Consider the following 50,189-nt stretch of genomic DNA (forward strand, 5'->3'; position numbering starts at 1 on the left):
ACCATGAATTCTGGCACTGAAATGACCGCAATTGTAATGATCGAGACAGCGCGGTCATAGAAAGTGCCGCGCATGATAGCGGCAGTAATACCGAGAAACAGTGCAATTGGAACCGAAATGGCGGCTGTGACACTAGCAAGCTTGAGCGAGTTCACCAATCTGCTGCCAATCAGATCGGCGATGGGAACATTGTTGACATAAGATACCCCGAGTTCACCCCTCAATAGGTGTCCGAGCCAGTAAACGAAGCGAAAGAATGCGGGCTGATCAAGATTCATCGCGTGACGAAGTCCGGCAACCGCTTCTGGAGTAGCCGCCTGCCCCAGCAAAATTTCTGCCACATCACCCGGCAGCATCTCGGTCGCAAAGAAAATCGTGAACGCGACAATGAGAAGCGTCACGACTGCGACTATCAGGCGCTTGATGATAATATTGAGCAATGGGGACTTCATGATCATGCACAGTCCGCAACTTGGGGAAAATATCGCCCGGACAAGGTCAGTGCTTTGCCCGGGCCAAACAAAAGAAACAATCAGGCTTCCAGCCAGGCGTGCTCGGCAAATGTGTAGCCCATCATGCCGCCGAGCGGATTTGGCTCAAGGCCCTGCAGATTTGGCGAAATCGCGTCAACATTCGACATGAATACAGGAATGACAGTCCCTGCTTCATTGGAAATTAAGGCCTGCATCTCGCCGTAGATTTCCTTGCGTTTCGCTTCGTCCAACATACCACGGGCCTCAAGCAGCATAGAGTCGAACTTATCAGACTTGTACCGGCTTTCGTTCCAGGGCGCATCCGACTTATAGAGTAGCGAGAAAAGAATGTCGGGAGTTGGACGTGCATTGATATTGCCATAGTGCACGGCGTCTTTTAGCCAATGGTTCGACCAATATCCATCCGAAGGCACGCGATCGATAACGACCTTCTGGCCTATGGATGAAGCTGCCTGCTGGAGTACCATCGCATAATCGAGCGATGAAGAGGCAGCTTCCGCTGCGGTGATATGAATTTCCTGACCGAGCACGCCAGCCTTTTCAAGCAGTGATTTGGCGTGCTCTGGGTCGTACTCGCGCTGTTTGAGTTCAGCGTTGAAGTATTTGTTGGTATTCGGAACGGGATGATCGTTTGCAATTTCCGCTAGTCCCCGCAACACCGATTTCTGGATAACTTCGCGGTTGGTGAGGTATTTGAAAGCTTCCGCAACGCCAGCCTTGTTGCCGGGCGCCATATCAAGCCGCACATTCAGATTGGTATAGGTGCCCAGCTTGGAAATGAAGAGTTTTGCCGCCGGATTGTTCTCAAGAACCCGCAGCGAGCGCGGATTGAGGTTGGCAGCCAGTTGAATGTCGCCCGAGAGGACCGCGTTCATGCGGGCGGATTCGTCTGAAATTGCGAAGAACTCGAAGGAATCAAGGTAGGGACCGTTGTCCTTCCAATAGTTCTCATTGCGCGATGCCATCGAACGAACGCCGGGCTGAAACTCCTTGCAGATGAACGGTCCCGTGCCATTTCCCTTGGAGAAGTCAGTCGTGCCGTTGGCCACGATCATGAAATGGTGCATCGCAAGGATGGTCGGAAGGTCTGCGTTTGCGCTTTCCAGCGTAATCTCAACGGTCGTGTCATTGATCTTCTTTGCGTCGGTAATCTGCTTGGCCAGCGCATTGACTTTGGACCCGACAGCCGGATCAAGGTGGCGCTTTAGCGAAAAGACCACGTCATCAGCAGTGAGTGACTTGCCGTCATGAAAGGTCACACCCTTGCGCAGCTTGACAGTCCAGGCCTTGGCATCAGCGCTCTCAATACTTTCCGCGAGTTCCATCTGGGTCTGGCCTTGGCCATCAAGAAAGGTCAGGCGGTTGTAAAACGCACAGCAACGAACGTAATCCGTCGCATTGGATGCCTTGGCGGGATCAAGCGTATCTGCAGTGGATGCGCTGAAACCCGCGGCTTTGATAAAGCCACCTTTCACAGGGGTAGCAGCCAGTGCAGAAGTAGCACGCGCGAAAACAGAAGCGCCGGCTACTGCTGCCACACCGCCCATCATCATCATTTGAAGCAGTTCACGACGGTTCGCTCCGCGGCGAATTGCATTTTCAATCATCCGGTGGTCGGAAGAAGTCCAGTTGGTTATCTTCTCGCTCATTGCAGTTCCCCTTGTTGATGGTTGTGTGGGCGCCGGCTTATGGTCACCGGTTACACCAATCTTTCAGATATTCAGTTGTTAAAAATACCTCTTGCAGTGTCGGCCAACGCAGCTTGTGCGTATCAAAGGAGAGTCCAGCAGCTGCGGGAATAATTGTCGATACATCCCAGCGCGATCCATTGGATCTGCCTTTCATCTTACACCTTTAACAGCTATGGCAGTGTGTTACGGAGATGTGCGTAAATTGCGCTGAATAGGTCCGGAACGGCAGCATAAAATTGCGAATTTCTGGGATTCACGAAATCCATCGCATCATCTCCTCCTGTTTCGTTCTCTCATCCCTTCATTTCCGTGCGCACATCATCATCCGCCAGCGTCTGGTCCAGCGTGAGGCGAGTGCGCTCAATAATGGCATCGATATCTTCATCCGTGCAGCAAAGCGGCGGTGCATAGCCCAGCACACCATTGGCAAAGGCACGAATGACAAGGCCATTGTCCCAAGCGCGGTCAAAAATACGCCGTGCCGGATCGGCAGCTGCCGGCAGCGGCGTCTTGCGTTCCTTGTCGGTCACCAATTCGATTGCAGCCAGCATGCCACGCCCGCGCACATCGCCGACCAGCGGATGATCAGCAAGCGATTGGAGCCCGGCTAGCAAACGCTTTCCTGCCTTTCGGCCATTGTCGAGCAATCCGCCTTCATAAAGGCGCAGACATTCAAGACCAACCGCAGCACTGACCGGGTGCGCGGAATAGGTATAGCCGTGGCCGACTGCTGCTTTACCCGCACCATCCGCAATCGTAGAATAGACGTGCTCCGACATTAAGACGGCACCCATTGGCAAATAGCCGGACGTCAAGCCTTTGGCAGTGGTGATGAAGTCCGGTACGACACCGTCTTCCTCACAGGCGAAAAGCGGACCTGTACGGCCAAACGCGGTGATGACCTCATCGGCGATGAAAAGGACATCAAGCTCCTTGCACACTGCATGCATCGCCTTAAGCCAGCCAGTCGGTGGCACAAGAACACCGCCTGAACCTTGAATAGGTTCGACATAGAAAGCAGCTACACGTTCCGCGCCAAGTTCTTCAATTTTCGCGCGCAGCGCCGCAACCGAGGCATTTATAATTGCCTGGGAATCAGGGCCGACAGGGTTGCGATAAGCATAATGCGAGGGGATTTTGTGCTGCCAGTCATAAGGCACCCCGAAGCCCGCATGAAATGACGCAAGAGCGGTCAAGCCCGAACCTGCGGTAGAGGAACCGTGGTAGCCATGTTCAACCGAGATAAACTGGTCTTTCTGCGGCATGCTCCTGGCATGATAGTAATAGCGAATAAAGCGGATCGTGCTGTCGATCGCATCAGAACCGCCCAGCGTGAAATAGACATGATTGAGATCGCCTGGTGCGCGGTCAGCCAGTTCAGCCGCGAGACGAATGCCCGGTTCTGATCCCAAACCAAAATAGCCGGTAGCGTAGGGCAGCTCGCGCAACTGCTTCGTGGCGGCCTCGACGATGCTGTCCTGACCATAACCGGCATTGACACACCAAAGGCCCGCGAAGCCATCGAGCAGGGTGTGGCCGGAGGCATCATTGACCGTAGCCCCTTTGCCCGACTTCAGAATACGCACACCAGCAGCTTCGTGGCTGCGATAGGACGAAACCGGATGCACCAGATGGGCGCGATCAAGTTCGATCAACGAATTGCTCAGCATGATATTCTCCAATCAACTAGTCTTTTGCGGCTCAACCCAGTGCCTGATTTACAAGGGCATATATTCGATATGGCGACGGGATCTTGTTTTCTTGCTGCATGTTTGCCGCACGGCGCATGGGTATTCCGCCGCCAACATGGACGAGCCCGCGTTGGGCTAGCCATTCCGCCAGATTTGTTGAGATGTGCGTGTCGACGCGGACAAACTCACCAATGTGCTGCGAGAGCAGGAAACCGATCAACGCCCGGGCCTCGGTGTCATTGCTCGCAATAACTGGGCCGATAACAAACCCGCGTCCAAATACGCGGATTGCTGCAAATGCATTCACCGCACCATCAGTACGAACGACTGCAAACTGGGCCCGTTCAACCAGAAGCTGCATGAGTTCAAAACGATCATGTCCCGCTGCCAGCCGATCCAGAACAAATAAATGATCGAAATCTTCAGGCGTTGCCCACGATACATTGTCTGGCGCGTCGACCCCTGATACCACACCCTGATGCTGAACGATCTCGCCAGTCGCGACGAAGCCGAGCTTCTCATAAAGAGGTAACCCCTCCTGCGTTGCGATCAGGAGGCAGATGCGTTTATCAGCAGCCTCAAGAGCGGTCTGCATCAGCTTGCGGCCCAACCCGCGTCCGCGCATGCTCTCATCGACGATAACCATATTGATGGTGGCGGTATCGCCACCGAAAAGTGTCGTCATCGCGGTCCCAACGACACGGCCGTCTTCTAGCGCGACCACGCCATTGCTCAAAGCCAATACCAGCGCCCAATCTTCGCGGCGATGCGGCCAACCTGCTTGAGCAGACAGGGCAACAGCTTCACCGAGATGGTCTTGCGTCATCGTTTCAAAAATAATTTGTGATGCGTTCATAGCTGATTCCGGCATGGTTCTTCATGGACTCAGATTAAAACGCCTCAAGCAGCAGTTCATCCCGACCGGTATGTTTAGGCAGAGCGTTTTCACTGTCCTTTTGCGCTGCCGCCGCATGTTATGCCGTGACCATGGCCAAACCACCTGCCGAACTCAGCTGCAAAGCTCCTCCGACAATCGCCCGACAAAACTCTCTGCCAAAGCTTTGACCGGATACGAAACAATCTGCTTTGTGCCGATAAGAATGCAGTGATTACTCCGTTCACGGCTCATTATGATGCTTGTGAACGGCACGGCCGTGCCTGCAATGCTTAGGAGGATCAGAGCATGACCCAATTTAGACCGAAATACATTACTTTCGATTGCTACGGTACGCTGACCAATTTCCAGATGGCGGAAGCCGCGCGCGAACTCTATTGCGACGAGGTTGACGAAGAACGCATGCAGCAGTTTGTAAAGGATTTTGCCGCTTATCGCCTCGACGAAATCCTCGGCGAGTGGAAACCTTATAGTGAAGTCGTTCACAATGCGATTGAACGGACCTGCAAGAAAAACCGTGTCAGATTCCATGAAGAAGACGCACGCAAGGTCTATGAGAAGGTTCCGACCTGGGGTCCGCACCCGGACGTACCAGCGGGTCTTGCCAAGGTCGCGAAGGAAATTCCCCTCGTAATTCTTTCAAATGCAATGAATGAACAAATCCACTCGAACGTTGAAAAGCTCGGCGCTCCGTTCCACGCCGTTTACACTGCGCAGCAGGCACAAGCGTACAAACCGCGCTTCAGGGCTTTCGAATACATGCTGGATCAGCTCAACGCCAATCCGGAAGACATTCTTCATGTTTCCTCATCATTTCGTTATGATTTGATGTCGGCTCATGATTTAGGCATCAAGAACAAGATCTGGGTCAATCGCGGCCATGAGCCTGCGAATCCCTATTATGGCTATATCGAAATCAAGGGCATTTCCGGTTTGGCCGGCGCCGTCGGGCTTTAGAGCGCGGTTCGATCTGATTTTATTAGATGGCGCTCCAACAATTCGTATTTGCGCGCATTTATTCCTACCGGTTCCCAGTTTCGGAATGCGCTATCATCGCGAGGCAAAATGCAATTCAAGCCCTATTGGCACGATACTACACCGCCTTTTACACAAGCGGAGCAGCGGTCCCCGGAAGGACACTACGATGTCGCCATCATCGGCGGGGGCTTCACTGGACTTTCTGCTGCATTGCAACTTGCCAAGGGCGGCGCGCGCGTTGCTGTCTTCGAAGCAGCTCTCGTCGGTTCCGGTGCATCGGGACGCAATGGCGGCCATCTCAACAATGGCCTCGCGCACAGCTTCATCGCGGCAAAACAGCACCTTGGTGCAGAGCGCGCCAAGACACTCTACAAGGCTTTTGACGACTCGATCGATACGATCGAGCGGATTGTACGGGAGGAGAATATCGACTGTTCCTTCCGCCGTGCGGGCAAGTTGAAGCTTGCGTCCAAACCAGCCCATTTCGATGGTCTGGTACGCAATTTCGAGGCCATTCACGCGGAAATCGACCCTGACACAGTTTTACTGCGCCGCGATGAGCTTGCAGGCGAAGTCGGATCCAGCAACTTCCATGGTGCGATGCTTTCCAGGAAAAGCGCCATGATGCATATGGGCCGCTACGTTACCGGACTTGCTATAGCAGCAGTACGCCAAGGTGCGGCGATCTTTGAAAACACACCCGTGATCGAACGCAAGAACGTCAATGGTGTTAACCAACTCGTAACGTCACGCGGCACGACTACGGCTGACAATATTATCCTCGCAACAGGCGCCTATACGACTGATAGTTTTCCCTATTTTCGAAAACGCATCATTCCTGTCGGCAGCTTCATCATTGCGACGCGGCCACTGACCGAAAGCGAAATCGCGGCCACCCTGCCAGGCAACCGCACATATGTGACGTCGATGAATATCGGCAACTACTTCCGGCTGGCACCGGACAATCGCGTGATCTTTGGTGGCCGTGCACGCTTTTCAACCACATCCGACCAGCGTTCCGATACCAAGAGCGGCGCAATCCTTCGCGCAAATCTCGTCAGGATTTTTCCGCATCTCGCCAATGTCGAAATCGATTATTGCTGGGGCGGTCTCGTGGATATGACGCAGGACCGCTATCCGCGTGCGGGCTTCGCCGATGGCGTCTGGTATGCAATGGGCTATTCTGGCCACGGTGCCCAGATATCGACGCAGATGGGCATCCATCTGGCCGACGCCATCCTTGGGCGCGGCGACCGCAATCCGGTTGCCGATCTCGAATGGCCGGCCATTCCGGGCTATTCCGGCAAGCCCTGGTTCCTGCCGCTGGTCGGCCTTTACTACAAGATGCTTGATACGATTCAATAGTCCAAAAAATGAGGACCGGTTAAACCGCGCGCTCTTCATTGGCTCATAATCCACCAACATGCAGCGTTTTGACTTCCAGGTACTCATCAATGCCGAGCCTCGATCCTTCCCGGCCAAGGCCTGACTGCTTGACACCGCCAAAGGGAGCAACTTCCGTTGATATCAGGCCGGTGTTCAGACCAACCATACCGAATTCCAGTGCCTCAGTAATCCGCCAGGATCTCTTCAGATTCTCAGTAAAGAAATAGGCGGCGAGGCCGAACGGCGTGCCATTGGCAAGTTCGATGGCCTGTTCTTCCGTTTCAAAGCGGAACAGCGGGGCCACAGGTCCAAAGGTTTCTTCGGAAGCAAGCAGCATGTCGGTTGTTGCATCACCGAGAACGACCGGACGGGCATATTGGCGGCCTTCCGGCATTTTTTCGCTTTGTGCGAGGATTTTTGCGCCGCGTCCCAAAGCATCGCTCACGTGGCGCTCGATCTTTTCGATAGCCGCGTGGTTGATCATCGGGCCAATCGCGACGCCCTCCTCGGTTCCTGCGCCCACTTTCATCGCAGAAACGCGGCTGGCAAGCCTGGCCGCGAATGCGTCATAAATTCCGGACTGCACCAGAATACGGTTGGAGCAGACACAGGTCTGACCGCCATTGCGGAACTTCGATGCAATCGCGCCTTCAACTGCCTGATCCAAATCGGCATCGTCAAAGACAATGAACGGCGCATTGCCGCCCAGTTCCAGGCTGAGCCGCTTGATGCTGTCGGCAGCGCCTTTCATCAGCAGCGAGCCAACGCGGGTCGAGCCGGTGAAGGAGATCTTCCGCACTGTCTCGTTTGTCATGAACTCCTTGCCGATTTCTGTCGGCATGCCGGTCACGATGTTGATAACGCCAGCCGGAATCCCTGCCCGTTCCGCAAGAACCCCCAGTGCTAGTGCGGAAAATGGCGTGAATTCCGATGGCTTGATAACAACCGTGCAACCTGCTGCAAGGGCGGGCGCGACTTTGCGCGTGATCATCGCATTCGGAAAATTCCATGGCGTGATGATTGCGCAGACGCCTACCGCTTCTTTGAGAACAAGGATGCGGCGGTCCGACGAAGGCGAGGGTATAGTGCCGCCGTCAATACGGCGTGCTTCTTCGGCAAACCATTTGACGAACGAGGCGCCATAGCGGATTTCACCCAGAGCTTCGCCAACGGGCTTGCCTTGTTCCAATGTCAGCAGCAGTGCCAGATCCTGCTCGTGCTCGCCCATGAGAGCAAACCAGCGCTCAAGAAGGGCTGCGCGCTCGGCGCTTGTCTTCTTTTTCCAGCTGTTGAAAGCGTTTGCAGCAGCTTGGATGGCCGCGCGCGTTTCCTTGACTCCCATATCAGGGACAGTGCCTAATATGCCAAGACTTGCCGGATTGGTGACATCAACGACCGCTCCTGTGGCTGCATCCTGCCAGACACCGGCGATAAGACCCTGCTGCCTGAAAAGAGGCCGATCCTTCAATGTGTGCATGTTTTCCTCTTTAGTTACGCCAGAGCCGAAAGAACGGCTTGCGTGATCGCGTCCGTTTTGTCCTTGCCTGCGATCGTTCCGATACCTTGCATGGTTGCTGCCTGGATTGCCGCCATCACGTCTTTTGACGCTTGATGTTCGCCAAGATGGTCGAGCATCATCGCAGCGGACCAGATCGCCGCAATCGGATTGGCAACGCTTAAATGGGCAATATCAGGCGCCGAACCATGAACCGGTTCGAACATGGAAGGCGCACTGCGGTCCGGATTGATATTGGCCGAAGCGGCATAACCCAACCCGCCCTGAATAGCCGCACCAAGATCGGTGAGTATGTCCCCAAACAGATTTGAGGCAACAATAACGTCAAGGCTATCGGGTGCCATCACCATGCGTGCCGCCATGGCATCGATATGGTAATGCGAAACCTCCACATCAGGATATTCCTTGGCAACGTCTCGCGTGACCTCGTCCCAAAAAACCATGGAATATTTCTGTGCGTTTGACTTCGTTACCGAGGCAAGCTTCTTACGGCGCGCGCGGGCTTGTTCGAAGCCGTAGCGTATGATGCGCTCGACGCCGGTACGCGTGAAAATTGCAGTCTCAACCGCAACTTCATCTTTGGTGCCGGAATGCACGCGTCCGCCAGCTCCTGAATATTCGCCTTCGGTATTTTCACGGATGCAGAGGATATCGAAACCTTCGGAACGCAGTGGCCCCGTTACACCGGGCAGAAGCTTATGCGGCCGGATATTGGCATATTGCACAAAGGCCTTGCGGATTGGCAGCAGCAAACCGTGCAGGGATACTGAATCTGGTACTTCCGCAGGCCAGCCCACAGCGCCTAGATAAATTGCATCAAATTTTCCCAGGGTTTCGATAGCATCCGCTGGCATCATAGCGCCGGCTTCATGATAGTAAGCGCAGGACCACGGGAAACGAGTGCCCTCAAGGTTAAAGCCCCTGCGCTTGGCAACAGCCATCAAGACCTGCAATGCCGCATCTGTGACACTCTTGCCAATGCCGTCTCCCGGAATCAAGGCGATCGAATAGCTTTTCACGATGAGTTCCCTTTAAAGATCAATGAGCACGCTTTTTGATTTGCGGTTCGCCAGATAGACTTCCCGGCCAAGATCCTTGCCGATGCCCGAGCTCTTGTAGCCGCCGGTTGGCAGAATATGGTCGCGCGAGCGGCCATAACGGTTCACCCAGACCGTGCCCGCCTGCATCGTTTTCGTCACACGAATTGCGCGCGACAGGTCGCGCGTGAAAAGTCCCGCAGCCAGTCCATAGGTCGAGTGATCGGCAAGCGCGAGGGCCTCCTCTTCTTCCTTGAAGGTCTGGATAGTCAGCACGGGCCCGAAAATTTCCTCGGTTACAGCCGGTGAATTTTCCTCAACGCCACGCAGCAGTGTTGGTTCATAGAAATAGCCATCTCCATTCATCGGACTACCACCAACAACACACTCAGCGCCGAGGCTCACAGCCTTCTTCACGATTTTATCAATACGGCAGAGTTGCCGCTCAGAGATGATGGGTGAGTACTGGGTGTTCTCGTCCCACGTCATCCCCGGCTCGATGTTGGCCATGTGTCGCGCGATAGCTTTGCTCAAGGTGTCCGCGATGTCTTCTGCCACGATGAGGCGCGAACCGGCCACGCAGACCTGTCCGGCATTGGACAGAATCCCAAGCGTGATGGCTGATGCTGCCAAGTCAAGATCGGCATCGCTGAACACGACCTGCGGGCTCTTGCCTCCGAGTTCAAGCGTCATAGGCTTAATGCCAGTGCGGGCAATATTTTCCATGATCGCGGCACCAGCCGCAGTGGAGCCGGTGAAACTCACTTTGGAAATATCCGGGTGGCCGGTGATAGCGTTGCCAGTCGTTGGTCCGTCTCCAAGTACGATATTGATCAGCCCCGCCGGGATACCGGCTTTTTCGGCCAGTTCAGCCATGTAGAGAGTGGAGAAAGGGGTAATTTCAGATGGCTTCAGAACAACGGCATTGCCTGCGGCTAGTGCCGGCCCGAGTTTCCAACCAGCCATGGATATTGGGAAATTCCATGGGGTGATGGCACCAATGATGCCGTAAGGTTCGCTCAACGTCATGCCAAAATTACTGGCGCTCGTGGGAACGACATTACTCCCTTCCTTGTCGGCAAATTCGGCGAAAAAACGTATCTGCTCAGCAGTAACCGCAATATCGCCCTCAATGAGCTGCGCAATCGGACGGGTCGAGGAAACGGCCTCGAGGCGGGCCAGAGTAAATGCCTCCTGCTCAATAAGATCGGCCCAGCGGTGCATTGCATTGAGCCGCTCGCGCGGGCGCACATCAGCCCAGCCACTCGATTTCAATGCTGTTTTGGCGGCCTGCACCGCTCGGTCAACCAGCCCACTGTCGGCAACAGGGCAAGCGCCATAGGCCTTTCCGTCAGAAGGTCTGCGCATTTCAATGCTACCTGCTGAATCCACGCGCTCCCCACCAATGAAGTGATAAAATGGGAGCCGAAGCGTTTGCGGATCAAAGCTTAATGTCATGGAGCACCTCGCACTATTCTCCGCTAACGATAGTGCCGGACGCACCGCATTTTTCGTTGAGAATAGACCGCCTGACGGCTTTGAATCGCGTCAGGCGGGTTGTATGCAGCGGATTATTCTGGACCGGCACCGCCATCGATGCCGATGCCTTAATCGTAAACGGAGACGTATATCTTGCGGACGGTTTCAATTGTGCGCCAGACGCCCACGAAACCAGGTTTCATCACAAAGCTGTCGCCAGCGCGATATGTCTTTGTTTCGCCGTCTTTTTCCTCGATCTCAACAAGACCGGAAAGGATATGGCAGAACTCAAAGGTCGCGCCCTTGATGGAGTGCGTTTCCCCCGGTGTTGCTTCCCAGATGCCTGTCAGGACCTTTTCACCCTTCGAGGCATCCAGCGCCCATGTCTTGAAAGCCGGGTTGCCTGAGATAAGCCGTTCCGGGGTCGGCAGCGCCTCTTTCGGTGTAAAATCTGGATTTGTGTCGATGGTAGTCAGGAGTGACATCTCATTTTCCCTCTTGGGTTAGTAGCCTAGCTTTCGATCGATCAGGCCGATCAGTTTTTTTCCTGCGCGATGACGCTCGATATTGTCGATGACGAATTTTGCAGCTGTCTCCGGTTGGGTTACTGAAGCGATATGCGGCGTAATAAGTACCTTGGGATGCAGCCAAAGCGGATGTCCTGCCGGAAGCGGTTCGGGGTCAGTTACATCCAGCATCGCGCCAGCCAGATGGCCGCTATCCAACGCCTCAATGAGTGCCGCCTGATCGAGCTGTGGCCCGCGACCGACGTGCAAAAGTCGCGCGCCGTTGGGTAAATGGTCAAACAAGGGGGCATTGAGTATGCCACGCGTTTCATCCGTAAGCGGCAGAAGACAAATGAGAATATCCGTCTGCTGCAGGAAGCTGACGAACTGGTCTTCACCATAGAAGCATCCGACGGCCTCAATGTCCTTCTGCCTGCGGCTCCAGCCAGTAAGGGGAAACTGAAACGGCTTGAGACGTTCTATTGCCGCCTGCGCCAGCATCCCAAGTCCAAGAAATCCGACACGTCGCGCGGTTGCATGAGGAACAGCAACCTCTCGCCATTCCTCGTTTTTCTGATGTTCGCGATAGGCAATCGCCTCGCGATGAAGAGTTAACACGCCAAGCGCCACATATTCCTGCATCATGCGGATGATGTTGTCTTCCACCATGCGCACGAGCTTCACATGCTCCGGCACGCTGGCGAGTTTGAACTGATCAATTCCCGCGCCTATCGAAAAAAGTATTTCCAGATTGCGATAGCGCGCGATGTCATCCGGCGTCACCCAGCTAATCAAATAGCGTATCTTGTCAGGATCAACGTCTTCGCCAGCTTGAAAGAACTGGAGATCTGGAAGCCCACTCGCAAAAGCCCTGCGAAAGACGGCACCGCGTGCTGCATCGGAATTGAAGAGAAATGCCATCGAAATTTGCCGTCTGCTTGAGTATTATGCTGCAAGGCGCGCGCCGAGATCGTCGATCATTTTTTGGCACGCGTATAGTTCATCGAGCTCGATATATTCGTTGGGACGATGCGCACGGCTTATGTCGCCAGGACCGCAGATAATCGCATCGACGCCAGCCTGCTGATAAAGCCCGGCCTCGGTACCATAACTCACGGCAGGAAGCGTTTCCTTTCCTGTGAGTTCGACCATAAGCGTTGCAAGCGTGGCTTCCTGCGGCAGCGATAATGCCGGGTACGCGCTCAATTCGTGCCAAACCACCTCATAACATCGCTCTCTCAGGGCAAACAGCTTCTCTTTTACCTCTTTCAGCAACAGCGTTGGCGAGACACCGGGAATGGCACGCACTTCGATATCGGCAGTACATCGATCAGGGATGATATTGACCGCCTGACCACCAGAAACGACGCCAAACTGTAAGGACGAATAGGGCGGCTCGAAATTGTCATCGAAGGGGCCCTGCTCCAGAGACCGGCCGTAAACCACCGCCTGTGCGATGACGTTCGCCATGGCATGAACGGCATTCAATCCCAGATCGGGCCGAGACGAATGTCCTGAGCGTCCCGCCACTTCAAGTCTTGCTGCTGCTTTTCCCTTATGCGCACGTACAGCCTGCATCCGGCTCGGCTCACCGATGATTGCCCCCAAGGGCTTCGCGCACAAATCGGGCAAAGCTGCAAGCAAATGCGGTACACCACGGCAACCGGCCTCTTCATCATAGGAAAAAGCAAGATGGACAGGACGTTGCAGATTGCTGGCGGCAAGTTTTGGCAAAGCAGCCAATGCGCAGGCCAGGAAGCCCTTCATGTCGGTCGTTCCGCGACCGCAAAGTCTCTTTCCGTCCCGCTGGAGCTGGAAGGGATCTGTTTTCCACCCTGCCTCGCCGGCTGGCACTACATCCAAGTGCCCTGAAAGAATGTAGCCAGGCACATCATGTGGCCCGGCCGTTATGAATAGATTGGCTCGGTCGCCCTCCGGTCCGGGCAGCACAGTTGCATTCGCGCCAGCAGCTTGCGCATAGGCGCCGATCCAATCGACGATTGCATCATTCGGCGTCCCCACAACAGAGGAAAATCCTATTAGTGCTGCGAGAATTTCTTCGACCTTCATAAATACCATACCGTCAGAGCAGACTTTCGAATAATTATCAGCTTAATTGCCTCGAGAAGTGTTCCGTGCCGAATAATGCTGAGCTTTAGACAAAGATTGCGAATTAAGCCTGCCAAGAAGCAAAACGTGCCGGCATTGCCATGCGATGATGCAGCAAATATGCCTGTAATGTGCGCATGCATTCGTCGCTAGGTTAAAATAACTGCATGCCCAGCTTAGGTACCGAATGAAGAAAGCGGATAGAATGAAATGCAAAATTCAGTGCGGCTGAAATCGTTTGAACTGGTTGCGCGCGACATCGCTGATGTGGATATCAACCTGCTTCATGCACTGTCACTGGGCGTTGGCTGGCCGCACAGATCCAGTGATTGGCAACTGGTGTTGCAGACCGGGCAAGGGCTTGTTGCCGTAGACGGCATCGGACGGGTTTTCGGAACAGCAATGTGGTTTCCGTACGGAGAAGATTTCGCCACTATTGGCATGGTGATTACTACTCCGCGCACGCAGGCACAGGGCAACGGCCGCTGGCTCATGGATCAGGTGCTGGAGCGCTGCGCCGGCCGAAACCTAAGTCTCAACGCCACTCACGCTGCCTATAATCTCTACGTTTCGCTCGGCTTTTTGAACGAAGCAATCGTCTACCAGTGTCAGGGTGAAGTCGTCCTGACATTGCCGGCCACTCCTCCCCTGAACGGAGAGCTGGCCGCTATGCCAGCAGACGAATTGGGCGCCATCGCAAGCCTGGATTGTCAGGCATTCGGGACCAATCGTGCCAGTCTGCTCGGTCTGATCACTGAAAAAGCCGCAATTTACGGACTGAGACGCAATGGTCAGCTTGTTGGATATTCCTGCTGCCGCGAGTTCGGTCGCGGCAAGGTTATTGGTCCTGTTGTAGCCGCCAGCGATCACGACGCAATCAATTTGACCGCCGTTCATCTTCAAAATCTCAAAGGGGAATTTGCACGCGTCGACACCCGTGAGAAAGACGGCGCTTTTGCAGACTTCCTCGCGCAATGCAGGCTCGGCGTCTTTGGTACGGTCACGACGATGTCGAAGGGGAAAAAGTTCCTGAATCGGAAGCCCGGGGAGCCATGGGTTTACGGACTGGCAGCACATGGATGGGGCTGAGGCTTTACGAGGGCGACGTCATGAAGGCTGTAACGCCACTCTTCAAATCCAAGAGATGGACCCATAGCAACAATAGCGGCAATATCATCGGCTCGGGCCCCCAATGTCGGTGTGTTTGAAAAGGTATTACTAACCCTGAGCAGGCCTCTGCTTATCCGTCACCTCCATCTCGTCATTGTGTGTCGAACACAGAACCCTTTGAAGCAGTCGAGGTCTGTTGCGTCATAGCACTCCTATAACCCGCACCCACCCACTATTCGACCAAAATTCACGCTGGTTTCACGCTGGAATGACAGATGAGCTGTATTGCCTTCAATTCAGCCAGACCATCTGGCATCAAAAATGGGAGCGGAATGGTGCATAATCTTTCGGGAATAAGCGTTCCTGTTTACCCACGGGGGCTGCCAATGCCCGCAGACATATTGCTAAAGTCGTGTTTTGTGCCACACTTGGGGCGAGAGCCTGATTGGAAGAAAGACAAAGCAACCCACGGCGCTACTCCGGGCCGAACTCTGATGGACAGTCAGCTGCAGGAAGCGGCTTTTCGCATGTATCTAATTGGACCCTTCGCGATCGCTGATCCGTCGGGCAAGCTTTTGACGCCAAAATCCCAAAAATCTCAAGCGATCCTTGCCATGCTGGCTCTTTCCCTAAGGGGATCTCGTTCAAGAGTTTGGCTCCGTGACAAGCTTTGGAGCGACAGGCCAGAAGACCAAGCATCTGCCAGCCTTCGGCAAGCATTGCTCGATATCCGCAAATGTCTGGGTGATGCACGCGATATCCTGGTTGCGGACAAATACACCGTCTCGCTTCGCATGGACCGCATACGGCTGGATATCGACGAAATTCTTACTGGGAGTCATACAGCAGGAGACGACGAACTGGCCGCTGAACATTTTCTCGAAGGGGTCGACGTCAGAGACCCTGAATTCGAGGAATGGCTCACACTTGAGCGACAGGTCTGGCAGCGTCGTTACGATGAGGGACAGCTTCAGCAAAAATTTGAACCAAAGCTCGAGTTGGCGCGTGAACACCGGGAACCGACGCCTCTTGTGCCTTGGACGGCCATCAATCCGGGTAAAGATAGTGGCGGGACTGCAAATGGGCTATCGGACGATGCAGCTGTTGGCCACAGTGGCAACGTCAGTTCGAGACAATGGGTGGTTGCGATCCTGCCCTCACGCATCGCCGGACAAAGCGAAAATGGACCGATTCTGGCATCGGAAATAACGAGCCTCATCGCAAAATCACTTGTTGAGGGAACGGATATCCGTGTCAGCGACTTTTCCTTCGGCGGAGGACCTTGGGCGAATTCGCCGAATGACAATCAACTGGGCAGCCAACTGGCAACGCCAATCGGCATACAGTTGGAACTAACGCTCTCCAGTCAAACCGTCCTTGTCGTGGTGAGCATTCTGCGTCTGGCCGATTACAGCCTGATTTGGAAAGACAGTTGCATCGCCGATCGGCGACTCCTCGAAAGAGGTGAAAGCAATCAGCTACATGCGCTGATCAATCACTTGATAGATGAAGTCCATGGTTGCTTTCTTTTCCGCGCTGAAGGCGGAAAGATGGAGCACGAAATCACAATGATCGAGGCGGTCAACGCGGTCTTTCGATTGTCTCGGGAAGACCTCGATAGAGCGGAACGCATCCTTCACAACATTGCTGCTGACCGGCCCTCCTCCTCTGTCTATGCATGGCTAGCCTTTATAAGAACCTTTCGGGTTGGTCAGCGTTTCAATGCCTATGACTCAACAATAGTCGAAGAAGCCCAGTTCTACGCCCGCAAAGCACTGGAGTTGGATGCCAACAATTCCATCGCGCTTGCCCTCGTTGGACACGTCCATTCATTCCTGTTTTGCGAATATGACTATGCCGCCGGACTGTTCGAGAGAGCGATAAGACTCAATCCCGCACAACCACTCGGTTGGGATCTTTATTCGATGTTACATTGCTATGCGGGACAGCCTGAGAAGGCGATGGCCATGGCAAATTGGGTCCAGAACCTGGGCTTTTACAGCGCCCACAAATACTATTTCGATACGACGAAGTGCATCAGTGCCGCTCTGGCCGGCGATCACGCCGCGGCCATTTCTGCCGGTGAAGAGGCGCTGAGGATGCGGCCGGATTTCAATTCTCTTTTGCGCTATCTGGCAGCAAGTCATGCACATCGCGATGAGATGGAAATGGCGAGAAAATATGTAGAGCGACTCGAGATTGTCGAACCGAATTTCTCGATCGAGTCCCTACAGGATAATCGCTACCCGCTGTTAAAAACTGGGGGAGGCAAGATGCTGATCGCCGGCCTTACGAAGGCCGGCGTCAAGCTCCGGTAGTTTTTCCCTTAATCAAGTTCGGTTCGAGCAGATGAAGGATACGCGAAGATGATCGACGTTGCGCCGCAATCACCACTGATACAGTTCTTGAACAATTTTCGATTTGAGATCGATGCTGATCATGTATCGCCCTGCCCCCTTTTACCGTTCGTTACAATTGACCCGGCGGATGATCCCGGTATCGACAGCCCAGGGTTTCCGGCGGCGGGGGCTGCCGCAGGAGGTGGCGGCGTTGCCAACAAAGCGGTATTGAACAAATCCTCGCTGAACAAGAACAAAAACAAGAATAAGAACAAGAATAAAATGGCATTCGGTGGAATCAGCACCGGCGACGCACAATTGATACCGGCGTTCCAATTGCGCAGGCTACACCAGCAACCCTCGCGAAACGCCTTTACGGCTGCTGAACGGTTCACATGGGAAATGCTCGACATCGCTCCACCACCGGGGCCAGACTTCAGCCGCCTTGAAACCAAAGTGCTTTTGTCAATGCAGAAGCGCGACCGCGAACGGGCCCGCCGATTGCCGGATATTCAACAGGAAGCCTCGCTAACTGTCGCCGAGTTTACGCGACCTCTCTACATTGAGAACATAGCCGGGTTTGAAGAGACCGAAGGACTTTTTCAGAGCATCTTGACAGCGTGTGAGTATGTTGGGCTCATTTACAAAAGCAAATTCAATCGCTTGCGGCCCAATCAGTTCGAACCGCGCCTGCGACCCCTTCTGGCAGTTCCAGCGCACGAAGCTTTCCCAAGCAATCATGCATTCCAATGTTTTTCAATCGCGTTTGCATTCAACACGATCCTTCCTGAGCATCCCGCGACCGAAGAGTTGGTGCGAGTTGCCCAAAATGTTGCGGAAAATCGTGAGTGGGCGGGGCTTCATTATCCGAGCGATACGAAAGCAGGACGTGATCTGGCCCGCCGGTTTGCTCCTTATCTGAGAGATGCGTTCGCCGCGACGTTTAACGCGGTACACAAGGAATGGGTGTGAAGAATACGCATCCATCTTCCGTGGTTCCTCCAGCGTAAACGAGGTTGTAGATGGCCCTCCGATCAGACGACACAAAGCCTGTACCTGCCGGTTATTATTATCTCTGGCATCTGGCTGCTTTGGGAGTAATTACTGCGGACTTTGGACCCGCGAATGAGCCGCTCCCCCCAAACAATGAAAGTGCGCTGCGGAACGCCGCTGCTCCTGTTATTTCTGGTTCTGTCTGGGACACTATTGCCGGCCTGGGTGCGGTCTCGCCTGCAAAGGTGGCCCTCATTGACGTCGGGATTTCTCCAGATCATCCGAACCTGACTACTCGGATCGACCATAACGCTTCGATCGACCTTGCAACGCACAGATATGGTGCGCGCGCCCTGGAAATCCGCGACGATACGACCAGTTCATTCAAGGAAGAAAAACGGCCGTTCTTCCCAGGACTAAACATATCCGGTCTTGGAAACCTGGGACTATCAGTTGATGACAAGGAGTACTTGGATGATATCGTGGCGGAGTATGCTGCCTCGTATGGCGTGTCGCGCCGCCTTCTCGACTCGAACACGCTGTTCGCATCGCACGGCACTGCCTGTGCCGGCTTAATCGTGGGCGAGCCTGCCGCGTTGCCATCGGAGGACGGCGAAAGCCCATTTCCTCCAGAAAATATCCTTACGAACCCAAATTCGACCCCGAGCCATCCCAACAAGAATCCCAACCTGTTACCCTATTTTGGCGCTGATCCTTTTTCGCACCTTGTAAACATCACGACATCGTTCGAAGAGGATGCCAGGCAGTTCATTGCCGCTTTCCTTTATGCGTATTTGCAAGACGTTGACGTGATCGTTCTGCCCCGTGGGATCCCTGATCCGAAGCGAAGCGCCGTTGAGCCCAAAAACGAATTGAAGGCTGACCTTGAGCGTTGGGCCAATCGGGATGCGGCGGATCTATTTGCACGTATAGCCATGGCCGAACAGGGGCCGGCGGAACTCGAGCCCAAATCATCCCAAACAGGATCCAACCCGGACCGATTGTGGACGATCCTGACACAGTTGATGATTGGCGTGAGCCGAAAGATCCCGGTAATTTGCGCCGCCGGCAACAGTGGTGAAAGCCAACTCATCTATCCAGCGAGTCTCGCAGCTCCAGATAATGGCATTGTTGCAGTTGGCGCTGTCACGGTTGAAGGTTTTCGGGCCGGCTACAGCAATTATGGCGAAGGGCTCACTCTGGTCGCACCTTCCGATGATAGTGAGGTTTTCAATCGTCACCAATTGCGGATCGATCGCTTGTCTCCCTTCACCGCAAAGCATCAATATAGTGCGGATACTGGAAAGGAATATTGCTATTCCTATTTCAGCCTTCTCAGCACGGACCTTCCGGGGGTTTTTGGTTATGATGAAGGAAAGGCACCTTGGTCTTCCTTGCTCCCAGCTGCAGATAATCCCGGCGTTGGTGGTGGTTACTACACAAGCTTTGGCGGCACGTCAGGTGCCGCAGCTTTAGTCGGTGGTGTTGCAGCTCTCTTGCAACGGGCCCATCGGGCCGTTCACGGTGGATCGGGAAAGTTGAACGGTAAAGCCATGAAGAATATCCTTGAGGAAGCGTCAAACCAAAACCGTCATGTCGAACCGGGTGTGCGTCCTCTCACGCCCGACTGCATGAATGCGGACAACGAAGATGTCATCGATCCCGGTTACTTTTTTGGAGCAGGACTACTCAATGCCGCCGCTGCTGTGGACGCTGTGCTGAACAGCTGACGCAAACCCGACTAAAAACAGAAAAAAGGACCCGGCTGCGGGTCCTTTTTGCGTATTTCCCTTCATTTTTGACGGTGCGTTGACGGCCAGGCAGCGTTCGTGAGACGCCCTCTCCTTAGTATTCAACAAATACACCAGCACCCGATCGACCCTGAGATGAAAGTCGATCAATAGAATTTCACCAGACTTATAGGAGGGAAACCGATGTCAACAGTTCTCACCAGAAAATACCGGTGGTCATCATTTGCGAAGTTAATCAAGCGGCCGACTTTGCCCGCCGGTTTGCGCCTGTCTTACAAGAGCCTCAAGGCATCAATGGAGCAGGAGATCCGCATTATTCATACGTCGATCTTAACTCCAGTGCATAGGCCGGCCTTTGTGCCATGTCCAATCATCAACAACTTGAGGGGACAATCCGGTGTGCAGCGAACCTGCCGCGGCAGCTCTCGCTATTTTCGATGAATTCGTCAATTGGATCAAACAAATGTCGCCGGCTAGCACCGACGACAGGCCACTCGGAGCTCGACGGACATGGTTGTAATGAGTGATCTATCGAAAGACGAATGGGAAGCACTGAGAAGTCTGTTGCAGGGCGAAACCATCCGGCGAATAAATGGTCAAACGGTCAAACGCCTGACAGATATCGGCGCACTGCGAAAGAAGAGAGGAGAGATAGAACTCTCCTACGCAGCGATGCAGCTGTTGATCGAACGCATGGCACGCATTAGCCGCGCGCGAAATCACGATACTCAAACGTGGTGCAATTGAATTTCAATGTTGGGAGCCTGTCAGAGAGGACGTTTTGGGGGTAAGAAAATGTCAGGAATCATGTATGAACGAATACCGGATGCTAATCATGCCGTTTTCAATCGGCATGCGGCGGCCCGCCGTGCAGAGTTCCGCATTGCATCAACAGAACTCCGTCCACAACGGACCCTTGCCATTATTGACGGACGCGCAGTTGCACGACAGCACCTTTCATGGGGGCTTCTATCGAATGGGCTTGGACTGCGCATGGCCACATATGGCGCAATCGAAGAAATAGAGGAACATGAAGCGGCGGAATTTTCGGTCATTCTTGTGTGCGTTGACGACTCCAGATCCAAGGATAATTCAGTTGCACTCGAGATTGAGGCGCTTATTCGGAGATTTCCGAGCATCCCGGTCATTGTCCAGGCCGAACTATGCGGATCTCAGCAAATCCTGCACGTTCTCGAGCAAGGTGCATGTGGTTACCTTCCAGGCAACGCCGGAATGTCTGTTTGCATCGAAGCAATATCCATGGCGCTGGCCGGAGGTGTTTTTGTCGCAGCCGAGAACTTGCATGATATTCAACGCATCCTCGGAACCAGACGTTCTCAATCCAAGTGCGAGGGAATGTTTACACCACGGGAACGGGACGTCATCGAGGTTCTGCGGCAGGGAAAGGCAAACAAGACGATTGCCTATGCTCTTAACCTTGCGCCAAACACCGTCAAAGTTCACGTCGGAAATATACTCAAGAAGCTGCGGGCAACAAATCGGGCGGAAGCAATTTACAAGATCAACACCATGATTGACGAAATGGTTTAGAGCGTCGTTTCAGAAAATAGGACGCCATTTGGGGGCGACGGGGGCCGCACCTGCATCTGACCCTCCCTCTTGTAGGGAGGGATTTTTTTGAATGGTCAACGCTGAACGCGTTTGCCTTCTTAGGGCGCGTGAGCAATCAATTTACACCCGCCAACCCGCGCCGCGGCCCGGTTGACGAGCGTTCGACGAGGTGACAGGCGAGTTCCACCCGGCGCGGGGGTATAGGAATGCCGGAAAGATTGTCGCGCAGGAGGTCAAGCGCCACAGAGCCGATTTCGCGCATGGGAATGTGCATGGTTGTCAGCGGCGGGTTCTGGAACGCTGCCTGTGGAAGATCATCCATGCCTACGACGGAAACGTCGCCGGGCACCGAGAAACCCTTTTGCTGAACACCCATCATTGCACCGACGGCGAGGCTGTCGCCAGCAGCAAGGACTGCGGTAAAATCAAGGCCGCGTGTCTCGATTCGCGAAGCGATGGCCGCAGCCGCGAGTTCGGGCAACCAGTCCTCGACGGGAACGACCAGATCCGCATCAAGCGGTAATCCCCGATCCTGCAACGCATCTTGCCAGCCCTCGTAACGTCTTTCGATCGTTCGTCGACCCGGCCGCATTAAAAACAGGATGCGCTGGTGACCCAGATCGATCAGGTGATCGGCCGCCAGGCGCGCACTTGATCGATTGCAGGGCGTCACGCTGGAGAGTCGCATGAATGGATCGTCGCCGTTCAGAAGGACAACCGGCTTATCGAAGCCACGCGTGGCTTCCAGCATGGCCTCGTCGTCCACCGTGAGAAACAGAACCCCGGCAACTTGCGGATCTTCGCGCGCTTCCCTCAACACCGCCAGTTCCTCACGCTTGTCGGCGATCGGGCGAGTCACGATCTCAAGTCCCAGTGCGTGAGCGCGTTCGTTCAGGCCCTCAAGGACATAGAGCGTGAACTGATTGCGCACATAGTCGATCATGGCAGCACTGGATGCCGCCAGGATGACCTTCTGCCCGGCGACGGCCGTCGGTATTACGTAGTTGGCAATCTTGGCCGCTTCGAGAACCTGTTGGCGGATCTCCAGCCGTACCCCTTTTTCACCCGCCAAGGCACGCGACGCGGTGCTGAGGGACACGCCGCAGGTCTCGGCGATGTCGGCCAGCCGCACCCGTCGACTCTTCTTTCCGCGCTTACCCGGCAGCGGTTTAGCAACCATTGTGGACTCCCATACCACAATCATGAAAAAAATTTTCAGATTGCGCAAGAATTTTCATCGTGCATCTAATAACCCATGGAGCCACCCGTAAGAGTGGGGCGATAGGGAGGAGTGCTATGGGCCCGACTGGCCACGACATTCGTATTGGCCTCGATCGACTTGTCGCCGGAATGACTGGCCTCAAGCATGAAGGTCGCTTCCATGAACCGAATCTCGATGGCACCGCCGGTGACTACATCAGCTTCGACAGCTGGGAATGGCCGCAAGGTGTCGGGCTCTACGGGCTGATCCGGCTTTGGCTGTTCACAGGACGCGATGATCTTCGCCAGCTCGTGGAAAACTGGTACGTGGACAGGCTTGATGCCGGATTGCCGCAACTCAATGTCAACACGACCGCGCCGATGCTTGGCCTATCCGTTCTCTGGGCCAAAACAGGCGACCCGCGCTGGAAGCCGCTGTTAGACGACTGGGCGAACCGCGTGATCTCGGAAATGGGACGAACGCCGGAAGGCGGCTTCGAGCATCACGTGTCTGACAAGATCAATGACAACGAACTTTGGGACGACACTCTCTATATGGTCGCACTGTTTCTGGCCTCCTATGGCCAGGCGAGCGGACGACAGGAATTGATCGATGAGGCTTCGCGGCAGTTTCTTGTTCACGCTCGCTACCTCGCCAACCCTCACACAGGCTTGTGGTTTCACGGCTGGACCTTTGAAGGCCGGCACAATTTTGCCCGAGCGCATTGGGCACGCGGCAACGCCTGGATCACCGCAGGCATCCTCGATCTCTTCGACCTCGCCGAGATAACAAAACCGGTGAAGGATTTTCTGCAGGGTGTTCTCGTTGCGCAGGTTGATGCGCTGCTGCCGCTTCAGACAGCATCCGGCGCATGGCGTACGCTACTCGACGATTCTACCTCGTATGAAGAGATCTCCGCGACAGCCGGCATCGGCTACGGTCTGTTGAAGGGTTACCGCCTTGGTCTTGGGACGCTGGCGTGGCGAACCGCGGGGCAGAAGGCGCTGCAGGCAGTGATGAACAATATCGATGAGACCGGCACAGTGCTCAATGTCTCCTACGGCACGCGCATGGGCCACGATCTCCAGTTCTACAGAGATATTCCAATCCAGCCGACCGGCTATGGACAGGCCTTGGCGATCTTGTGCCTTTCGGAAGCATTGCAGCACGTCGAAACAGAAGGACAGGCGGCATGACGATGAAGGTCTTATACGGGGCTGGTCCCGAGGACATAAAGAGCTATGATACGGAACGCCTCCGCAGTGAGTTCCTCATTACCGGCTTGTTCGCGGCGGACATCGTCAACTTCACCTATACGCACGTCGATCGTCTCATCGTGGGTGGCGCCATGCCGGTTACTGAGCCTCTGTCGTTCGGATCCGGAATTGACATCGGAACGCCATACCTTTTGTCGGCACGGGAAATGGGAATCGCCAACCTGGGTGGCACCGGCACCGTTAACGTCGATGGCAAACTTTTCACGCTGCAGAACCGCGATGTTCTCTATGTCGGACGGGGAGCCAGGGAAATCAGCGTCGCTAGTGTCGCCGCTGATGCCCCGGCCCGATTCTACATGAACTCAGTTCCGGCCGGCGCTGATTTTCCCCATCGCCTGATAACCAGGGCGGAGTCGAAGCCGCTTGATCTTGGTGAGGCCCGCCGATCGAATAAACGCCGGCTTGCCATGTACATCCATCCGGAAGTGGCGCCGTCGTGCTTGTTGTTGATGGGTATAACCGATCTTGCCGAAGGGAGCGTATGGAATACCATGCCGCCACATCTGCATGAGCGGCGGATGGAAGCCTATTGCTACTTCGACATGGCGGGCGAAGACCGGGTTGTCCACCTGATGGGCCGCCCCGAAGAGACGAGGCATATACTGGTTGCCGACGGCGACGTCGTGCTCTCCCCTGCCTGGTCGATTCACATGGGTGCTGGCACAGGTCCTTACGCTTTCGTATGGGGCATGACCGGTGAAAACCAGGAATATAATGACGTGGCCCCGGTAGCACTGGCAGACCTGAAATGACTGATACCAAATCCCGCTTGATGAAAAATCTGGAACCGGGTGAAGCAATTCGATACTGGCAGCTCGGCGCGACTGCCGAAGAGAGTTTTGACGTTCCGGACGTCCCGATGAAAGGGGAAATGGATCCCTTCTTCTTCCTGACCAAGCACAAGAATTTCATACCGCATGAATACCCTTGCCGCACGATTTTTACCGAGCAGTATCGCGGCCGGCGCCCGGATGTGCGGGGCGCTTTCGACGCCGTGCGGTGGTGGTTGCCATTCGGCTCGCCGCGGCTCGACCTGTCGGGCTTCTGGTTCCGCCCGACGCGACTCGCCACCTGGGCACGCACCTTCGTGCACGCCAATGAGGCGGGTGCTGCCAAGTTACGGTTCGGAACTTGCGGAGGCGCCGTCCTCTGGTTGAATGGCACGGAAGTCGGCTGGGCGGCACCTTACAGCCGCAATCTCGAGGAGAAATCCGAGTTCGACCTCGCGCTCGCGGCAGGATTGAACGAGATCATCATCTTCTTTGATGATCTCGCAGAGCGGGATGCCCGCTATTTCTTCCAGCTCGATTATTTGTCCGGTCCTGCTGCGCGCGTCGTCGTGCCAGTTCCATGCACAAGTGAGGTGGCTGAGGATATCGAAGCCGCGCTTGACGGCATGCATTTTGACCGGACTGCTTATTTCGATGGCGACATCACGCTGCGTTTGGCCGCGCCACTGCCCGTCGATGTGGGGGTCAATGTCGCGGTCGAAGGTGACTTCATGTCCACCGAGCGATTTGACTACGACTTCGTGCTGAGGGCAGGCCACGACCGTCTGACCATCGGCCCAGCGATCAAGGCTCCCGCCGACTTTCGTCACTTCCGCATAACGCTCGATGTTGAAGGCTTCGTCGCATCCCGCTCGTTGGGAGTCGAGATCTGTCATACTGGCCGCCAGGGTGCCGCACCGGCGGCGCTTGCCGACCGGATCGCGGAAACGCTGGACGAAATCTCGGAGTTTTCCGAGCGCGACACGGTTCGGGCCTTCGCGCGGCTGGCAAGTGGCCGTGCCGGTGCCGACACAGACGCCATGATCGAGGAAATTCTGCCCTCTATCGAAGATTGCCACGACTGCGCGGATTTCTCGCTCGTCCCGCTGATTTGGGCACGTACGGTCTGGGGCGCGGATATCGGCGAGAAGACACGTAACCGCATCGACCAGGCGATCCTCAACTATCGCTACTGGATGGATGAGCCGGGCAATGACGTGCAGTGGTATTTCTCCGAGAACCACGCGCTCCTGTTCCATACCTCGGCCTATCTTGCGGGACATCTTCTTGCTGGATCGACGTTCGTGCGCTCCGGCCGTGAAGGCAAGGAACAGAGCGCCGTGGGTGCTGCCCGTGTGCGCGCCTGGCTTGACCATTTTGAAACCTGGGAAATGGCGGAATTCAACTCCGCGCCCTATTTCCCGATCGATCTCAAGGGCCTCACCGCCCTTGCCGCCCTGTCACCCGACGCGGACATCGCGGAACGAGCCAGGAACGGCATCGTCCGCCTGTGCGAGATCATCGCCCGCTCGGCACATCACGGCATGGTCACGGCAGCTCAGGGCCGCTCCTACGAGCACACACTATGCGCCGGTCGCTCGCTGGAGCTTTCCGGTGTTGCACGCCTGCTTTGGGGTAAGGGCTGGTATGGCCGCCGCGTTCACGCCTTGCCGCAGCTTGCCGTCTGCCTGCGCGATCATGGTCTGGTCGTGCCAGAATCCCTGCAAATGGTCGCCTGTCACCAAGCTGACAATCATCAGGAATGGTGTTTCGCGCAGGGCGAGAACAGCTTTGCCGCGCTCTACCATTACAAGAGCCGCGATTTCGCCATGGGCTCGGCTGCCCATTATCGCTGGAATGAATGGGGTTATCAGGAGACCGTCCTGCATCTTCGCATTGGAGAGCGTCCTGAGGCCGCGATCTGGATCAATCATCCCGGCGAGTCAATCCAGTTCGGATACGGCCGACCCTCGTTTTGGGGCGGCAGCGGTACCCTCCCCCGCGTCCACCAGTACCGAGGGTTGGCCGTACTCGAATTCTCCACATTCGACGAGCAACCCGATTTTACGCACGCGTGGTTCCCTGTTGCCGAATTCGATGAAAGCATTGTCAGAGGCAGTCTGGCACTCGCCCGTAGCGGGCATGGTGCGGTGTTGTTGCGCGGCAACACGGAACTGGTGGCCGTCAAGGATGGACCATCCGCCAATGCGGAACTGCGGCAGTACGGCCGCAAGACGCGCTGGATCGTCCGTATCTGCAAAGCGTCGAACCTGGATACGGTCGAGTCAAGATTCGCCGGTGTTGCCTTGAACGAAGGCACCGGCGGTACTCTCCGGATCGAGGATCCGGACTACGGCATCGTCAAATTTCATTCAGACGGGTCGGTGGAGGCCGAAGGCCGGGTCGTTTCGCCGAAGAATTTCACAGTCGCTGGCGAGGTTACCATGCTGGCGGCCAAATAAGGACGGGCGCCGGTCCTGTAAGCCGGCGCACTGTCCATCGACGAGCGGGAGTAGGGCTCGTCCCACAAGAGGAGGAAGATCAATGAGCAAGACCAGTACGATGCTAACAGCGTTCGCCGTCGGACTTTTGGCGTCGACGGCCGCCATCGCCGGGGACGTCCGCATCATGTGGTATTCCGACGGTGTGGAAGGCGAGGTTCTGAAGGACCTCCTCGCCCGCTTCATGAAGGACAACCCCGGGATAAATGTCGTTCTCGACAACGTTGCCTATGGTGTGGTGCGTGAACAGCTCCCGGTCCAGCTGGAGGCGGGCGACGGTCCGGACATAGCACGCGTGACCAATCTGAAGGCGTTGAGCCAACACTGGCTCGATCTGCGCCCACTGGTCGCCGACGCGGCCTATTGGGACAAGAATTTCGGTGGGCAGGCCGACTGGATGCGACCCGATGGTTCGAACCAGATTTCGGGCTTCATGACGCAGATAACGCTGACGGGCGGCTTTGCTAACAAGACGCTGTTCGATCAGGCAGGAGTTTCCCTCCCGCCGAAAGATGCAACATGGGACGATTGGGCCAAGGCCGCGAAAGAAGTGGCCCAAAGTCAGCAAGTTCCGTTCCCCATGGCACTCGACCGCTCGGGCCACCGGTTGACCGGGCCCAACCTTTCCTATGGTTCCAACTACATTGGTGCGGACGGAAAACCGGCGCCGCTCGATGAAGGCGCCAAGAACTTCATAACCAAATTCGTTGGTTGGGTCGCCGACGGCACGATGAGCAAGGACGTCTGGGTTTCGGCCGCTGGTTCGACCTATCGTGCCGGCGCAGATGACTTCATCAACGGCCAGCTCGTCTATTACTATTCGGGCTCTTGGCAGGTGCCAAACTTCTCGACGAAGATTGGCTCGAATTTCGATTGGGTTGCGACCGGCAGTCCGTGCGGCTCCGCCAACTGCTCCGGGATGCCCGGTGGCGCTGGTCTTGTGGCGATCAAATACACGAAGAATCCAAAGGATGTCGCCCAGGTGATGGATTATCTGACACGCGAAGACATCGTGAAGGAATTCTCCGAACGCACACTGTTCCTGCCGGCGCACAAGGGTCTGCTTGAAAAAGGGCTGGATTTCAAAACGGATGACGAGCAGGCAAAGGCGGCTCTGAATACCTTCGTAGCGTCCACCTCTTCCCTGTCCGATGTCGCGCAAAAGCTCCCTGGCTGGTTTTGGTCGGATGCGTTCTATGGTGCCCTGGTCACCCGTGTGAGCCAGGCGGCGGCAGGCGAGCTGAAGCTTGATGAAGCATTCTCGCGCATCGACGCGGATATTGCAGCCAAGGTCAAGGACTCGGGCGTTAAGTGACCGCCGGATGATGGTAGCAATGACAAGGTTTGACGGGGACTACTGTTGCCCCGGCATACCGTCTTCGATCGCAACCAGTGTGTCGGTGGGGATCGGCGCGTAGCGCCCAGGCTTGCCGAGACATTGAGGAATGATTTGTGGATCGAAGCAGTGGCTAAGGATGCGGCCTGTTTCGTGTGGTCGGAGGGAAGCGAACAATGAAAGCAGACATCCCTGGAAAGCCTGGTTTCAACTTTGGCGATGCCGCCATGGTGCCGGTTCGCTTCGCGATGGAACTCGTCGATCCACCTTTGCGATGGCTTCAGAGGACGGCAGGGTTGGGCGGCATGGCGACCTTCTTCCTGCTGCCCAACATGCTGATATTCGGCATCTTTGTCCTCCTGCCGTTTTTCATCAACTTTGCCTATTCGATGACGGGTGGCGCCGCCCTCTTTCTGCCCGATCGCAATTTTGTCGGTGCGGATCAATATGCCCGGCTATTTGACTGCTCGAACTATCTCGATCCAAACAGCTGCGCCGAAGACACATTCTGGACAGCTGTAGGCAATACCGGATGGTTTGTCCTCCTCCAGGTAACGCTGATGATCGGCGTCTCACTGGTGACCGCTCTGATCCTCAATCGCGACCTCAGGGCGCGCAGTTTCTGGCGTGCAGTGTTCTTTTTTCCGGTGCTGCTGTCGCCGGTGGTGGTCGGACTCATATGGAAGTGGATCCTGCAACGCCAGGGCCTTCTGAATTTCGGTCTTTACGGCCTCGGCTTCGAACCCCACGCCTGGCTGAACGACCGCAACTGGTCTTTTGCAGCCGCGGTCGGTGTGTCGATCTGGGCGCATATGGGATTCTACACACTGATCCTGCTGGCAGGACTCCAGGCGATCCCCAAGGATCTGTACGAAGCTGCCGAAATGGACGGCACGAAGCCGACCCGCGTCTTCCTGCGGATCACCCTGCCATTGCTGGCGCCCAACCTCCTTGTCGTCATCGTCCTGGTGCTGATACGCGCCGTGCAGATTTTCGACGAAGTGTACGTGCTCACCGGCGGTGGGCCCGGCACCAGCACCTTGTTCCTGACCCAGTACATTTACGAAACTGGCTTCGCCGCCCAACTTCGCAATCCAGGACTCGCTGCAGCCGCTTCAATCCTCATGGGCGCGGTGCTTGTTGTTCTGACACTGCTGCAGCTCAGCCTCGGCCGGTCCAGCGAGAAGAAAGGAGACCGCAAATGAGTCGCATTGCGCAATTTCTTTTCCGCCGCAAGGGAGGCAGGGGCTGGCACTGGACAGATATCGTGACCTGGGTCTGGCTCGTCGGGGGACTGTTCATCATGTTTGGTCCCGCGGTCTGGCTCGTCGGATCGTCGTTCAAGTCGCCCGCGGCGCTTGCGGAGTTTCCCCCGACCATATTGCCCTATATCACCCAGAAGGTGACCGTCAGTGGCATTGACAAGCCGCTCGATCTTTATGAGGTCACGCTCGAAGGCGGAAAAACGGTGAAACTCGCTGAAGTGCGGCGCGTCGGTGTGGTCAGCCAGATGGTCGATCCCAGCAATCCGGGAGAGGTTATCAAAGTGAACATCTCCCAACGCAAACCAGTTCGCGAAATGTCTTTCGCGTCCGAGAACTACACCGGGCCATTCACGCACTTCGATTTCGTGCGGTATCTCTGGAATTCGGTCTTCGTGACAGTGGTCGCCACGCTGATTACTCTGATCGTCAACTCCATGGCAGCCTTCGCGCTCAGCAAGTATGAGTTTCGTGGCCGAACCATAGCGATGCTGCTGATCCTGGCAACGCTCATGGTGCCCCTGTCGGTCATCATGGTGCCACTCTATTCGATAGTCTCGGCGCTTGGCCTCTTCAACAGCCTCTGGGGTGTCATCCTGCCAACGGTGGCGACACCAACCGGCGTCTTTATCCTGCGCCAATATATGTTGACCATTCCCGACGAACTGATCGATGCGGCTCGCATGGACAAGGCATCCGAATGGCAGATTTACTGGCGCATCATCCTGCCTTTAACGGCGCCGGCGCTCGCAGTCCTTGCGATCTTTTCTGTAGTCTGGCGCTGGAACGACTTCCTCTGGCCCCTGATCGTTTTGTCGCGAAAGGAACTTTACACCCTGCAGGTTGGGCTCAGCATCTATTCTGGCGAGTTGAATGTGCAATGGCACTTTATCCTTGCCATGACTGTCGTGACCATGATCCCGGTTGTCCTGGTCTTCATCTTCCTGCAGCGCTTCATCACAACTGGCATTGCCGGAACCGGGCTGAAATAAAGGGGATCGTCATGGGACATATCAAGCTCACCAACGTCGCGAAGTCCTTCGGCAGTGTCGATGTGCTTCATGACATCAGTCTTGAGATAGCCGACAGTGAATTCGTCGTCTTCGTTGGTCCCTCGGGTTGCGGTAAATCCACCCTACTCCGCATGATTGCCGGTCTTGATCGTCCGAGCAGAGGTGAACTTACGATTGACGGAAAACTCGTCAACAACGTCCCGGCTGCCGACCGCGGGTTGGCCATGGTGTTTCAATCCTACGCGCTCTATCCGCACATGAGCGTGCGCCAGAACCTCGCGTTTGGCCTGGAAAACACCAAAATGCCGAAGGCGGAGATAGTCGAGCGTATTGCAGAGGCGGCACGGATGCTCGAGATCGAGCCGTACCTCGAGCGGCGGCCCGGCCAGCTCTCGGGCGGCCAGCGCCAACGCGTCGCCATCGGGCGCGCCATCGTCCGCCGGCCGGTCGCCTTCCTGCTTGACGAGCCTCTCTCCAATCTGGACGCTGAACTTCGTGGTTCTACCCGCGCGGAGCTTGCCGCGCTCCACGCAAGGCTTTCAGCCACGATGATCTATGTCACACACGATCAGGTCGAGGCGATGACGCTCGCCGACAGGATCGTTGTGCTGCGCGCCGGCCGCGTCGAACAGGTCGGCACGCCGCTGGAACTCTATAATTCGCCTGCCAACCGCTTTGTCGCTGGCTTCATCGGCTCACCTCACATGAACTTCCTCGATGGCACGATAGAATCGCTCGGACCGAGCAAGGCGGTTGTGGCACTGACCGGTGGTCACCGCGTAGAAGTCCCGGTCGATGGCACCGCCGCAGGCGCGCGCGTGACCTTGGGCGTCCGTCCGCAGCACATCTCGATCGGCGATAAGCAAGGCATTCCTGCGGAAATCAAACTCGTCGAAGCACTCGGTTCCGAGACAGTGCTCCACGCCGACGTAGCCGGTCAGAAGGTGTTGGTGGTTGCTCCGGGACAACACGACCTCATGGCGGGCGCGGGCATTCACTTGTCGCTCTCGGCGGCACCTCTGCACATCTTCAATGAACAGGGGCTTCGTCTTGGATAGATCCATGGATAACAACGACAACGGCAGGCCCTTTTTGGCCGGGTGCCTGTTCCAAAGCAAAAAGAATTGGCGAAACCAGCAACAAGGGGTTTGCATCCTGGGATAATTCAACTATATGACGACCCGCACAGGCCATTTGCCGTTGCCGCTTATAGGCAACTGTTGGGGAATAGGTTAACGGTAGACCCACGGACTCTGACTCCGTTAGTCCTGGTTCGAATCCAGGTTCCCCAGCCAAGCTTTTCCAATTAAAAATCAATAGATTGGCTTACGATTGGTTCCGCTTGGCCCCTCTGCAGATTGGGCCAGCGATCACTTGTCTTAGACATCATTGTGAATTGACGGCACTAACGAGATGGGTGCAGCGTAGTTACTGCTGAGGATAAGTGGCGCCTCGTGCGGAGGGAAAGATGCGACTGTTTCTCGTTTTGATTTTGGTGGCGCTGAGCGGCTGCGTGTCCACTAGCCCGCCTGATGGCGATAGCATTTTACGCCGCCCCTCATGGTCTGGGAACGATTAGGCTTCCCAAGTCAGCTATTGGCATTCAACCGAGTTCAATGTTCCTCGCGAAGGCGACCAGCCAGTTTTGACACATCTTCCCCAAGTGCCCGATCCTCCTCAAGCTTGCCAGAAATTTCTCGCACAAATACGTACGTTTGCGCCGATCCCTTACCGCAGAGGTGACCGGGCTTGAGATCGATCGCCTGCGTAGCGGCCAACAACTCACAAGCGATAACATAGCTCCATAGCTCGACAATCTCGGCACACTTCGCGACAACCAGATGAGTCTGGGTCGCATGGTCCTCCACGCCTTCCGAGACCGGCAGAAAGTCGAGCATAACCGGATTGGCCTTGTGGCGTATCTGCGCAATGAGCGCCGTGACGGTTTTCTGTAACGGTACGAACCCTGCGGAGGGGCCTCCTATCGGCGTGAGGTAGCGTGGCAGACCATTTCTAACGGATCCGGTTAGCTGGATGAAGCGAGCCGCGCTTGCGAGTGCCGCCTGCGCGATGGCGATGCCGAGCGTTTCAAAAGCGAGGGCCAACGCCGGTGTATGGAAATTGCCCGTCGACAAAACCCGATTCTCATCAAGGAGCACCAAAGGGTTGTCCGCCGCTGCGTTCAGTTCGATCTCTATCGTTTCCGTTGCCGCGTTCAACGCGTGGGCTAATGCACCGTGGATCGACGCGACGCAGCGCAGGCTCAGCGGATCCTGGATAGCGGATTTTGCCTCGAGTAGCGAGGATCCCTGAAGATGGGCAAGCAGCATTTCCGCCTCCTCTACCTGACCTGCGGCCGGTCGAGCGCGTTGGATGGCAGGCGTCAGAATGAGTGGATTGCCGCCAAGTGCTTCAAAGCTCAACGCCGCGGCCTGGCGTTGGGAGTCAATAAGCCTAGCCCCATCCGCGGCGATCAAAGCTCCCTGGCCGACTGAAACCGCCGAAGCATTGAGCAGCGACAGCCCGTCTTTCGGACCAAGCCTGGATGGCCTGAGACCAGCCATTTCAAGCGCCTGTTCTGATGAATAGACCTGCCCTTGAAACTCCGCATTGCCCTCTCCGATCAGCGTTTGAGCCATCGATGACAGAAGCACGAGATCTCCAGCACCGATCGAGCCGATAGACGAAATGACCGGATGCACTTTCTTATTTATTAGAGCGAGCAAATCATCGAAAACCGCCGGGGAAATCCCAGAACCTCCGACAGAAAACATCGATAGTCGGGCGGCCATGACTGCTCGGGTGACGTCACGCGACAAGGATGGACCAACACCCACGCCGCGACCGCGCACAAGTTGTTGCTGGAACGCGGTGATGTCTTCAGTGACAGCGGTTTTCAGGTTGGCTCCAAGGCCTGTATTCAACCCATATATCTGTTGGCCGGAAGCGGCTGCCTGATCGAGAAGTACGCGAGCCCTCGCCAGACGATCATAAACATCGGCGTTGATCTCGACGGTTACGTCCTTGCGGGCGATCGCTGCTATCTCAGCGACTGTCACACCATTTCCGTTGAAAACGATCGCGCTCATGCAAACCGCAACCTTTGGCCAATGTTCGCCGCCTTGGCTTTTTCGAGCATAGCATGGCCAAGCGCGATATCGCTTAGCGAGAGACCGCGATGCCAGAACAGGATTGTTTCGCCATCATTCTCACGCCCCGTCTTGCGGCCGGCAACGATCTGACCGAGTTCCGCATGCAAGGTCTGCTCGGATAGCTTACCAGCTTCGACATGTGCCCGGAGCGAACCGAACTTGCCACCTTTGCACTGACCCCAGTCGTCGACCACGAGCTTGTCCATGATATCGGTAAGAGACAATTCGACTGCACTCATTGTTCCATATGGTACGACGAAGGCTCCCGGCTTGATCCATTCTGTCTTGAGCATCGGTTGTGGTTCCGGCAAGCGTGAAGCTTCCACGACAATATCAGCGCCCTCGACACAGGCGCGCCAATTGTCAGTCACGACAATCTTCTTGCCTAGATCGACCGACAGTTTCGCTGCAAATGCGTCCCGGCTTTCTGGCCGGCGCGAATGCACGCGAATCTCGTCGAAATCGTAAAGATGGTCGAGCAGCCGGACGTTCCAATAGGCCGTGCCACGTGCGCCGACATGGCCCAGAATTTTCGAATCCTTGCGCGCGAGATATTTTGCACCAAGCGCAGTGATCGCGCCTGTACGCATATCGGTGATCACTGTGGCATCGAGAATGGCCCGGGGTGCACCGGTACGTGGGTCGAACAGGTTAAGGACACCGAACTCCGACGGATAGTTCAGCTTGTAGTTGTCAACAAAGTCGCCAACAATCTTGACGCCGGCCAGATTCAACGGCGCCACATAACCACGCAGCACATTGAAATGACCGTGAAAAGCTGCGTCCGGCTCGAGATGGACCCGCGGCTCAGTCACAGTCTCGCCGTTGCCCTGCGCGGCGAGCGAAGTTTCGATCGCATTGAGTATCTCCTCATCGGTCAGCGCCAAGGCATCAATGTCGAGGGCGTTCAGATAGTCAATGTAGATGGGCTTCATGCTGTTCTCTCTGCTCATGCGCCACGCGCGGGTATTTTTATACCGAGATTGTCTCGTAACGTGCGACCTTCGTACTCTTTGCGGAAGAGGCCACGGCGGCGCAGTTCGGGAATGACCAGCGCGATAAAATCCTCAAGCCCCGCCGGAAAATAAGCGCCCATCACATTGAAACCGTCTGCCGCCTTTGCGCGGAAGCGCTGCTCCAATTCATCGGCAATCTGTGCCGGTGTCCCGATCAATTGCCAGTGTCCGCGCGACCCGGCAAAGTGCCGCGCCAGTTGCCGGATCGACAGGTTCTCGCGCCGCCCAAGATCAATAATCAATTGTTGGCGGCTCTGGATACCGTCGGTCTGTTGCATCTCCGGCAAAGGCCCTTCCAACGGATATTGTGACAGGTCCTTGATGCTGAGATAGCTGGCAAGCAACGCCACACCGACCTCATCAGGGATGAGCTCCTGCAGAGCTTCATATTTTGCCCGCGCCTCGCTCTCGGTGCGCCCAACAATTGGCAATACACCGGGCAATATCTTCAGATCGTCCGGATGGCGACCGAATGCAGCCATGCGCGACTTCAGATCGCTGTAATAATCCTGCGCCTCTTGCAAAGTCTGCGCTGCCGTGAACACGACGTCGGCGGTACGGGCCGCCAGGTTCTTGCCCGCGTCAGACGCTCCCGCCTGTACCATCAACGGGCGCCCTTGTTGTGAGCGCGGACTGTCAAGGAGCCCTTTGACGGCGAAATGCGTTCCATGATGATCCGCAGGATATAGCTTGGCCGGGTCGGCGTAGATCTCACCGTCAACCACGTATGCTCCGGTATCGACACTGTCCCAGACCGCCGTTGCAGCCCTTACAAACTCTTCTGCCCGCTCGTAACGCTGCGCATGCGGCCGCAAACCACTTGAAACGAAGTTCTCCGCCTCAAGTTCGCTGGCCGAGGTGACAAGGTTCCAGCCGGCACGTCCGCCACTCAGGTTATCGATTGAGGCCAGTGTCCGCGCTAGCCCGTAGGGTTCGTTGTAGGTTGTCGATGCCGTTGCCACCAGTCCGATATGCGAGGTGTTCACTGCCAGTGCCGCCAGCAGGCTGAGTGGTTCGAACATTGTCGAGCGCGCGGCCTGACTCGCGATATTGGCATTGCGTTCGCGGATGGCAGCGGCATCCTCAACGAAAATCATATCGAACTTGGCCGCCTCGGCCATCCGCGTGAGCGCGATGAAATGATCGATATCGACGCCCGCATTTGCGACGGCATGCGGGTGACGCCAAGCGGCGATGTGGTGGCCGCCTGCCATGAGAAACGCACCAAGTTTCATTTGCTCGGCTTGCTTCATCGCGATGGCCCCGCAGCCCGACCGGCAGGATGTTCAGGCGCCCGAAGGCCGAGATGATCGCGCAGCGTTTGACCATCATAGAAGCTGCGAAACACACGCCGGGCTATTAGCTCGGGAATAACGAGATCAACAAACGCATCCAAACTTTCAGGCACGAGTGGCGGCTGGATCCTGAACCCATCCACATTACCGGTCATTGCCCACTGCTGCAGGCTATCAGCAATTTCCCCAGGTGTTCCAAAAAGGGCAAATCCCATTGACCGTTCTTCATCGGGAACCAATGAATCGAGTTCCCTACGTAGCTGCTCCGCATCACTCTTCGTGTTGCCGACATAGGGAATGACATCCGCCAGAATCCTCACACCCCGCCGTTCTCGGCCATGGCGCGCGAGCCGTTGCATAAAATCCGTGACCAAAGCCCTCGCCTCATCCAGCGATCTTGGTGCGATGAAAATCACTTCGGCAAATTTCGCGGCAATATCCAGGGTGTGGGGCGTCAGGCGATGCGAGATCACCGGCTTTCCCTGCGGAGAACGATTGACGTTGAGCGGGCCACGCACTGTAAAATGTTCGCCCTTGTGATTGAGTACGTGCATTTTCTCCGGGACAAAGAAACGCCCGGCCGTCTTGTCGTATATGAAAGCGTCACCCTCCCAGCTGTCCCAGAGGCCGGTGACGACGTTGACATACTCCGTGTCGCGTTGCGACGACTCTGACGAAGCCACAAGATTCCAGCCTGTCCTTCCCTTGCTGATCGTATCGAGTGATGCAAAGCGCCGGGCGAGATTATAGGGCTCGTGCTGGTTGGTTGCCGCAGTTGCGATCATACCGATTTGGCGCGCGACCGTTGCCAGCGCAGCGGCCAGCGTCGTCGGTTCGAAAGGCACGGCCTCCGGCGACAAATCATCGACAGGTCGTACGCCAAAGCGGTCCGCAAGCAGCACGAAGTCAAGTCTCCCCGCCTGCGCCTTGGCTACCTGCGCCGCCAGATGGGTGAAATCAATTGCTTCCGCCGACCTGCCTGTACGCCTGGCGCCAGGATGATGACCGAATGGCGTTATCGATAGTCCGATATGCATTATTCCGCGTTGCCACTGCTGACGCGGATATCAACCTTTTCATTGTAGAATGAGATCAGCCCCTTGATCATACTGCTTTCGGGGAAAGGCTCGCGATAGTACCAGACGATGTTCTCATGGCGTTTGCCGTCGAGATCAAAATGATAATAGGACGCCGCCCCCTTATAGGGACAGTACGTCGTGTAGTCGCTTGGAACGAGTGTCCCCTCAACCAGATCATCAACCGGAAAATAGTAGCGGGCAATCATTCTGGTTTCGAACAGAAAGATTGCCCGTCTGGTCCGTGCCACGAGCTTTCCATCGACGAATACTTCAACTAAGCGCGAGCTCGGCAGGGTGTCGATCCGCCAGTAGGCATTGCGCGGATGGCCGAAGATTTCCCGATCTTCCTCGAACCAGTGCACCGATCGCCAATCGACCGTCACATAGTCGCCGAGTTCAGGTATGCCGACCTGTGCTCCATCATAGCTCCACGCCTTTTCGGGCAACGTTATGCCATTCGACTGCAGCGACCAGAACGTCTTCGTTCCAAAGAGTGGGGCCGGTTCACTTTTTGACGTGGCTGTCAGTGCGCCTGCAACAAAATCAGCCCTCGGCAAATAATAGGTCGGATGACCGCCATTCTCGTAGATGACAATGGCATGTGTGGTGTCTGCGATGAAATGGTCGCCAAGCTTCAGGCGAATACGCCGTATGACCGGCTCAATCAAAACAGTAGGTATTTCCGAGGAACGATAGGCGATAGACATTTTTTCTCTCCCAATCTGAGCAAAATCATACCGAGAAGATTGCGTCCCGTTTCAGTTGACCTTTCACAACACCGCCGCCATCGACGACGGCAAGAACGTCGGTGTTGGCGGCAACCATCAATGCCAACGCGTCGCGCAAATTGCTGTTCGGCGCAACTTTGGCGGCATCTTCACGAGGTACTTCGCTGTTCATGGCGTCGTTGACCGTAAACAAGCTGAGTCGCTTGATCGCGCGATCGATGCCGACGAAGTTTTCCACGAAAGCGTCCGCAGGATGAGAAAGCACGGTGTCAGGTGTATCGTACTGGACAATCTTGCCGCTTTTCATGATGGCGATCCGATCACCAAGCCGGATGGCCTCGTCGAGATCGTGGGTCACGAGCACAACTGTCTTGCGCACACGCTGCAATATCTGGCGAAATTCGTCCTGAAGCCGGGTCCGGGCAATCGGGTCGATCGCCCCAAATGGTTCATCCATCAGCAAAACCGGCGGATCAGCCGCTAGAGCACGCGCCACGCCGATGCGCTGGCGCTGACCGCCCGAAAGTTGCCGTGGATATCGCTTGAGCATTTCCTGCGGGTCCAGCCCGACGAGATGCAGCAGTTCTTCCGTGCGCCTTTTGATCTTCGTTTCAGTCCAGCCAAGCAGCTTTGGCACCGCTGCGATGTTCTGCGCGATTGTCATGTGCGGGAAGAGGCCAACTTGCTGGATCACATAACCGATATGGCGACGTAGTTTCACAGGATCAACCCTGGTGATATCCTCACCGTTGACGATGATCTTGCCTTCGGTCGCCTCGATAAGCCGGTTGATCATCCGCATGGTCGTCGTCTTGCCGCAACCGGAAGGGCCGATCAGTGCTGTCGTCGTCCCCTCCGATACTACAAGCGACAAATCGTCGACCGAAGCCGCACCACCCTCGGTATAGCGTTTGGTCACATGTTCCATCGTGATCATGCGGTGGCTCTTTCTCCAAAGAACAATTTTTCGGCAAGACCGAGAATGAACTCGGTGGCGAGGGCCAGCAGCGCTATCGGAATGGCACCCACGAGCAGGCGCGACATGTCCATCATGCTGATGCCGACAGCGATGAAGTCGCCAAGTCCGCCTCCTCCGATGAATGGCGCAAGCGTCGCCCCCGCCAAGACCTGAACCGCCGCGGTGCGTGCGCCAGCGAACATTGCAGGTGCAGCAAGCGGGACGCGGATCTTGCGCAGGACCTGTCGGCGGCTCATACCCATGCCGGTCGCTGCCTCCACGGCATCCGGATCCACATCGCGCAGGCCTATAAACGCATTCAGAAGAATCGGCGGCAAGGCGAGAATCGTCAGGGCGACGATGGATGGCCCCAGGCCAATGCCGAGCAGCGGCATCATGATGGCCAGGATTGCAAGGCTCGGAATAGTGCGCATGGCATTGATCGTGTTGATCACGACAACGGCGAGCCCCCGGCGATTGATAATCAGGATAGCGAGGGGCAGGCCAATCGCCAAAGCGAATGCCAACGAAACCCCCGACATGACCAGATGCCGACCGAGCGCTTCGAAAAACTCCGGCTGGTTGTTGATGATCCAGGTGAACGCAGTGCTCAGCATATCTTCACCGTCCCTGAACCAGCAGTTTTTCGGCTCGACTGAGAAGAACATCGAAGAAAGTGGCCATCAGCGCTGTCAGAATTCCACCAACGAGTATTTTCTCGGTGTAGCTCTGATCGATGCCCATAAGGATGATGGTGCCTAGGCCGCCGCCATCGATGAAGGCCGCAACAGTGGCGATGCCGATGACGGTTACAAGGGCGATGCGAATTCCCGACACTATCAGCGGCAGTGCCAATGGCAACTCTATGCGGACGAGGCGCTGCCACGCACTATAACCCATGCCGTCAGCCGCATCGAGCACATCCGCCGGGACGCCGCGCAGACCGGTGACGATATTGCGCAGAAGTATGAGCAGGCAATAGGAGGAGAGCCCGACTAGCGCCGGCTTTGTTCCGAGGCCAAGCCATGGAATAAGTAGTGCAAACAATGCGAGACTTGGTATGACGAAGATGATGCCGGTAATCGTCAGGACGAAAGCATAGAGCTTCTGCCGACGGGCACAGAGGACACCAAGGATCAGCGCGATCACCAATGCGATGAGCACCGAGGAAACCGACAGGACAAGATGCTGCCAGGTTGCGGTCAGAATTTCCGGGATATTCTTGGGAGTCCAGTTCAAAAGAGTCGTCCTGCCTGCGTCGTCGTCAGCCGTAACGAAACAGCGGAGATGGGATCATCTCCGCCGTATCATGTTCAGGACGGTGCAACCTTCCGGTTTCACCGCAATCCGATCAAATTCCCTTGGCCTTCAGGAATTCTTCCGCGACTTCCTTCGGCTCCTTCTTGTCCCGTTCCACCGCCGCGTTGAGGTCGCGCATGATTTCGTTGGTAAGCAGCGGGCTTACCTTGTTTAGGACTTCGGCTATCTTCGGGTTCTTGGCCAGAGCATCCTGACGGACTACCGGCACAAGATAATAGGGCGGGAACAGATGCTTGTCGTCGTCAAGCACGACGAGATCGCTGTCGGCAATCTGCCAGTCGGTGCTGAAACCATAGGAGACATCAATGTTCTTGCTTGTCAGCGCGCTGTAACGAATGCCTAGCTTGGCGAAGATGCGGAAATCCTTGAATTCTATACCGTAGACTTGCTTCAAGCCGGGCAGACCGTCCTTGCGCTCACCAAAGCCGCCTTCGGCACCGAAGGATAGTTCCTTCGACGCCGGCCCGAGGTCGGTCAATGTCTTGAGTTTGTATTTCTCGGCAGTCTCTGGAAGAGTGATAATCGCGTAGCCATTGTTGATCTGCGTCGGCTCAAGCAATGTCAGCTGCAGGTTCTTCTCGTAATAATCCTTGACGTCCTTGTAGATCTTGTCGGCAGAACCCGACAGGTCGCCCTTTACGACGGCTGCAAGCGCCGTGCCAGTGTATTCTGGATATAGGTCGATCTCACCATTCGTCAGCGCCGAATGGGCAATCAGCGTTGCACCGAGATTAAGCCGGCGTTCAACAGTGACTCCCGCTTTTTCCAGCGCCTGCGCGTATATTTCGGCGACAACGAACTGCTCGGTAAAATTCTTGCTGCCAATTTTCACCGTTTGGGCAATGCCCGACGTTGCCGCCGTCAATGCTACCAATACGCCGAGCCCAATCGAGGCGACACTCTTGAAGATCATGATGTTCCCTGCAAGCTAAAGTAGGAACGTTTGTATCCTACTGGTTTCGTTGTCGAATTCGCATGCTAGTCATCTGGGGCGGCAAGTCGCAGAACAATTTGCCAATGTTTCCCGTAGAAGTAGAATTTATTTACTATGCGATTGCAACTCGGAATGTTCCTCAAAAGCGTGTCACCCGCTGGTCCGTTGCCGTTCCAGGTACCCGTCACGCATCATGCCGTGGCAAATGCAACTTCAATTGAGTGGTACGTATTTGCGCCAGTCGTGTTCTTCTTTGAACCCAAGGATCTCCCGCGCCTTGCGGTTGGATAATGGCGCTTCGAATTCATCCATTTCGCGCCGTACCGGCACACCGGCACAGTATTTTGCCAGAAATTCCCGCGTGGACAATGTAGCGGTGATCGTGTCGTTGACAGCGTTGAACACCTGAAATCCAAGACCGTCCTTGCGAATTGCCAGATCCACGATCTGGCCGAGGTCCCTTGCATCGATATAGCTCCAAGCATTGCGTTTGCGCGACATCGGATTGGCGAGGAACGCGGGGAAGCGATCATATTCATGAGGTTCGATCACGTTTCCGATCCGCAGTGCGTAAATATCGGCTCCTGTCCGCATGGCAAAGGCACGAGCGGTTTTTTCGTTCACCAGCTTGGACAGGCCGTAGCTATCCATTGGATCAATATCGTAATCTTCCTCAAGCGGAAAATGATGAAAATCCTTGTCGCCTTCAGCAAAGCAGACACCGTAGGTCGTTTCGCTGGACGCGATAATGATCTTCCTGATCCCGAGCTTAACAGCAGCCTCGATGACATTGTACGTCCCTATCGTATTGATCCGAAACGTCTCGTTGTCCGGCTTGATCAAGACCCGCGGGACGGCCGCGAAATGCACGACGGCATCGATCGGCTTCGGTCCCTTCCCGGTCTCGAAACCTTCGAAACCGAAATGACTGGATAAGGCATTGAACATCTCGCCGCTATCGGCGATGTCTGCGATCAGGGTATTAACGCCCGGGTATTCGAGCGGCACGAGATCGACATTCAACACGTCGTAGCCTCGATCGGCCAGATAAGGAACCACATGCCGTCCCGCCTTACCGGCGCCACCAGTGAATACAATCCGCTTGTTCATCTCGGTATCTCCTTGAATACTCCTAATCCCGGCCAGCTGTGCTCGAGACTTCAACCGATAAGCGCGCTCGTCCGGTCATCCCCGACAATTTGAAATGGCACGAACCGGTCACTCGCTCTGGCGGAATTTTCGCAACCTGTCGAACAGGACTGCCAGCAGGATGGCTCCACCAATAAAACAACCTTGCCAGAACGCATTGATGCCGAGCAAGCCAAGGCTGTTGCGGATAACTTCGATGAGCGCCGCGCCGACAAGTGCACCGAAAGCCGTGCCGACGCCACCGGCCAACGCGGCCCCGCCTATAACCGCTGCTGCGATAACCTGAAGTTCGAGGCCGGTACCAATATTGGTGGTGATCGCGCCGAGCCAGCCGGTTTGAATAATGCCGGCGATGCCTGCGGAAAGGGACGAGATCATATAAACGGCAACTTTGATCGGGCGAACCGGAACGCCGGTGAGCGTTGCCGCATGTTCATTGCCGCCTATGGCATAGACGTGGCGACCGAACTTCGTCCAACGGAGTACGAAACCCGTAATCAATGCCAGTACGATCATGTAGAGAACGGGGTTGGCGATGCCAAAAAACCAGGCGCCGCCGCCGAGCGAAAGAAGCTTGTCGTGATCTGGTCCGAACTGGAACACAACAGTGTTGCCAGAGGCCACCATCGCCAGACTTCGCGCGATCGATAATGTGCCGAGCGTGACCACAAATGGTGGCATACCGATATAGGCGATCAGCAACCCGTGGAAAGCCCCGACAGCAAGTGCTGTGCCAATGGACGCTGCGATACCAACCTCGATGCTGTAACCGGCATGCATGACGACCCCGAGTATCATGCTGCACAAACAGAGCACCGAACCCACCGACAGATCGATGCCTCCAGTGATGATGACAAGGGTCATGCCCAGAGCAATGATCGCAACGAATGTGACATTGCGCGTGATGTTGTAGAGATTTTTCGCCGTCGCAAACGAGTCCGTGGCGAACGACAGGAAGATGCAAGCGAGAACGACGGCGACGAGAACCCAGAAGGTCTGGCTCCCCAACTTTTCGGAGAGCCAAGTCTGCTGCTTCTGCCCAATCGTCTGGTCAAGAGTAACTGCCATTGTCGACCTTCGATTCTTTCAAATTCCGGCTAGGACGCCGATTATACTACTTGTTCGATGGCGCCGGTAATGAGCCCCGTGACTTCTTCTGGCGAGCTTGCTGCAATGCGTTTGTCAGCGACTTTCCTGCCTCGCCGCATGACGATCACGCGATCGGCAACATCGAAGACGTCTGGCATGCGGTGACTGATGAGAACCACGGCAATGCCCTGGTCGCGAAGGTGACGGATCAAGTTAAGGACTTCGGCGATCTGCCGCACAGAAATCGCCGCAGTCGGCTCATCCATCAGGACGATCTTCGCCTCGGATAGCCTGGTGCGAGCGATCGCCACTGCCTGCCGCTGACCACCTGACATCTGCTTGACGAGATCGCGCGGGCGGGTCTCCGACTTGAGTTCGGCGAAAATCTGGCCTGCTCGTCGGTACATGGTCGCGTAGTCGAGAATCCGAAAGGGTCCAAAGCCCCGGCGAAGCTCTCGGCCGAGAAACACATTCGCCGCTGCAGTAAGATTGTTGCATAGCGCCAGATCCTGGTAAACGATCTCGATGCCGTGCTGGCGCGCTTCTACCGGCTTGTGAAGATTAAGCTCGGTGCCGTCCATGCGCATGGAGCCATGGCTCGGACGAAAGTTGCCGGCAATCATTTTGACGAGCGTCGATTTGCCGGCTCCGTTGTCTCCCATAAGACCGACCACCTCGCCGGCTTGTATGGAAAGAGAAACATCACTGACAGCCTGGATGGCTCCGAAATGTTTGGAGATGTTGATAAGCTCAAGAACTGCCATCCGTCGTCCTGCCTCCCGTCCCTTATATGCTCGGTGTCGTCCGGCATCGTTCGCAGATCAAGCGGACGTTGTCGCGATCCCGTTATTCCAGCTTCCTCCATGGAAAACGGCGAGCTCATTTAGGCGTTCAAATCCGAGCATCAATCAACTTTCAGGTGAATTCAAGCCCGCACACACCAAAAATCGTTTTATATGACAAATAGGCGTTGACGCGGGAACTTTGCCGATATTAGCTAATCTCGGGAGGAAAATCCTTGTCACCAGCGCGGTAGGCAAGGTCGGGGGAGGATGCCCGATCACACTGATTTTCCAAGGCTCACATCCGCGCGCTCTGCGACTGGTTCAATTCGAGAACTGGGTGGACAAAAGCAAGGCAAACACCTCTTGGGTTCGCACTATGGACTGGCAATGCTCTTCGACTCGGTCGGGCGATGCAAGCGTTTAGACAATGGCGTCATCGTGCACCGTATCCGAAGTTAATCTGGTGTGATGGACGCTCAATGTCCGTCTGTTTCAAGGGAGGAATAAATGAGGAAATCACTACTGCTCATCACCGCGGCGGTCTTGGCGCTTGGCGCTGGACCTGCCCTTGCAAAGAAACAGCTCGTCATCGTCGTGAAAGGTCTCGATAATCCGTTCTTTGAGGCTATTCACCAGGGTTGCGAGAAGTGGAACAAAGAAAACGCCAGTTCGGACTATGAGTGCTTTTATACCGGCCCGGCATCAACGTCAGATGAAGCCGGCGAAGCTCAAATCGTGCAGGATGTGCTCGGCAAGGCTGATACGGCAGCGGTTGCCATCTCGCCGTCCAATGCCAAGCTGATCGCTCAAACCATCAAGACGGCCAACCCGTCGGTTCCAGTGATGACGCTGGACGCGGACTTGGCCGCTGAAGATTCAGCGCTGCGCAAGACCTACCTTGGTACTGACAATTACCTGATGGGCTTCAAGATCGGCGAGTACATCAAGAAGGGCAAACCCAACGGCGGTACGATCTGCACGATCGAAGGCAATACAGGTGCAGATAATATCCTGCGCCGCGCCCAGGGGATGCGCGATGCATTGACCGGCCAAAAGGGCCTCGCAGAGCTCAAGGGTGAAGGCGGATGGACCGAAGTTGCGGGCTGCCCCGTCTTTACCAATGATGACGGCGCCAAGGGCGTCCAGGCGATGACGGACATTCTTGCCGCCAATCCAAAACTGGACGCCTTCGGTATTATGGGTGGCTGGCCACTCTTCGGTGCGCCTCAACCCTACCGCGATCTGTTCAAGCCTATGGCTGAAAAGATCGCCAGCAATGAGTTCGTCATCGGTGCCGCCGACACAATCGGTGATGAAGTCGCCATCGCCAAGGAGGGCCTGGTAACGGCGCTCGTCGGACAGCGGCCGTTCGAGATGGGATACAAGGCTCCGTCGGTGATGATTGATCTGATTGAGGGCAAGCCAGTCGAAGATCCAGTCTTCACCGGCCTTGACGAATGCACCAAGGACACGGTTGATACCTGCATCCAGAAGTAGTTGCAAAACAGGGGCGCGCCAACCGAGGCGCGTCCCTGATTTGCTTCGATCATTGGGTCGCAATGAGCTCTGCCGGCGGCGCCAGAGAACCGGAGCACAGAAATGCGAGAATATGCAATCGCCGCGATCCCCGCAGATGGAATCGGCCCTGAGGTAATTGCAGCCGGAACGACGGTCCTTGCAAGTCTTGAGAAACGCCTTGGTGACATCAAGTTTAACATTAAAACTTTCGACTGGGGCTCGGACTACTACAAGAAGCACGGCGTCATGATGCCGGCAGATGGCTTGAGCCAACTAAAGAAGTTCGACGCCATCTATTTCGGAGCCGTCGGCGCACCCGATGTTCCGGACCACATCACACTCTGGGGCCTGCGCCTGCCTATCTGCCAGGGATTTGACCAGTATGCCAATGTCCGCCCGAGCAAAATCCTTCCGGGTATCACCCCTCCACTACGCAACTGCGGTCCGGGAGACCTCGATTGGGTTATCGTGCGCGAGAATTCCGAAGGCGAGTATTCCGGTCACGGCGGACGGGCGCACAGGGGACTGCCTGAAGAGGTCGGAACCGAAGTTGCCATCTTCACTCGCGTCGGTGTCACACGCATCATGCGCTATGCTTTCCGGCTGGCGCAATCGAGGCCACGCAAATTTCTGACGGTCGTCACCAAGTCCAACGCGCAGCGCCACGGCATGGTCATGTGGGATGAAATTGCCTCTGAAGTCGCGGCGGAATTCCCCGATGTGACCTGGGATAAGATGCTGGTCGATGCAATGACTGTGCGCATGACGCTCAATCCGAAAAGCCTCGACACCATAGTCGCCACGAACCTCCACGCTGACATTCTGTCAGATCTTGCCGGTGCATTGGCAGGTAGCCTCGGCGTGGCTCCAACGGCCAATATCGATCCAGAGCGGCGCTTCCCATCAATGTTCGAGCCGATCCACGGCTCTGCCTTCGACATTACTGGGAAAGGCATTGCCAATCCGGTCGCAGCATTCTGGACTGCGGCACAGATGCTCGATCATCTTGGTGAAGGAGAGACAGCCGCTCGACTCATGCGCGCCGTGGAAGGCGTCACTGCAGCTGGCATCCTCACGCCTGATGTTGGCGGATCAGCGACTACAAGAGACGTTACCGAAGCTGTTGTCGACGCGATCTACTCCTCAAATGTCTAACCGACGGGACATTTGAAGCATCTTGCACTCGGCGTCCTAGCGGTCCAAGACTTGCCCAATGGATTCGGGTACCGGGCCAACATATGAACAAAAGACAGATTGCGATTGTTGGCGGCGGCCCTGCTGGTTTGATGGCGGCCGAATTGTTGTCGCTATCCGGTCACTCGGTAACGATCTATGACAGCATGCCGACAGTCGGTCGCAAGTTCCTGCTGGCCGGAAAGTCGGGCCTGAACATCACGCATGCCGAAGACTATGCACAATTCGTGCAACGGTTCGGCTCTGCCTCCAACCGGTTGCGTCCAGCTCTTGATGCCTTCACGCCAAACGATGTGCGCGCTTGGGCAATGGCCCTCGGCACGGAAACCTTTGTCGGCTCATCCGGACGCGTCTTCCCAAGAGTCATGAAGGCCTCGCCACTCCTGCGCTCATGGCTCGGCCGGTTGGAGGCACAGGGCGTTCAGATTTTGACTCGTCATCGCTTCACGGGTTTTAACGACGGCGGTTACACCTTCGAAACTCCGGAGGGAATGAAGATGGTTCAATGTGATGCGGCCTTGCTGGCGCTTGGCGGTGCGAGCTGGCCGCGACTGGGATCCGACGGTTCCTGGCTGGCTCAGCTGCGAGCCAAGGGAGTAAAGGTCGCCGATCTCCGACCCGCCAATTGCGGCTTTGACGTCGATTGGTCCGGGAATTTCCGGGAACGTTTCGCCGGAGCACCGGTAAAATCCGTAACCGCGACGTCGGAAGCGGGCACGTTCCCTGGCGAATTCGTGGTCACGCAGACCGGCATTGAAGGCAGTCTCGTTTATGCCCATGCAGCCGGTTTGCGTGACCGACTTGAAAAGGAAGGCAAGGCAACTCTCCTGCTTGACCTCATGCCCGGTAGAACTGCCGAACGCTTGGCACGGGACCTCGGACGGCAGGGCGCCAAGGCAAGCGCGTCTAATCGCCTTCGCAAGGGAGCCGGTTTGGAAGGCGTCAAGGCCGCCCTGGTGAGAACACAAGCAGATGCCGCGGATATTGCCGATGCCGGTCGTCTCGCACGAATTATCAAAGCTTTGCCGCTACCAGTTGTCAGACCACGACCCATTGCGGAAGCGATCTCGTCGGCGGGCGGCGTTTCCTGGGATAGCGTTGACGACCGATACATGCTGAAGGCACTCCCGGGTGTATTCGTCGCTGGAGAGATGCTCGATTGGGAAGCACCCACTGGAGGTTACCTTCTTACCGCCTGTTTTTCGACCGGACGTGCGGCCGCCCATGGAATGGAGACATGGCTGCGAGGGTGAACTGACATGCCAGATTTACTTGGCGCCGCCCAGTAAATCTCAAGTTTTCGATGCGTCCATACCTAACATTTTCCAACGCATAAAACCGCCATCTGTTTGCGAGACTTAGTACAAATCTTTAACATCGCGAACCGGCACTTGCGTCCCCAAGCTTTTGCCAAGTGTTCACTTGAAAACTTTTAGGCGCCTTTGCGCGAACCCTCTTGAATTTCGTCTTAGCCAGGATTATTTTATTCTTAAGCGTGCACGACACGCTGATGATAATGCTTTGCTTAAGCTTCGTCTAAGGAGGTTGTTATGGCAAACGCACTTATGGAAGGAAAGAAGCCGCAGGATTGGCTCAACCTGGTCTTGGCGGTATGCTTGTTTATCTCCCCTTGGGTTGTCGGCTTTGCATTTGAGAATACGCCGACCTGGAATGCGTGGGCCGTCGCCATCCTGTTAGGTGCGCTGGCGGTTGCCGCTATTTCAGCTTTTGCTGAGTGGGAAGAATGGGCAAATCTCGTACTTGGTCTTTGGCTGGTCGCGTCTCCTTGGCTGCTCGGTTTTGCCGCCAATGTCAACGCGATGTGGACCCATGTGGTTCTTGGGCTGCTTGTCGCCGCGATATCGGCTTGGGCAGTCTGGGGTTATCACCACCCCCACGCTCACGCCTAGACATTGATCGGAAGGCCCGCCGCACGCGCGGCGGGTCTCTTCCTGTTGAAATGAACTATAGACGCCCTTTTGGCATGCCTAGAGGGCGGATGTAGCGTTTCTGCGCAGCGATACGGAAGATGGCGTTGGGGGCACCATAACCTTTGTAGCCCTTGCGCTCGACGATCTCGAAAAAGAAGCCTTCGCCGTAATTCGGGCTATAGAGCTGAAAGTACTCGCCGTTGTCATCGCGATCGTAAAGGATATTGGCTTCCTTCAGTCTGTCCGAAAAATCCGGATCCAGACCGAACCTGGCTTCAATGTCGTCATAGTAGTTCGGCGAGATTTGCAAGGGCACGAAGCCGTTGGCCTTCAGCGCCTCGGCTGTCGCAAAGATATTGTCGGTCCTGAAGGCGAGGTGCTGGATGCTCGATCCGAATTTCTCGGCCAGGAAATGACCGGCAAGGGTGCGCCGGTTCTCGGCGCCATTCATGGTGATGCGCAGCGCGCCGGTGTCGTTTTCGACAACTTGGCTGCGCACGATGCCGGCTGGATCGATGATATCTACCATCGGCGTCTTCCTCGTCTTCAGGATTGAAGTGTAGAACAGCAGCCAGGTCAGCATCTCATCGAAGTTCATGGTCTGGGCCACGTGGTCGAACTGCAGCAGACCGGCATCCTCGCCCGCAGCTTCGTCTGCAACAGGGTCGAACTCGATTGCCCAGATGTTCTTGAGCTCCGACTTGTCATCGACAAAATAGAGGACCCCGCCGCCGACGCCGCGAATGGCCGGCATGCCGAGCTCTGAAGGGCCAACGGCCTGCGCGAACGGTTCGGCGCCAAGCGCCCGGGCGCGGGCAACCGTGGCATGCGCATCCGCCACCTTGAGCCCGAGTGCATAGGCCGACGTGCCGTGGACGGCATAGGACGAGTGGGCAAAGCCCTCCCGTTCGGTGTTGATCACCAGGTTGATGCCACCCTGGCTGTAGCGCGCCACCTGCTTGGTCTTGTGCGTGCCGGTCTGGCGGAAGCCCAGCGTGTGCAAGAGCGATGCAAGCTCTCTGGCCTCTTCTTCATTGGCGGCAAACTCCACGAATTCGACGCCGGTGACCTCGATGGGCGCCGGCATCGGCGGAATCGTCATGACGATGTCCGGTTCGCTGCGCTTCACCTGGT

43 protein-coding genes and 1 tRNA gene (1 of these 44 running past the window's edge) are annotated in these 50,189 nt (G+C 55.9%); 20 read left to right on the top strand and 24 right to left on the bottom strand.

The window, feature by feature from the left end:
• The 4 genes from CU102_RS20910 to CU102_RS20925 all read right to left on the bottom strand — a co-directional run.
• A protein-coding gene (locus CU102_RS20910) for an ABC transporter permease (RefSeq protein WP_106713081.1) crosses the window boundary here: on the bottom strand, positions 1-452 show its start. Its footprint begins 499 nt before the window's first position; the window shows 452 of its 951 coding nt (coding positions 1-452); it begins with the start codon at positions 450-452; its stop codon lies off the left edge, out of view.
• 80 nt (positions 453-532) lie between these two features.
• A complete protein-coding gene (locus CU102_RS20915; RefSeq protein ID WP_106713034.1) occupies positions 533-2,143 on the bottom strand; it encodes an ABC transporter substrate-binding protein in 1,611 nt (536 codons plus the stop codon).
• 335 nt (positions 2,144-2,478) lie between these two features.
• Positions 2,479-3,855: an aspartate aminotransferase family protein gene (locus CU102_RS20920; protein WP_106713035.1), complete on the bottom strand. Its 1,377-nt coding sequence runs from the start codon at positions 3,853-3,855 to the stop codon at positions 2,479-2,481.
• Between the two features lie 31 nt (positions 3,856-3,886).
• Positions 3,887-4,732: a GNAT family N-acetyltransferase gene (locus CU102_RS20925; RefSeq protein WP_106713082.1), complete on the bottom strand. Its 846-nt coding sequence runs from the start codon at positions 4,730-4,732 to the stop codon at positions 3,887-3,889.
• Positions 4,733-5,059: 327 nt separating this feature from the next.
• Here CU102_RS20925 and CU102_RS20930 point away from each other — a divergent pair, with 327 nt between their 5' ends.
• Both CU102_RS20930 and CU102_RS20935 read left to right on the top strand, forming a co-directional pair.
• Positions 5,060-5,728, top strand: coding sequence for a haloacid dehalogenase type II (locus CU102_RS20930; RefSeq protein WP_106713036.1), 669 nt, complete (start codon positions 5,060-5,062; stop codon positions 5,726-5,728).
• 108 nt (positions 5,729-5,836) lie between these two features.
• Complete coding sequence (locus CU102_RS20935) at positions 5,837-7,114, top strand: NAD(P)/FAD-dependent oxidoreductase (RefSeq protein WP_106713037.1); 1,278 nt, start codon at positions 5,837-5,839, stop codon at positions 7,112-7,114.
• A gap of 43 nt (positions 7,115-7,157) precedes the next feature.
• Here the strand turns inward: CU102_RS20935 and CU102_RS20940 are convergent, their stop codons facing one another.
• The 6 genes from CU102_RS20940 to argE form a co-directional block, all read right to left on the bottom strand.
• Positions 7,158-8,612 (bottom strand): NAD-dependent succinate-semialdehyde dehydrogenase, encoded by a 1,455-nt coding sequence (locus CU102_RS20940; RefSeq protein ID WP_106713038.1) that lies wholly within the window; start codon positions 8,610-8,612, stop codon positions 7,158-7,160.
• Positions 8,613-8,626: 14 nt separating this feature from the next.
• Positions 8,627-9,670 carry a tartrate dehydrogenase gene (locus CU102_RS20945; RefSeq protein ID WP_106713039.1) on the bottom strand — a complete coding sequence of 348 codons (1,044 nt, stop codon included), beginning with the start codon at positions 9,668-9,670 and terminating at the stop codon, positions 8,627-8,629.
• 12 nt (positions 9,671-9,682) lie between these two features.
• Positions 9,683-11,146: an aldehyde dehydrogenase family protein gene (locus CU102_RS20950; RefSeq protein WP_106713040.1), complete on the bottom strand. Its 1,464-nt coding sequence runs from the start codon at positions 11,144-11,146 to the stop codon at positions 9,683-9,685.
• A 149-nt stretch (positions 11,147-11,295) separates the two neighbouring features.
• Positions 11,296-11,652, bottom strand: a complete 357-nt coding sequence (locus CU102_RS20955; RefSeq protein ID WP_106713041.1) for a cupin domain-containing protein — start codon at positions 11,650-11,652, stop codon at positions 11,296-11,298.
• A gap of 18 nt (positions 11,653-11,670) precedes the next feature.
• Positions 11,671-12,594 carry a 2-hydroxyacid dehydrogenase gene (locus CU102_RS20960; protein ID WP_106713042.1) on the bottom strand — a complete coding sequence of 308 codons (924 nt, stop codon included), beginning with the start codon at positions 12,592-12,594 and terminating at the stop codon, positions 11,671-11,673.
• A 24-nt stretch (positions 12,595-12,618) separates the two neighbouring features.
• A complete protein-coding gene (argE, locus tag CU102_RS20965; protein ID WP_106713043.1) occupies positions 12,619-13,743 on the bottom strand; it encodes an acetylornithine deacetylase in 1,125 nt (374 codons plus the stop codon).
• 249 nt (positions 13,744-13,992) lie between these two features.
• Between argE and CU102_RS20970 the strand changes: the two genes are divergently transcribed.
• The 6 genes from CU102_RS20970 to CU102_RS20995 all read left to right on the top strand — a co-directional run bounded on the left by CU102_RS20970 (position 13,993) and on the right by CU102_RS20995 (position 21,526).
• Positions 13,993-14,871 carry a GNAT family N-acetyltransferase gene (locus CU102_RS20970; RefSeq protein ID WP_106713044.1) on the top strand — a complete coding sequence of 293 codons (879 nt, stop codon included), beginning with the start codon at positions 13,993-13,995 and terminating at the stop codon, positions 14,869-14,871.
• Between the two features lie 296 nt (positions 14,872-15,167).
• Positions 15,168-17,210: an SARP family transcriptional regulator gene (locus CU102_RS20975; RefSeq protein WP_245425460.1), complete on the top strand. Its 2,043-nt coding sequence runs from the start codon at positions 15,168-15,170 to the stop codon at positions 17,208-17,210.
• A 48-nt stretch (positions 17,211-17,258) separates the two neighbouring features.
• A complete protein-coding gene (locus CU102_RS20980) occupies positions 17,259-18,203 on the top strand; it encodes a phosphatase PAP2 family protein (protein WP_166648505.1) in 945 nt (314 codons plus the stop codon).
• 50 nt (positions 18,204-18,253) lie between these two features.
• Entirely contained in the window at positions 18,254-19,954 is a 1,701-nt protein-coding gene (locus CU102_RS20985) for a S8 family serine peptidase (protein WP_106713046.1), read from the top strand.
• Positions 19,955-20,494: 540 nt separating this feature from the next.
• Positions 20,495-20,722 carry a hypothetical protein gene (locus CU102_RS20990; protein ID WP_106713047.1) on the top strand — a complete coding sequence of 76 codons (228 nt, stop codon included), beginning with the start codon at positions 20,495-20,497 and terminating at the stop codon, positions 20,720-20,722.
• 48 nt (positions 20,723-20,770) lie between these two features.
• A complete protein-coding gene (locus CU102_RS20995; RefSeq protein ID WP_166648504.1) occupies positions 20,771-21,526 on the top strand; it encodes a helix-turn-helix transcriptional regulator in 756 nt (251 codons plus the stop codon).
• A 136-nt stretch (positions 21,527-21,662) separates the two neighbouring features.
• On the opposite strand, the gene CU102_RS21000 is transcribed toward CU102_RS20995, so the two are convergent.
• Positions 21,663-22,727 (bottom strand): LacI family DNA-binding transcriptional regulator, encoded by a 1,065-nt coding sequence (locus CU102_RS21000; RefSeq protein ID WP_106713049.1) that lies wholly within the window; start codon positions 22,725-22,727, stop codon positions 21,663-21,665.
• A gap of 116 nt (positions 22,728-22,843) precedes the next feature.
• Here CU102_RS21000 and bglB point away from each other — a divergent pair, with 116 nt between their 5' ends.
• The 8 genes from bglB to CU102_RS21040 all read left to right on the top strand — a co-directional run bounded on the left by bglB (position 22,844) and on the right by CU102_RS21040 (position 32,202).
• Complete coding sequence (bglB, locus tag CU102_RS21005; RefSeq protein ID WP_106713050.1) at positions 22,844-23,944, top strand: beta-galactosidase BglB; 1,101 nt, start codon at positions 22,844-22,846, stop codon at positions 23,942-23,944.
• The gene (gene kduI / locus CU102_RS21010) at positions 23,941-24,777 is read left to right on the top strand and encodes a 5-dehydro-4-deoxy-D-glucuronate isomerase (protein WP_106713051.1); all 837 of its coding nucleotides are present in this window, start codon (positions 23,941-23,943) and stop codon (positions 24,775-24,777) included. The genes bglB and kduI overlap by 4 nt, the downstream gene beginning before the upstream one ends.
• Positions 24,774-27,257: a hypothetical protein gene (locus CU102_RS21015; RefSeq protein WP_106713052.1), complete on the top strand. Its 2,484-nt coding sequence runs from the start codon at positions 24,774-24,776 to the stop codon at positions 27,255-27,257. The genes kduI and CU102_RS21015 overlap by 4 nt, the downstream gene beginning before the upstream one ends.
• Positions 27,258-27,339: 82 nt before the next feature.
• Positions 27,340-28,611 carry an ABC transporter substrate-binding protein gene (locus CU102_RS21020; RefSeq protein ID WP_106713053.1) on the top strand — a complete coding sequence of 424 codons (1,272 nt, stop codon included), beginning with the start codon at positions 27,340-27,342 and terminating at the stop codon, positions 28,609-28,611.
• A 197-nt stretch (positions 28,612-28,808) separates the two neighbouring features.
• Positions 28,809-29,837: a carbohydrate ABC transporter permease gene (locus CU102_RS21025; protein WP_106713054.1), complete on the top strand. Its 1,029-nt coding sequence runs from the start codon at positions 28,809-28,811 to the stop codon at positions 29,835-29,837.
• The gene (locus CU102_RS21030) at positions 29,834-30,886 is read left to right on the top strand and encodes a carbohydrate ABC transporter permease (protein WP_106713055.1); all 1,053 of its coding nucleotides are present in this window, start codon (positions 29,834-29,836) and stop codon (positions 30,884-30,886) included. Before CU102_RS21025 ends, CU102_RS21030 begins: the two co-directional genes overlap by 4 nt.
• Positions 30,887-30,897: 11 nt before the next feature.
• The gene (locus tag CU102_RS21035; protein ID WP_106713056.1) at positions 30,898-31,965 is read left to right on the top strand and encodes an ABC transporter ATP-binding protein; all 1,068 of its coding nucleotides are present in this window, start codon (positions 30,898-30,900) and stop codon (positions 31,963-31,965) included.
• A 163-nt stretch (positions 31,966-32,128) separates the two neighbouring features.
• Positions 32,129-32,202: transfer RNA gene (locus CU102_RS21040), tRNA-Gln, on the top strand.
• A gap of 318 nt (positions 32,203-32,520) precedes the next feature.
• Here CU102_RS21040 and CU102_RS21045 read toward each other — a convergent pair.
• From CU102_RS21045 to CU102_RS21100, 12 genes are all read right to left on the bottom strand, one after another.
• Entirely contained in the window at positions 32,521-33,996 is a 1,476-nt protein-coding gene (locus tag CU102_RS21045; protein ID WP_106713057.1) for an HAL/PAL/TAL family ammonia-lyase, read from the bottom strand.
• Entirely contained in the window at positions 33,993-34,994 is a 1,002-nt protein-coding gene (locus CU102_RS21050) for an ornithine cyclodeaminase family protein (RefSeq protein ID WP_106713084.1), read from the bottom strand. Before CU102_RS21050 ends, CU102_RS21045 begins: the two co-directional genes overlap by 4 nt.
• 14 nt (positions 34,995-35,008) lie before the next feature.
• Positions 35,009-36,328, bottom strand: coding sequence for an LLM class flavin-dependent oxidoreductase (locus CU102_RS21055; RefSeq protein WP_106713058.1), 1,320 nt, complete (start codon positions 36,326-36,328; stop codon positions 35,009-35,011).
• Complete coding sequence (locus tag CU102_RS21060; protein WP_106713059.1) at positions 36,325-37,407, bottom strand: LLM class flavin-dependent oxidoreductase; 1,083 nt, start codon at positions 37,405-37,407, stop codon at positions 36,325-36,327. The genes CU102_RS21055 and CU102_RS21060 overlap by 4 nt, the downstream gene beginning before the upstream one ends.
• Positions 37,407-38,156, bottom strand: a complete 750-nt coding sequence (locus CU102_RS21065; RefSeq protein ID WP_106713060.1) for a DUF427 domain-containing protein — start codon at positions 38,154-38,156, stop codon at positions 37,407-37,409. The genes CU102_RS21060 and CU102_RS21065 overlap by 1 nt, the downstream gene beginning before the upstream one ends.
• 25 nt (positions 38,157-38,181) lie before the next feature.
• Entirely contained in the window at positions 38,182-39,114 is a 933-nt protein-coding gene (locus CU102_RS21070; protein ID WP_106713061.1) for an ABC transporter ATP-binding protein, read from the bottom strand.
• On the bottom strand, positions 39,111-39,752 hold the full coding sequence (locus CU102_RS21075; RefSeq protein ID WP_106713062.1) for an ABC transporter permease: 642 nt from the start codon (positions 39,750-39,752) through the stop codon (positions 39,111-39,113). The genes CU102_RS21070 and CU102_RS21075 overlap by 4 nt, the downstream gene beginning before the upstream one ends.
• Before the next feature lie 4 nt (positions 39,753-39,756).
• A complete protein-coding gene (locus CU102_RS21080; RefSeq protein ID WP_106713063.1) occupies positions 39,757-40,374 on the bottom strand; it encodes an ABC transporter permease in 618 nt (205 codons plus the stop codon).
• A gap of 112 nt (positions 40,375-40,486) precedes the next feature.
• On the bottom strand, positions 40,487-41,368 hold the full coding sequence (locus tag CU102_RS21085; protein ID WP_106713064.1) for a glycine betaine ABC transporter substrate-binding protein: 882 nt from the start codon (positions 41,366-41,368) through the stop codon (positions 40,487-40,489).
• A gap of 234 nt (positions 41,369-41,602) precedes the next feature.
• Positions 41,603-42,499, bottom strand: a complete 897-nt coding sequence (locus CU102_RS21090) for an NAD-dependent epimerase/dehydratase family protein (RefSeq protein ID WP_106713065.1) — start codon at positions 42,497-42,499, stop codon at positions 41,603-41,605.
• 108 nt (positions 42,500-42,607) lie between these two features.
• On the bottom strand, positions 42,608-43,606 hold the full coding sequence (locus CU102_RS21095) for an ABC transporter permease (protein WP_106713066.1): 999 nt from the start codon (positions 43,604-43,606) through the stop codon (positions 42,608-42,610).
• A gap of 41 nt (positions 43,607-43,647) precedes the next feature.
• Entirely contained in the window at positions 43,648-44,391 is a 744-nt protein-coding gene (locus CU102_RS21100; protein WP_106713067.1) for an ATP-binding cassette domain-containing protein, read from the bottom strand.
• A gap of 528 nt (positions 44,392-44,919) precedes the next feature.
• Here CU102_RS21100 and CU102_RS21105 point away from each other — a divergent pair.
• The 4 genes from CU102_RS21105 to CU102_RS21120 all read left to right on the top strand — a co-directional run bounded on the left by CU102_RS21105 (position 44,920) and on the right by CU102_RS21120 (position 49,034).
• Positions 44,920-45,909 carry a sugar-binding protein gene (locus tag CU102_RS21105; protein WP_106713068.1) on the top strand — a complete coding sequence of 330 codons (990 nt, stop codon included), beginning with the start codon at positions 44,920-44,922 and terminating at the stop codon, positions 45,907-45,909.
• A gap of 102 nt (positions 45,910-46,011) precedes the next feature.
• The gene (locus CU102_RS21110; RefSeq protein WP_106713069.1) at positions 46,012-47,085 is read left to right on the top strand and encodes a tartrate dehydrogenase; all 1,074 of its coding nucleotides are present in this window, start codon (positions 46,012-46,014) and stop codon (positions 47,083-47,085) included.
• Between the two features lie 83 nt (positions 47,086-47,168).
• Positions 47,169-48,377 carry a TIGR03862 family flavoprotein gene (locus CU102_RS21115; protein WP_106713070.1) on the top strand — a complete coding sequence of 403 codons (1,209 nt, stop codon included), beginning with the start codon at positions 47,169-47,171 and terminating at the stop codon, positions 48,375-48,377.
• Between the two features lie 297 nt (positions 48,378-48,674).
• Entirely contained in the window at positions 48,675-49,034 is a 360-nt protein-coding gene (locus CU102_RS21120; RefSeq protein ID WP_106713071.1) for an SPW repeat protein, read from the top strand.
• A 55-nt stretch (positions 49,035-49,089) separates the two neighbouring features.
• On the opposite strand, the gene CU102_RS21125 is transcribed toward CU102_RS21120, so the two are convergent.
• A partial coding sequence (locus tag CU102_RS21125; RefSeq protein ID WP_210204791.1) for a 4-hydroxyphenylpyruvate dioxygenase family protein occupies positions 49,090-50,189 on the bottom strand: 1,100 nt, incomplete at its 5' end.

Origin of the sequence: Phyllobacterium brassicacearum (genome assembly GCF_003010955.1) — a bacterium.
Taxonomy (GTDB): Bacteria; Pseudomonadota; Alphaproteobacteria; order Rhizobiales; family Rhizobiaceae; genus Phyllobacterium; species Phyllobacterium brassicacearum.

Coding starts and splice junctions, on each gene's coding strand:
- CU102_RS20915 (WP_106713034.1), bottom strand. CDS start 2,143: ATGAGCGAGAAGATAACCAACTGGACTTCTTCCGACCACCGGATGATT.
- CU102_RS20920 (WP_106713035.1), bottom strand. CDS start 3,855: ATGCTGAGCAATTCGTTGATCGAACTTGATCGCGCCCATCTGGTGCAT.
- CU102_RS20925 (WP_106713082.1), bottom strand. CDS start 4,732: ATGAACGCATCACAAATTATTTTTGAAACGATGACGCAAGACCATCTC.
- CU102_RS20930 (WP_106713036.1), top strand. CDS start 5,060: ATGACCCAATTTAGACCGAAATACATTACTTTCGATTGCTACGGTACG.
- CU102_RS20935 (WP_106713037.1), top strand. CDS start 5,837: ATGCAATTCAAGCCCTATTGGCACGATACTACACCGCCTTTTACACAA.
- CU102_RS20940 (WP_106713038.1), bottom strand. CDS start 8,612: ATGCACACATTGAAGGATCGGCCTCTTTTCAGGCAGCAGGGTCTTATC.
- CU102_RS20950 (WP_106713040.1), bottom strand. CDS start 11,146: ATGACATTAAGCTTTGATCCGCAAACGCTTCGGCTCCCATTTTATCAC.
- CU102_RS20955 (WP_106713041.1), bottom strand. CDS start 11,652: ATGTCACTCCTGACTACCATCGACACAAATCCAGATTTTACACCGAAA.
- CU102_RS20960 (WP_106713042.1), bottom strand. CDS start 12,594: ATGGCATTTCTCTTCAATTCCGATGCAGCACGCGGTGCCGTCTTTCGC.
- argE (WP_106713043.1), bottom strand. CDS start 13,743: ATGAAGGTCGAAGAAATTCTCGCAGCACTAATAGGATTTTCCTCTGTT.
- CU102_RS20970 (WP_106713044.1), top strand. CDS start 13,993: ATGCAAAATTCAGTGCGGCTGAAATCGTTTGAACTGGTTGCGCGCGAC.
- CU102_RS20975 (WP_245425460.1), top strand. CDS start 15,168: ATGAGCTGTATTGCCTTCAATTCAGCCAGACCATCTGGCATCAAAAAT.
- CU102_RS20980 (WP_166648505.1), top strand. CDS start 17,259: ATGATCGACGTTGCGCCGCAATCACCACTGATACAGTTCTTGAACAAT.
- CU102_RS20985 (WP_106713046.1), top strand. CDS start 18,254: ATGGCCCTCCGATCAGACGACACAAAGCCTGTACCTGCCGGTTATTAT.
- CU102_RS20990 (WP_106713047.1), top strand. CDS start 20,495: ATGAGTGATCTATCGAAAGACGAATGGGAAGCACTGAGAAGTCTGTTG.
- CU102_RS20995 (WP_166648504.1), top strand. CDS start 20,771: ATGTCAGGAATCATGTATGAACGAATACCGGATGCTAATCATGCCGTT.
- CU102_RS21000 (WP_106713049.1), bottom strand. CDS start 22,727: ATGGTTGCTAAACCGCTGCCGGGTAAGCGCGGAAAGAAGAGTCGACGG.
- bglB (WP_106713050.1), top strand. CDS start 22,844: ATGGGCCCGACTGGCCACGACATTCGTATTGGCCTCGATCGACTTGTC.
- kduI (WP_106713051.1), top strand. CDS start 23,941: ATGACGATGAAGGTCTTATACGGGGCTGGTCCCGAGGACATAAAGAGC.
- CU102_RS21015 (WP_106713052.1), top strand. CDS start 24,774: ATGACTGATACCAAATCCCGCTTGATGAAAAATCTGGAACCGGGTGAA.
- CU102_RS21020 (WP_106713053.1), top strand. CDS start 27,340: ATGAGCAAGACCAGTACGATGCTAACAGCGTTCGCCGTCGGACTTTTG.
- CU102_RS21025 (WP_106713054.1), top strand. CDS start 28,809: ATGAAAGCAGACATCCCTGGAAAGCCTGGTTTCAACTTTGGCGATGCC.
- CU102_RS21030 (WP_106713055.1), top strand. CDS start 29,834: ATGAGTCGCATTGCGCAATTTCTTTTCCGCCGCAAGGGAGGCAGGGGC.
- CU102_RS21035 (WP_106713056.1), top strand. CDS start 30,898: ATGGGACATATCAAGCTCACCAACGTCGCGAAGTCCTTCGGCAGTGTC.
- CU102_RS21045 (WP_106713057.1), bottom strand. CDS start 33,996: ATGAGCGCGATCGTTTTCAACGGAAATGGTGTGACAGTCGCTGAGATA.
- CU102_RS21050 (WP_106713084.1), bottom strand. CDS start 34,994: ATGAAGCCCATCTACATTGACTATCTGAACGCCCTCGACATTGATGCC.
- CU102_RS21055 (WP_106713058.1), bottom strand. CDS start 36,328: ATGAAGCAAGCCGAGCAAATGAAACTTGGTGCGTTTCTCATGGCAGGC.
- CU102_RS21060 (WP_106713059.1), bottom strand. CDS start 37,407: ATGCATATCGGACTATCGATAACGCCATTCGGTCATCATCCTGGCGCC.
- CU102_RS21065 (WP_106713060.1), bottom strand. CDS start 38,156: ATGTCTATCGCCTATCGTTCCTCGGAAATACCTACTGTTTTGATTGAG.
- CU102_RS21070 (WP_106713061.1), bottom strand. CDS start 39,114: ATGATCACGATGGAACATGTGACCAAACGCTATACCGAGGGTGGTGCG.
- CU102_RS21075 (WP_106713062.1), bottom strand. CDS start 39,752: ATGCTGAGCACTGCGTTCACCTGGATCATCAACAACCAGCCGGAGTTT.
- CU102_RS21085 (WP_106713064.1), bottom strand. CDS start 41,368: ATGATCTTCAAGAGTGTCGCCTCGATTGGGCTCGGCGTATTGGTAGCA.
- CU102_RS21090 (WP_106713065.1), bottom strand. CDS start 42,499: ATGAACAAGCGGATTGTATTCACTGGTGGCGCCGGTAAGGCGGGACGG.
- CU102_RS21095 (WP_106713066.1), bottom strand. CDS start 43,606: ATGGCAGTTACTCTTGACCAGACGATTGGGCAGAAGCAGCAGACTTGG.
- CU102_RS21100 (WP_106713067.1), bottom strand. CDS start 44,391: ATGGCAGTTCTTGAGCTTATCAACATCTCCAAACATTTCGGAGCCATC.
- CU102_RS21105 (WP_106713068.1), top strand. CDS start 44,920: ATGAGGAAATCACTACTGCTCATCACCGCGGCGGTCTTGGCGCTTGGC.
- CU102_RS21110 (WP_106713069.1), top strand. CDS start 46,012: ATGCGAGAATATGCAATCGCCGCGATCCCCGCAGATGGAATCGGCCCT.
- CU102_RS21115 (WP_106713070.1), top strand. CDS start 47,169: ATGAACAAAAGACAGATTGCGATTGTTGGCGGCGGCCCTGCTGGTTTG.
- CU102_RS21120 (WP_106713071.1), top strand. CDS start 48,675: ATGGCAAACGCACTTATGGAAGGAAAGAAGCCGCAGGATTGGCTCAAC.